The sequence below is a fragment of the Streptomyces sp. NPDC101181 genome, from assembly GCF_044767975.1.
In the GTDB taxonomy this organism is placed as follows: domain Bacteria; phylum Actinomycetota; class Actinomycetes; order Streptomycetales; family Streptomycetaceae; genus Streptomyces.
Window position 1 is genome coordinate 223,160 of record NZ_JBIWOX010000002.1, and the last position, 55,700, is coordinate 278,859.

General features: G+C 73.6%; 48 protein-coding genes and 2 pseudogenes (2 of these 50 running past the window's edge). 22 read left to right on the top strand and 28 right to left on the bottom strand.

Going from position 1 to position 55,700, the window contains the following annotated elements; translation table 11 throughout:
• Positions 1 to 1,609, bottom strand: partial view of a heavy metal translocating P-type ATPase gene (locus ACIRRU_RS04635; protein ID WP_403676081.1) — the 5' portion only. It extends 731 nt beyond the left edge of the window; the window shows 1,609 of its 2,340 coding nt (coding positions 1-1,609); the start codon lies at positions 1,607 to 1,609; its stop codon lies beyond the left edge, outside the window.
• 328 nt (positions 1,610 to 1,937) lie between these two features.
• Between ACIRRU_RS04635 and ACIRRU_RS04640 the strand changes: the two genes are divergently transcribed.
• Positions 1,938 to 2,627, top strand: a complete 690-nt coding sequence (locus ACIRRU_RS04640) for a copper homeostasis protein CutC (protein ID WP_403676084.1) — start codon at positions 1,938 to 1,940, stop codon at positions 2,625 to 2,627.
• A gap of 156 nt (positions 2,628 to 2,783) precedes the next feature.
• Here ACIRRU_RS04640 and ACIRRU_RS04645 read toward each other — a convergent pair whose 3' ends face one another.
• Positions 2,784 to 4,886 (bottom strand): HelD family protein, encoded by a 2,103-nt coding sequence (locus tag ACIRRU_RS04645; protein WP_403676087.1) that lies wholly within the window; start codon positions 4,884 to 4,886, stop codon positions 2,784 to 2,786.
• 423 nt (positions 4,887 to 5,309) lie between these two features.
• Between ACIRRU_RS04645 and ACIRRU_RS04650 the strand changes: the two genes are divergently transcribed.
• Positions 5,310 to 5,498 (top strand): hypothetical protein, encoded by a 189-nt coding sequence (locus tag ACIRRU_RS04650; RefSeq protein ID WP_363200303.1) that lies wholly within the window; start codon positions 5,310 to 5,312, stop codon positions 5,496 to 5,498.
• A gap of 72 nt (positions 5,499 to 5,570) precedes the next feature.
• Here the strand turns inward: ACIRRU_RS04650 and ACIRRU_RS04655 are convergent, their stop codons facing one another.
• The 3 genes from ACIRRU_RS04655 to ACIRRU_RS04665 all read right to left on the bottom strand — a co-directional run bounded on the left by ACIRRU_RS04655 (position 5,571) and on the right by ACIRRU_RS04665 (position 10,674).
• Positions 5,571 to 7,214 carry a DNA repair helicase XPB gene (locus ACIRRU_RS04655; protein ID WP_363200304.1) on the bottom strand — a complete coding sequence of 548 codons (1,644 nt, stop codon included), beginning with the start codon at positions 7,212 to 7,214 and terminating at the stop codon, positions 5,571 to 5,573.
• A gap of 105 nt (positions 7,215 to 7,319) precedes the next feature.
• On the bottom strand, positions 7,320 to 8,075 hold the full coding sequence (locus ACIRRU_RS04660; RefSeq protein WP_403676091.1) for a YqjF family protein: 756 nt from the start codon (positions 8,073 to 8,075) through the stop codon (positions 7,320 to 7,322).
• A gap of 76 nt (positions 8,076 to 8,151) precedes the next feature.
• Complete coding sequence (locus ACIRRU_RS04665; protein WP_403676094.1) at positions 8,152 to 10,674, bottom strand: helicase-associated domain-containing protein; 2,523 nt, start codon at positions 10,672 to 10,674, stop codon at positions 8,152 to 8,154.
• Positions 10,675 to 10,728: 54 nt separating this feature from the next.
• Here ACIRRU_RS04665 and ACIRRU_RS04670 point away from each other — a divergent pair, with 54 nt between their 5' ends.
• Positions 10,729 to 12,204 carry a hypothetical protein gene (locus tag ACIRRU_RS04670; protein ID WP_403676096.1) on the top strand — a complete coding sequence of 492 codons (1,476 nt, stop codon included), beginning with the start codon at positions 10,729 to 10,731 and terminating at the stop codon, positions 12,202 to 12,204.
• A 329-nt stretch (positions 12,205 to 12,533) separates the two neighbouring features.
• Here ACIRRU_RS04670 and ACIRRU_RS04675 read toward each other — a convergent pair whose 3' ends face one another.
• Positions 12,534 to 13,103, bottom strand: a complete 570-nt coding sequence (locus ACIRRU_RS04675) for a TetR/AcrR family transcriptional regulator (RefSeq protein WP_363200310.1) — start codon at positions 13,101 to 13,103, stop codon at positions 12,534 to 12,536.
• 102 nt (positions 13,104 to 13,205) lie between these two features.
• Between ACIRRU_RS04675 and ACIRRU_RS04680 the strand changes: the two genes are divergently transcribed.
• Positions 13,206 to 14,117, top strand: coding sequence for an alpha/beta hydrolase family protein (locus ACIRRU_RS04680; RefSeq protein ID WP_403676099.1), 912 nt, complete (start codon positions 13,206 to 13,208; stop codon positions 14,115 to 14,117).
• A gap of 153 nt (positions 14,118 to 14,270) precedes the next feature.
• On the opposite strand, the gene ACIRRU_RS04685 is transcribed toward ACIRRU_RS04680, so the two are convergent.
• The 4 genes and pseudogenes from ACIRRU_RS04685 to ACIRRU_RS04700 form a co-directional block, all read right to left on the bottom strand.
• Positions 14,271 to 15,266 (bottom strand): ABC transporter substrate-binding protein, encoded by a 996-nt coding sequence (locus tag ACIRRU_RS04685; RefSeq protein ID WP_403676102.1) that lies wholly within the window; start codon positions 15,264 to 15,266, stop codon positions 14,271 to 14,273.
• A 219-nt stretch (positions 15,267 to 15,485) separates the two neighbouring features.
• Positions 15,486 to 16,343, bottom strand: a pseudogene (locus ACIRRU_RS04690) (ABC transporter ATP-binding protein); the annotation flags it as partial.
• On the bottom strand, positions 16,340 to 17,425 hold the full coding sequence (locus ACIRRU_RS04695; protein WP_403676105.1) for a FecCD family ABC transporter permease: 1,086 nt from the start codon (positions 17,423 to 17,425) through the stop codon (positions 16,340 to 16,342). The pseudogene ACIRRU_RS04690 and the gene ACIRRU_RS04695, both read right to left, overlap by 4 nt.
• Positions 17,422 to 18,462, bottom strand: a complete 1,041-nt coding sequence (locus tag ACIRRU_RS04700; protein WP_403676107.1) for a FecCD family ABC transporter permease — start codon at positions 18,460 to 18,462, stop codon at positions 17,422 to 17,424. Before ACIRRU_RS04700 ends, ACIRRU_RS04695 begins: the two co-directional genes overlap by 4 nt.
• 180 nt (positions 18,463 to 18,642) lie before the next feature.
• Between ACIRRU_RS04700 and ACIRRU_RS04705 the strand changes: the two genes are divergently transcribed.
• On the top strand, positions 18,643 to 19,305 hold the full coding sequence (locus ACIRRU_RS04705; protein WP_403676110.1) for an HAD family hydrolase: 663 nt from the start codon (positions 18,643 to 18,645) through the stop codon (positions 19,303 to 19,305).
• Positions 19,306 to 19,440: 135 nt separating this feature from the next.
• Here ACIRRU_RS04705 and ACIRRU_RS04710 read toward each other — a convergent pair whose 3' ends face one another.
• Complete coding sequence (locus ACIRRU_RS04710) at positions 19,441 to 19,680, bottom strand: hypothetical protein (protein ID WP_363200317.1); 240 nt, start codon at positions 19,678 to 19,680, stop codon at positions 19,441 to 19,443.
• 185 nt (positions 19,681 to 19,865) lie between these two features.
• On the opposite strand from ACIRRU_RS04710, the gene ACIRRU_RS04715 reads away from it, so the two are divergent.
• Positions 19,866 to 20,249: a cold-shock protein gene (locus ACIRRU_RS04715; RefSeq protein WP_006126557.1), complete on the top strand. Its 384-nt coding sequence runs from the start codon at positions 19,866 to 19,868 to the stop codon at positions 20,247 to 20,249.
• 129 nt (positions 20,250 to 20,378) lie between these two features.
• Here the strand turns inward: ACIRRU_RS04715 and ACIRRU_RS04720 are convergent, their stop codons facing one another.
• The 4 genes and pseudogenes from ACIRRU_RS04720 to ACIRRU_RS04735 form a co-directional block, all read right to left on the bottom strand.
• A complete protein-coding gene (locus tag ACIRRU_RS04720) occupies positions 20,379 to 21,263 on the bottom strand; it encodes a 1,4-dihydroxy-6-naphthoate synthase (protein ID WP_403676112.1) in 885 nt (294 codons plus the stop codon).
• Between the two features lie 200 nt (positions 21,264 to 21,463).
• Positions 21,464 to 22,129: pseudogene (locus ACIRRU_RS04725) on the bottom strand (futalosine hydrolase); the annotation flags it as partial.
• 37 nt (positions 22,130 to 22,166) lie between these two features.
• Entirely contained in the window at positions 22,167 to 22,643 is a 477-nt protein-coding gene (locus ACIRRU_RS04730; protein ID WP_363200319.1) for a DUF2771 domain-containing protein, read from the bottom strand.
• 27 nt (positions 22,644 to 22,670) lie between these two features.
• Complete coding sequence (locus tag ACIRRU_RS04735) at positions 22,671 to 24,155, bottom strand: MFS transporter (protein ID WP_403676115.1); 1,485 nt, start codon at positions 24,153 to 24,155, stop codon at positions 22,671 to 22,673.
• Between the two features lie 414 nt (positions 24,156 to 24,569).
• On the opposite strand from ACIRRU_RS04735, the gene ACIRRU_RS04740 reads away from it, so the two are divergent.
• From ACIRRU_RS04740 to ACIRRU_RS04750, 3 genes are all read left to right on the top strand, one after another.
• Positions 24,570 to 25,499, top strand: coding sequence for a DUF3027 domain-containing protein (locus tag ACIRRU_RS04740; protein WP_403676118.1), 930 nt, complete (start codon positions 24,570 to 24,572; stop codon positions 25,497 to 25,499).
• A gap of 175 nt (positions 25,500 to 25,674) precedes the next feature.
• Complete coding sequence (locus ACIRRU_RS04745) at positions 25,675 to 28,899, top strand: sacsin N-terminal ATP-binding-like domain-containing protein (protein WP_403676120.1); 3,225 nt, start codon at positions 25,675 to 25,677, stop codon at positions 28,897 to 28,899.
• 188 nt (positions 28,900 to 29,087) lie between these two features.
• A complete protein-coding gene (locus tag ACIRRU_RS04750; protein WP_403676123.1) occupies positions 29,088 to 29,942 on the top strand; it encodes a DUF5707 domain-containing protein in 855 nt (284 codons plus the stop codon).
• Between the two features lie 113 nt (positions 29,943 to 30,055).
• Here ACIRRU_RS04750 and ACIRRU_RS04755 read toward each other — a convergent pair whose 3' ends face one another.
• Entirely contained in the window at positions 30,056 to 32,587 is a 2,532-nt protein-coding gene (locus ACIRRU_RS04755; protein ID WP_403676125.1) for an HAD-IC family P-type ATPase, read from the bottom strand.
• Between the two features lie 276 nt (positions 32,588 to 32,863).
• The gene (locus ACIRRU_RS04760) at positions 32,864 to 33,166 is read right to left on the bottom strand and encodes a DUF2530 domain-containing protein (protein WP_403676127.1); all 303 of its coding nucleotides are present in this window, start codon (positions 33,164 to 33,166) and stop codon (positions 32,864 to 32,866) included.
• A 240-nt stretch (positions 33,167 to 33,406) separates the two neighbouring features.
• Here ACIRRU_RS04760 and ACIRRU_RS04765 point away from each other — a divergent pair, with 240 nt between their 5' ends.
• Positions 33,407 to 34,861, top strand: a complete 1,455-nt coding sequence (locus ACIRRU_RS04765) for an NCS2 family permease (protein ID WP_403676130.1) — start codon at positions 33,407 to 33,409, stop codon at positions 34,859 to 34,861.
• Here ACIRRU_RS04765 and ACIRRU_RS04770 read toward each other — a convergent pair.
• Positions 34,854 to 35,129, bottom strand: coding sequence for a hypothetical protein (locus ACIRRU_RS04770; protein ID WP_403676133.1), 276 nt, complete (start codon positions 35,127 to 35,129; stop codon positions 34,854 to 34,856). The genes ACIRRU_RS04765 and ACIRRU_RS04770 overlap by 8 nt on opposite strands.
• A 133-nt stretch (positions 35,130 to 35,262) precedes the next feature.
• Between ACIRRU_RS04770 and ACIRRU_RS04775 the strand changes: the two genes are divergently transcribed.
• Positions 35,263 to 35,703 (top strand): MarR family winged helix-turn-helix transcriptional regulator, encoded by a 441-nt coding sequence (locus ACIRRU_RS04775; protein WP_307669054.1) that lies wholly within the window; start codon positions 35,263 to 35,265, stop codon positions 35,701 to 35,703.
• A gap of 148 nt (positions 35,704 to 35,851) precedes the next feature.
• On the top strand, positions 35,852 to 37,186 hold the full coding sequence (locus ACIRRU_RS04780) for an MFS transporter (protein WP_403676136.1): 1,335 nt from the start codon (positions 35,852 to 35,854) through the stop codon (positions 37,184 to 37,186).
• A gap of 72 nt (positions 37,187 to 37,258) precedes the next feature.
• Here ACIRRU_RS04780 and ACIRRU_RS04785 read toward each other — a convergent pair whose 3' ends face one another.
• On the bottom strand, positions 37,259 to 37,843 hold the full coding sequence (locus tag ACIRRU_RS04785; RefSeq protein WP_403676139.1) for a Uma2 family endonuclease: 585 nt from the start codon (positions 37,841 to 37,843) through the stop codon (positions 37,259 to 37,261).
• Between the two features lie 377 nt (positions 37,844 to 38,220).
• On the opposite strand from ACIRRU_RS04785, the gene ACIRRU_RS04790 reads away from it, so the two are divergent.
• Entirely contained in the window at positions 38,221 to 39,210 is a 990-nt protein-coding gene (locus tag ACIRRU_RS04790; RefSeq protein ID WP_403676142.1) for an aldo/keto reductase, read from the top strand.
• A gap of 161 nt (positions 39,211 to 39,371) precedes the next feature.
• On the opposite strand, the gene ACIRRU_RS04795 is transcribed toward ACIRRU_RS04790, so the two are convergent.
• On the bottom strand, positions 39,372 to 39,614 hold the full coding sequence (locus tag ACIRRU_RS04795) for a DUF6411 family protein (protein ID WP_403676145.1): 243 nt from the start codon (positions 39,612 to 39,614) through the stop codon (positions 39,372 to 39,374).
• Positions 39,615 to 39,829: 215 nt separating this feature from the next.
• On the opposite strand from ACIRRU_RS04795, the gene ACIRRU_RS04800 reads away from it, so the two are divergent.
• Positions 39,830 to 40,399 (top strand): hypothetical protein, encoded by a 570-nt coding sequence (locus tag ACIRRU_RS04800; RefSeq protein WP_403676147.1) that lies wholly within the window; start codon positions 39,830 to 39,832, stop codon positions 40,397 to 40,399.
• Here ACIRRU_RS04800 and ACIRRU_RS04805 read toward each other — a convergent pair.
• The 5 genes from ACIRRU_RS04805 to ACIRRU_RS04825 form a co-directional block, all read right to left on the bottom strand.
• Entirely contained in the window at positions 40,393 to 41,232 is an 840-nt protein-coding gene (locus tag ACIRRU_RS04805) for a phosphatase PAP2 family protein (protein ID WP_403676995.1), read from the bottom strand. The genes ACIRRU_RS04800 and ACIRRU_RS04805 overlap by 7 nt on opposite strands.
• Positions 41,233 to 41,419: 187 nt before the next feature.
• Positions 41,420 to 42,373 carry a YihY/virulence factor BrkB family protein gene (locus tag ACIRRU_RS04810; protein ID WP_403676149.1) on the bottom strand — a complete coding sequence of 318 codons (954 nt, stop codon included), beginning with the start codon at positions 42,371 to 42,373 and terminating at the stop codon, positions 41,420 to 41,422.
• Positions 42,373 to 44,289, bottom strand: coding sequence for a diacylglycerol kinase family protein (locus tag ACIRRU_RS04815; RefSeq protein WP_403676152.1), 1,917 nt, complete (start codon positions 44,287 to 44,289; stop codon positions 42,373 to 42,375). The genes ACIRRU_RS04810 and ACIRRU_RS04815 overlap by 1 nt, the downstream gene beginning before the upstream one ends.
• A gap of 243 nt (positions 44,290 to 44,532) precedes the next feature.
• Complete coding sequence (locus ACIRRU_RS04820; RefSeq protein ID WP_403676155.1) at positions 44,533 to 44,973, bottom strand: hypothetical protein; 441 nt, start codon at positions 44,971 to 44,973, stop codon at positions 44,533 to 44,535.
• A 27-nt stretch (positions 44,974 to 45,000) separates the two neighbouring features.
• Positions 45,001 to 45,282, bottom strand: a complete 282-nt coding sequence (locus tag ACIRRU_RS04825; RefSeq protein ID WP_363200335.1) for a DUF5133 domain-containing protein — start codon at positions 45,280 to 45,282, stop codon at positions 45,001 to 45,003.
• Positions 45,283 to 45,485: 203 nt separating this feature from the next.
• Here ACIRRU_RS04825 and ACIRRU_RS04830 point away from each other — a divergent pair, with 203 nt between their 5' ends.
• Positions 45,486 to 45,659 (top strand): CsbD family protein, encoded by a 174-nt coding sequence (locus ACIRRU_RS04830; RefSeq protein WP_363200336.1) that lies wholly within the window; start codon positions 45,486 to 45,488, stop codon positions 45,657 to 45,659.
• Between the two features lie 179 nt (positions 45,660 to 45,838).
• Here the strand turns inward: ACIRRU_RS04830 and ACIRRU_RS04835 are convergent, their stop codons facing one another.
• On the bottom strand, positions 45,839 to 47,851 hold the full coding sequence (locus ACIRRU_RS04835) for a serine/threonine-protein kinase (RefSeq protein WP_403676159.1): 2,013 nt from the start codon (positions 47,849 to 47,851) through the stop codon (positions 45,839 to 45,841).
• Positions 47,852 to 47,947: 96 nt separating this feature from the next.
• Complete coding sequence (locus ACIRRU_RS04840) at positions 47,948 to 48,748, bottom strand: SDR family oxidoreductase (RefSeq protein ID WP_403676162.1); 801 nt, start codon at positions 48,746 to 48,748, stop codon at positions 47,948 to 47,950.
• A gap of 288 nt (positions 48,749 to 49,036) precedes the next feature.
• Between ACIRRU_RS04840 and ACIRRU_RS04845 the strand changes: the two genes are divergently transcribed.
• Both ACIRRU_RS04845 and ACIRRU_RS04850 read left to right on the top strand, forming a co-directional pair.
• Positions 49,037 to 49,795: an SDR family oxidoreductase gene (locus tag ACIRRU_RS04845; protein ID WP_403676165.1), complete on the top strand. Its 759-nt coding sequence runs from the start codon at positions 49,037 to 49,039 to the stop codon at positions 49,793 to 49,795.
• 223 nt (positions 49,796 to 50,018) lie between these two features.
• Positions 50,019 to 50,912: a LysR substrate-binding domain-containing protein gene (locus tag ACIRRU_RS04850; protein WP_403676168.1), complete on the top strand. Its 894-nt coding sequence runs from the start codon at positions 50,019 to 50,021 to the stop codon at positions 50,910 to 50,912.
• A 146-nt stretch (positions 50,913 to 51,058) separates the two neighbouring features.
• Here the strand turns inward: ACIRRU_RS04850 and ACIRRU_RS04855 are convergent, their stop codons facing one another.
• Positions 51,059 to 51,679, bottom strand: a complete 621-nt coding sequence (locus ACIRRU_RS04855; protein ID WP_403676171.1) for a TetR/AcrR family transcriptional regulator — start codon at positions 51,677 to 51,679, stop codon at positions 51,059 to 51,061.
• 36 nt (positions 51,680 to 51,715) lie between these two features.
• On the opposite strand from ACIRRU_RS04855, the gene ACIRRU_RS04860 reads away from it, so the two are divergent.
• The 5 genes from ACIRRU_RS04860 to ACIRRU_RS04880 form a co-directional block, all read left to right on the top strand.
• Positions 51,716 to 52,519: an alpha/beta fold hydrolase gene (locus ACIRRU_RS04860; RefSeq protein ID WP_403676173.1), complete on the top strand. Its 804-nt coding sequence runs from the start codon at positions 51,716 to 51,718 to the stop codon at positions 52,517 to 52,519.
• A gap of 205 nt (positions 52,520 to 52,724) precedes the next feature.
• Positions 52,725 to 53,054, top strand: coding sequence for a nuclear transport factor 2 family protein (locus tag ACIRRU_RS04865; RefSeq protein ID WP_363200343.1), 330 nt, complete (start codon positions 52,725 to 52,727; stop codon positions 53,052 to 53,054).
• A 233-nt stretch (positions 53,055 to 53,287) separates the two neighbouring features.
• The gene (locus ACIRRU_RS04870; protein WP_403676178.1) at positions 53,288 to 53,719 is read left to right on the top strand and encodes a hypothetical protein; all 432 of its coding nucleotides are present in this window, start codon (positions 53,288 to 53,290) and stop codon (positions 53,717 to 53,719) included.
• The gene (locus ACIRRU_RS04875) at positions 53,716 to 55,539 is read left to right on the top strand and encodes an alpha/beta hydrolase (protein WP_403676181.1); all 1,824 of its coding nucleotides are present in this window, start codon (positions 53,716 to 53,718) and stop codon (positions 55,537 to 55,539) included. The genes ACIRRU_RS04870 and ACIRRU_RS04875 overlap by 4 nt, the downstream gene beginning before the upstream one ends.
• Before the next feature lie 113 nt (positions 55,540 to 55,652).
• Positions 55,653 to 55,700: the 5' end (the start) of a hypothetical protein gene (locus ACIRRU_RS04880; RefSeq protein WP_403676184.1), read on the top strand. 432 nt of this gene lie beyond the right edge of the window; the window shows 48 of its 480 coding nt (coding positions 1-48); the start codon lies at positions 55,653 to 55,655; the stop codon falls past the right edge of the window.

Here is a 55,700-nt window from a genome sequence, read left to right on the forward strand (position 1 = left end):
TGGTGAAGTCTTCGGGAGTGGGGAGAGGTTGGGTGGCGGCGGTGGTGATGGCTTGGGCGATGGGGTGTTCGGAGGCGTTCTCCAGGGCTCCGGCGAGTCGGAGGGCTTGGGCGGGGGTGGTGGTGGGGGTGGTGTGGGTGGTGTGGTGGGTCATGCGGCCGGTGGTGATGGTGCCGGTCTTGTCGAGGACGATGGTGTCCGTGCGGCGGGTGGTTTCGAGGGTTTCGGGTCCTTTGATGAGGATGCCGAGTTGGGCGCCGCGTCCGGTGCCGGCCATGAGGGCGGTGGGGGTGGCGAGGCCGAGGGCGCAGGGGCAGGCGATGATGAGGACGGCGACGGCCGCGGTGAAGGCCGCGGTGGGTCCGGCGTCGTTGCCGAGCCAGTAGCCGAGGGTGGCGAGGGCGAGGGTGATGACGAGGGGGACGAAGACGGCGGAGATGCGGTCGGCGAGGCGCTGGGCGGCGGCTTTGCCGTTCTGGGCGTCCTCGACCAGGCGGGTCATGCGGGCCAGTTGGGTGTCCGCGCCGATGCGGGTGGCTTCGATGACGAGGCGTCCGCCCGCGTTGAGGGTGCCCCCGGTGACGGTGTCCCCGGTGCCGGTTTCCACGGGGACGGATTCGCCGGTGAGCATCGACATGTCCACGGCCGAGGAGCCCTCGATCACGGTTCCGTCCGTGGCGATCTTCTCCCCGGGCCGCACGACGAAACGGTCACCGACCCGCAACTCGCCCACCGGAACACGCACCTCCACGCCCTCGCGCAGCAGCGTGACCTCCTTCGCGCCCAGTTCCATGAGCGCCCGCAGCGCCGCCCCCGCCTTCCGCTTCGAGCGGGCCTCGAAGTACCGCCCGGCGAGGATGAACGCGGTCACCCCGGCGGCGGCCTCCAGGTAGATGTTCCCGGCGCCGTCGGACCGCGCGATCGTCAGCTCGAAGGGATGGGTCATCCCGGGCTCGCCCGCCGTCCCGAAGAACAGCGCCCACAACGACCACAGGAACGCCGCCGACGTGCCGACCGAGATCAGCGTGTCCATGGTCGCCGCACCGTGCTTCGCGTTGGTCCAGGCGGCGCGGTGGAAGGGCCAGGCGGCGTAGACGACGACGGGCGCGGCCAGGGTGAGACTCAGCCACTGCCAGGACTCGAACTGGAGGGCCGGAATCATCGCCATCGCGATCACCGGGACCGCGAGGACGACGGCGGTGATCAGGCGCTGACGCAGCGAGGTGAGCCCGTCGTCCGCTTCCCCTTCCTCCCCCTGCTCCTCCCGCGCTCCCGAAGCTCCGGAGGCCGAAGCTCCGGCGGCGGGCGGGGCGGGCTCCTCGGCCGTGTAGCCGGTGGCTTCCACCGTCGCGATGAGGTCCCGTACGGAGACGTCGGCGCCCTCGTAGGTGACCTTGGCCTTCTCGGTGGCGTAATTGACGGTGGCCTCGACGCCGTCCATCCGGTTCAGCTTCTTCTCGACGCGGGCCGCGCAGGAGGCGCAGGTCATCCCACCGATCACCAGCTCGACCACGGCAGGACCGGCCGGCCGGTCCGGCCCGGCAGGATCGACCGGCCCGTCGGGGGGCCCGGGGGCGGTGGTGGCGGTCTTGGCGGACTGCGCGGACACGGAGGTCCTCCCTGCTACCGGTTCTATACCCCTAGGGGGTATTACTTCTCTCTCCATGTATACCCCCGGCCCCTTATGAAGTGCAAGGAATGATCGTCAGGCGGTGGCGGTGGCGGTAGCGGTGGCGGGGTCCGGCGGCCGGGCCGAGGCGGCGCCCCGGCGGTGGCCTCACTCGTCTGCGGGGACGGGTTCGCGCCAACCCGTGGTCGTGCGGTCAGATGGAGGGCTGTGCCGTCCGGTGGCCGACCCGTAGGCTGGTTTATTGGACTAGACCTGTAGCTGAGTGGCTGACCGGCCGAGTAGCTGCCTACCGGAGAAATGGGGATCCATGAGCAACCGTGCAGTCCTGGAGGTGATCGCTCTCGACGCGGAGGACGCGGTCGCCGCCCAGGCCGGTGGTGCAGACCGCCTGGAACTGGTCACCGACATGGCGGCGGACGGCCTGACCCCGTCCCGGGAGACCTTCGCCGCGGTCCGGTCCGCCGTGGACATCCCGCTGCGCGTGATGCTCAGGGCGGCGGACGGCTTCGCCGCCGGTGACGTCGACCAGCTGGTCGACCGGGCGCACGAGCTGCGGGAGGCGGGCGCGGACGAGTTCGTACTCGGCTTCCTCGACGAGGACGGCCACCCCGACCTGGTCGCCGTCGAGCGGCTCGTCACCGAGCTGGACGGCTGCCGGTGGACGTTCCACCGCGCGATCGACCGGGCCGCCGACCGCGACACCCTGCGCAAGCGGCTCGCGGACCTGCCGGGCCTCGACACCTACCTGACGGCGGGTTCGCCGTCCGGGGTGGACGACGGCATCCCGACGCTCCTGACCGAGGCGTCCCGCACCGACGAACCGGGCTACGAGGCACAGATCCTGGTCGGCGGCGGCCTCGGCCTGCACCACCTGCCCCGGCTGCGGGCGGCGGGGGTCGACGCGTTCCACATCGGCGGCGCGGCCCGCCCCGCGGGCTGGTCGGCCCCGGTGGACGCGGCGGCGGTACGGGAGTGGCGCGAGGCGCTGGACGCCTGAGGCCGTACGGGGCGGGGCGAGGCGTTCCCGCCTCCGCCCCCGCTGCGGTACGACGACGACCGGCGGTTTCACGCCAAGGCCGACAACGGCACCGACAGCGGCACCGGCACAGACGCCCCCCGGCCTCCCGCGCAAGCTCCCTCCCCGGGGCGCCCGCTAGGCCAACGCCTCCGGCAGCCGTGCCGCGTGCACCACCGTGAGCCCCGACACCGCACGGGTCAGCGTCACGTACAGCCGCCGCAGCCCGGTCCGCTCGTCCGGCTCGCCGTCCATCACGGCCGCGGGTTCGTCGAGCACCACGTAGTCGTACTCCAGGCCCTTCGCGAGCGACGCGGGCACCAGCGTCAGCCGGGACGCGGCGGTGGTCTCCTCGCCGGGAGCCAGGTACGCGTGGCCCGCCGCCGCCAACGCCGCGCCCAGCACGGGAACGCGGGCGTCGGCGGCGATCAGCCCGACGGACCCCTCGTGGCGCAGCGCCTCCTCGCAGGCGGCGACGACGGCCGCGTCCAGGTCCGCGGCCCCGCCCGGGACCTCCCGTACGACCAGCGAGCCGGGCGACTCCCGTACCGACTCCACCGCGGCCAGCCCCGGCGAGATGACGGGCAGCAGCCGGGAGGCGTACGCGATGACCTCGCGCGGCACGCGGAAACCGGCCGTCAGCTCCTCCACCACCGCGTCCGCCTTGCCCAGGTGGAACAGCGCCTCGCTCCAGCTCCTCGTGGACCACGGGGTCGTCCCCTGGGCGAGGTCGCCGAGGACGGTGGCCGAACCGGTCGAGCACCGCCGCCCCACCGCCCGGTACTGCATGGGGGACAGGTCCTGCGCCTCGTCCAGCACGACGTGGCCCAGCGAGTGCGTACGGGAGACCAGGTCCATCGCCTCGTCGATCAGCACGGCGTCGGCGGCCGACCACTTCGCGGACTTCACGCTCCGGGCGGGCCTCGCCCACAGCACCGCCTTCTGCTCGTCCTCGGTGAGCAGCCCCTCCGCGTGGGCGGCCAGGAACTCCGCGTCGCTCAGCAGCCGCAGCACCACCTTCGCCGGGGCGACGGCGGGCCAGACGGCCTTGACGGCGGCCTTGACCGCCGGGTTGCGGGCGACCGCGTTCTGCACCCGGTCGTCGGGGGCCTCCCCGGCCTCCTCCATCCGGACGAGGACGGCGTGCGCGATCCGCTGCGGCAGCGCCTCGTGGGCGGCGCCGTACCGCATGTCCCGGGCCAGCAGTTCGTCGGCCATCTCCTGCAACTCGTACGCGGGCACCCGCCAGCGCCGCGACCCGCGCACCACGACGACGGGCTCGGTGGGGGCGGTGACGTGGGAACGGACCGCCCGCCGCAGCACCTCGGCCATGCGGGCGTCGCCCTTGACGACGGCGGCGGACGCGTCGTCGGCGCCGCGCACCTCCACCCCCGCCGACACCAGGCCGTCGACGGTGGCCTGCTTGACCTCCAGCTCGCCGAGGGCGGGCAGGACCTGCTCGATGTAGTGCAGGAAGGAACGGTTCGGCCCGACGACGAGGGTGCCGGTGCGGGCCAGCCGCTCGCGGTGCGCGTACAGCAGGTACGCCACCCGGTGCAGCCCGACGGCGGTCTTCCCGGTGCCGGGACCGCCCTGCACGCAGACGGTCCCGCCGAGGCCGCTGCGGACGATCTCGTCCTGCTCGGGCTGGATGGTGGCCACGATGTCGCGCATCGGCCCCACGCGGGGCCGCTCGATCTCCGCCTGGAGGAGCCTGCTGGTGTGCTCGGCCTCGGCGGGGTCGGTGAGGTGCTCGTCCTCGTACGCGGTCAGTTCGCCGCCGGTGTAGCCGAAGCGGCGGCGCAGCCCCACGTCCCGCGGGTTCTTCCGGGACGCCTGGTAGTAGGGCTGGGAGACCGGCGCCCGCCAGTCGATGACCATCGGGTCCCCGGCGGCGTCGTGGACGTGCCGCCGCCCGATGTAGAACCGCTCGCCCTCCGCGCCCTCGGCCAGCTCGCCGCCGACGGCGTGCAGATAGTCCAGGCGGCCGAAGAACAACGGGGTGTGCGCGAGGTCGGCGAGCGCCTTGACGCGGTCGTCGATCTGGGCCTGGAGCACGGCGGCGTTGACCCAGTTCGCGGTGACATCGCGGATGTCGAGCGCCTGTACGTCCTCCCGCATGCCGCGCAGGGCGGCGCGGGAGGCGGCGAGGTGGGCGCGTTCGTGCGCCAGGGGATCGGTGGTGCCCGTGGTGCCAGTGGGGTCGGGGGTGGAATCGCTCTCTGCTACGTGCGCGGGCACGGTCTTGCCTCCGGCTCTTCAACGCAGGACGGCGGGCCGCGCGCCGCGACCGGCAGGGGCCGGAGCAGGGCGGTCCGCTCGGAAGGTTGGTTCGCGTGGGTGTCGGCCGGTTTCCGTCCGGCCGACGGCGCTCCCGGGGCGGCGGAGCCGGTGCGGGAGGCGGGCAGACCGGCGATTGTAGCCACCGGGAGAGACGGCGGCGAACCGGTTTACGGGCCAGGGCCCCGGTGGCGCGCGCTCGGCCGCTCCGGCGTGCCCCGGGCCGGTCCGGCGCTCGCCGGTGCGCCCCCGGAGGAGGAGGCCCCAGGGGTACCCGTAGGGGATGCGCGCCCGCCGAGCGGTACCGGAGGGCTACCCGGCCTCCCGGCGGGTTCCGTCTGCGGGCCGACGCGGCCGAACGGGTGACGGGAGCACCATGGATACATGAGCACAGCCACCCTGAACCCCCGCAGGACCGGCCCCGCGCACGGCGCGACCGCGGTCACCGGTCACCACCGACCCCACCGCGTCGGAGACGCGCTGCGCGCCGTGAAGGTGTTCGTGACGGCCGCGTTCGGCGTGGTCGTCCTCGGGGAGTACGCGGAGGAGGCGGGCGTCCGGCGGGGCCGCTGAGGCCCCGCCGTACCCGTCCCGCGACGACCCTGCTGGACCCGCCTGCCGGACCCGAGCCGGCCGTCCCGCTCCTCAGCTCTCCGCGAGCAGTTCGTCCGCGTCGACGATCCGGTACGCGTACCCCTGCTCGGCCAGGAACCGCTGGCGGTGCGCCGCGAAGTCCTGGTCGATGGTGTCGCGGGCGACCACCGAGTAGAACCGGGCCTCGTGCCCGTCGGCCTTGGGCCGCAGGACGCGACCGAGCCGCTGCGCCTCCTCCTGGCGCGACCCGAAGGTCCCGGAGACCTGGATGGCCACGGTGGCCTCGGGCAGGTCGATGGAGAAGTTGGCGACCTTGGAGACGACCAGGACGCTGATCTCCCCGTTCCGGAACGCGTCGAAGAGCTTCTCGCGCTGGGCGTTGCTGGTCTCGCCCTTGATGACCGGGGCGTCCAGGTGTTCCCCCAGCTCGTCGAGTTGGTCGATGTACTGCCCGATGACCAGGGTCTGCTCGCCCCGGTGCTTGCGCACCAGCGCCTCGGTCACCTTCCGCTTGGTGGCGGTGGTGGCGCAGAACCGGTACTTCTCCTCCGTCTCGGCGGTCGCGTAGGCGAGCCGCTCGGCGTCGGTGAGGTTGACCCGGACCTCGACGCAGTCGGCGGGCGCGATGTAGCCCTGCGCCTCGATCTCCTTCCACGGGGCGTCGAACCGCTTGGGCCCGATGAGCGAGAACACGTCGGACTCCCGCCCGTCCTCCCGTACGAGGGTCGCGGTCAGCCCCAGCCGGCGGCGGGCCTGGAGGTCGGCGGTGAACTTGAAGACGGGGGCGGGCAGCAGGTGGACCTCGTCGTAGACGACCAGCCCCCAGTCGCGGGAGTCGAACAGCTCCAGGTGCGGGTAGACGCCCTTACGGCGGGTGGTCAGCACCTGGTAGGTGGCGATGGTGACCGGCCGGATCTCCTTGCGCGTCCCGCTGTACTCGCCGATCTCGTCCTCGGTGAGCGACGTCCGCTTCACCAGCTCGTGCTTCCACTGCCGGGCGGAGACGGTGTTGGTGACGAGGATCAGGGTGGTGGCCTTGGCCTCGGCCATGGCACCGGCGCCGACGAGCGTCTTCCCGGCCCCGCAGGGCAGCACCACGACCCCCGACCCGCCGTGCCAGAACCCCTCCACGGCCTGCTTCTGGTAGGGCCGCAGCGCCCAGCCGTCCTCGGCCAGCTCGATCGGATGGGCCTCGCCGTCCACGTACCCCGCGAGGTCCTCGGCGGGCCACCCCAGCTTCAGCAGCGTCTGCTTGACCTGCCCCCGCTCGGAGGGGTGCACGGCCACGGTGTCCGGGTCGATCCGGGCCCCGACCAGCGGCTGCACCTTCTTCGACCGCAGGATCTCCTCCAGCACGGGCCGGTCGGTGGTGGTGAGCACCAGCCCGTGAACGGGGTGCTTGCTCAGGGTGAGCCGCCCGTACCGGGCCATCGTCTCGGCGATGTCGACCAGGAGTGCGTGCGGCACGGGGTAGCGGGAGAACTCGACCAGGGCGTCGACGACCTGCTCGGCGTCGTGCCCGGCGGCGCGGGCGTTCCACAGCCCGAGCGGGGTGACCCGGTACGTGTGGATGTGCTCGGGCGCCCGCTCCAGCTCCGCGAACGGCGCGATGGCACGACGGCAGGCCTCGGCCAGGTCGTGGTCGACTTCGAGGAGCAGCGTCTTGTCGCTCTGGACGATGAGGGGTCCGGTCACGCGCTTCGGCCCTTTCTGCGGGGGTACGGCCACGGCTGCGGGGTAGGGCCGCGGCTGCGGCCAAACGTCCAGTGTGCCGCATCCGCGGGGTGGGACGCGGAGCGCTCAGCGCCCGCGGTCCTGCGGTCCGAAGCGCACCGGCACTCCGGGCGCGTACAGCACGCTCGTCGGCCGCCCCACCGGCGCGGGCAGTCCGCCCGCCGCCACCAGGTCCTCGTCGCACTCCAGCAGCTCCGCCCGGTGCAGCGGCCAGCGGGGGTGGGCGTTGGGCAGGTAGCGGGTCCGCCCCAGGAACCTGCTGTGCAGGGCCCAGCGGGCGGTCAGGAAGTGCTCCAGGGGGGTGGGGTCGCCGATCGGGTCCCCGGTCCGCAGCACGATACGGCTCCGAGCCCCGCGCGGGCCCGGCCACCGGCGGCGGCTGGTGTACGTCAGGGTGTCGCCGGAGCGCTCGACGCCCATCCGGGACCACACGTACGGCAGCCCGAACGCGGCCCGCGCCACCAGGACGGGGACGAGCCGGGAGGCGTCGAGGGAGCGGAAGACGACCGCGCGACGGCCGCGCTCGTCCACCGAGTAGAGCCGGACGTTGGTCTCGGGGAAGCTCCCCAGGTAGGGGATGCCGGGCAGGCCGAGCCCGCTCACCCGGTGCATCCGGAAGGCCACCAGCCCCACGTACGTGCACGCCCCGTCGAAGATGTCCGGCACGGTGCCCGGCGGCAGCAGCGGCGCCACGTCCGCCGGGTCGGCCGCCCAGTGCACGAACGCCAGGTCCAGCCAGGACTGGGTGAGCAGCGGCCGCATCGGCGCGGCGGGCGGACACGGCGAGACGGGTTCGGGGGCGGGACGGTCGGCGGCGGCCATGCCCGCAGCATCGCAGACGGTCTCCGGGCCGCGCGACGAGGGAGGCGCCCCGGACACCCACCTCGTCCGGTGTGCCCTACGCGTCCTCCGCCAGTTCCGCCACGCCCGTGATCCGGTGCAGTGGGTAGGTGCGGACCTCGTCGGCCGTGTGGTCGTACGCCGTGACGAAGCCGCCCTCCACGCGGACCGGGGCGATGACGCGCTGGCTGGCGGCGCCGTCCGCGTTGACGTAGCCGATCCACAGGGTGGCGCCCGTCATCGCGGCGGCCTGGACCGTGGCCAGGGTCTCGGCGGGGGTGGTGCGGGGGAGGGCACCGGAGGGGCCGTTCGCGGGCGGGCCCTGGGGGGTGTCCTTGCGGACCACCGTGGCGGCCGTGTCGCCCGCGCGGATGGCCCGGACCGCCGCGCCCAGCAGGGTGTCGTCCGGGGTCGGGGGGCCTTCGGGGACCGGGGCCGGGGGTGTGCGGGGCGGGGTGCGGCGGGCGCCGGCGCGGGTGATCAGGACGTCGCCGTCGGCGGATTCGGCGGCCGGGGCGTAGCCCATGTCGCGGAGGGCTTCGAGGAGGGGGCCGGGGTCGGTCTGCGCGGCCAGGACCGTGGGTGCCAGGCGGCGCAGGCGCAGGCCGGTGGAGCGGCGGTCGGCCAGGATCTCGTTGAGGACCGCCTCGTCGTCGCAGCGTACGTACGCCGACGCCGCCCCGATCCGCAGATGGCCGTGGCGGCGGGCCACGTCGTCGATCAGGTAGCTCAGCGGCTGCGGCACCGGCGTCCGGCTGTGCGCGGCGAGGAACGCGTGCAGGTCGGCCGCCGCCTGCCCGGCGTCCAGGGCGCGGCGCACCGAGCCGGGGGTGAAGCGGTAGACCGTGGCCCCGCCCTTGGACTCCACGTCGGCCAGGACGGACAGGGTTTCGGCGAGGGGGCGGTCCAGCGGGCCGGGGGCCACCGCCGTCAGGTCCGCCTGGAGCAGGACGTGGTCCAGCGGTTCGGGGAGGAGGGGCGCGAGGAGTGCCGCCGCCTTCTTCTCCCCCGCACGCCCGGCCCCGCTCCCGGTCCTGCCTTCGGCCCCGACTCCGGCGCCCGGCCCGGTCCCGCCGTCGTCCAGCAGGGCGCGGGTGTGTGCCGCGAGCGCACCCCGGCCCGTGATGCCCAGCAACTCCGCCTCGTTCAGGGCCCACAGGGCGAGCCGGGAGCGCAGGTCCGTGGCCTCCGCGGCGGGCGCCGCGCCCCGCAGCGGCCGCTCCCAGCGCAGCCGGGCCAGCAGCGCCTCGGCGTCGGGCGCGGTGCCCGGGGGGAGCGCGGCGAGCAGGGCCAGCACCCGGCGGCGTACGTCGGGGGCGGCCGAACGGTCCAGCTCCGGGCCGAGCGCGGACAGGGCCCGCCCCTTGGCGTCCTGCCCGCCCACCAGGCCGGGGGTGCGGGTGGCGGCCAGCCAGGCGGTGGCCAGGTGCGTCCAGCGGTCCTGGGCGGGCAGGTCGCGCCACTCGTCGGAGGCGGGCGTCGGCGCGTACCGCTCGTCCGTCTCGCCGTCGGATGCCAACAGGCCTGCCCCGTAGGCCAGTTCGATCCAGAACGCGGTGACCGGCTCTGTGGTGTCCAGGGCGGTGGCCGTGCGCTTCAGCTCCCGTACGCTCAGTCCGCCCGCGCGCAGGATCGGCGGACCGCCGCCGTCCCAGAGCTTCAGCAGCTCCTCGACCGTGGACAGCGCCGTGAACGCCTGCCCGGCCGCCGCCCTGTCCACAGCCTGTGGATCGCGTTCGGCGGCGACGGCCACGACCGGAGGAACCGGTTCCGGTGCGCGGTGCGCGCGCCCGGCGCGCAGATGCAGCGCCGCCTCGCGCGGCAGGACCACCGTGCGCGCCGACACCGGCAGCAGCAGGCCCCGGTCGCGCAGCCAGGTGACCGGCGGGGCCGGGTTGGGGGTGACCTCCCCGTACGGCGGCCCCCACACCAGCCGGTCCAGCACCGACAGGGCCTCCGCCGGGGCGGTGTCCAGCAGCTCCGCCATCCGCGCCCGGTCCGTGAAGAGGGCGGACAGGGCCGCCACCGCCGACACCGGGTCGTGCGTGGCGGGCAGGCCCGTCGCCGCCAGGATCTCCTGGAGCCGCCCCGGCGACATGCCCGCCGTCGCCTCCGCGACCGTGGGGCCCAGGCCCGTGGGGGAGGGGTGCTGCGGGGAGGGGGCGAGCAGTTCGCGGGCGGTGCGCACCAGCCGCAGCCGGTCGTCCTCGCCCCAGACCAGGGCCTGTTCGCGCAGGGCCGCCACCGCCCCGGGCAGCGCGGCGGTGATCGCCGCGCCCGCGTCGTCGCGCTGCTCGCCGTCGTCGAGCCCGTCACCGGTGAGGAGCGAGAGCAGCGTGCCGTACGGGGCCGGGTCGGGGGCCACCGCCAGCGCCTCGGCGGTCTGTAGCGCGAACCGGTCCAGGTGTTCCAGCGCCCGGACGACGGAGGCCCGGGTCCCGGCGCGCGTGGCGAGCTGGGTGATGTCGTTCGGGACCGGGTTGAGGAGGTCGGGGCGGGCACGCAGCAGCCCGGCCAGCGATTCGTCGCCCCGGGCGCGCAGGGCTTCGGCGAGCGTGCGCGGTGGTGTGGTCGTCCCCATCCGTCCCACGGTAGCCGCTGGAACGCTACCGTCGGGGCAGGGTCGGCAGAGGGGATGCACCGCGTGGGGATCGAGAGCGACCAGCTCGTCTACGACTACCTGAGCCGGGTCGGGGACCTGGCCCAGCAGCAACAGCTGCCCTCGGGCGCCCGGATGCGCCTGGTGTCGACGCTCCGGGGCGAGATCGACCGGCGGCGCGGCACGCCGGGCGCGGACTCCCCGGCGGCCGTGCGACGCATCATCGGCAGACTCGGCAGCCCGGACGAACTGGTCGCCGCCGCGGCGGAGTCGGGCGACGGGACCGTCGCGTTGCCGCCGGACCGGCCCGCGGCGGGCACGGGGACGAGCACGGGCGCGGGAGGGGCCGGTGAGCGGCGTACCTCCCCCGAGGGGCGGCGCGGTTTTCCCCGGCCCCGTAGCGGGCTCCTGCGGAGGGGACCGGCCGGGGGCGAGGCGGAGGCCCCGGGGCCGAGGGCGCCGAAATCCGGTTCCTGGTGGGGCGGTTCGCGCGGCGGTACGGGGACCGCGGGCGGGTCCGGCGCGGCGGGCGGGGGTACGGAGACCGGCGCGGCGCACGGTGGCCCGGAGGTCCCGGCCGCCGTGCCCCGGCCCGCCGCCGCCCCCGACGACACCCCGGTCCGCGACTGGCCCGACCCCTCGGCCCCGCACCTGCACGCGGGCGGCCCGCAGAGCTCCGGGGAGGCCGACTGGTGGCGGCTGGAGCCCGGTCCCTTCGACGCGGGGACCGCTGTTCCCGGCTTCGTCGGCGGCATCGAGGCCCCGGAACTCCTCGGGCGGCCGCCGAGGCCCGACGCCCCGGCGGAGGACACCACCGGAGCGGACGGCGCGGCGGCAGGCCCCGGCACGACCGGACGGCCGGGCGCCGCCGGAAAAGCGGGTGCCGCCGGAAAGCCGGGTACGGCCGGAAAGGCGGGTACGGCCGGACGGCCGGGGGCCGTTGGCGGGCCGGTCGCGCCGGGAAAACCGGGAACCGGCAGGACGGACCTGACGAAAGCGGCTCCCGCCGGGACGGGCGACGGCGCCGACGCCGCAGGCGCCACGGCCGCCCCGGACGGCGAGGGCGCCGCGCCCTCCCGTAATCGCCGCGCCCTCCCGCTCCGTATGCTCCGCCGCCGCAAGGCCGCCGCCCCCGTCGTCGTCGCCCCGGTCGCCGTCGTCCCCGGCCCCCGTCGCGGCTTCGCCCACCCGCTGCTGCTCCTGGCCGCCGCGCTGCTCGTCGCCGGTGTGGTCACCGGTTCCTGGCTGCCGCTGGCGGGCGGCTGGCTGATCGCGTACAGCTCGCGCACCCTCTCCCGTACGGAGGCCAAGTGGGCGGCCCTGGGGCTGCCCGGCCTGGTGGCGGCCACGGGCCTGGTGTGGGTGTGGGGGCGGATGGAGGGGCGCTGGGGCGAGCCGATCCGCGAGGGCGCGCTGCGTGACGTGCTGCTCGACGCCTGGCCGGTGGTCGTCCGCGTCGCCGCCATCGCCTCCGCGCTCTACCTGGTGTGGCGGGCGCGCAGGCGGGCCTGACCGACGTCGGCCGGAGCGGGTTGGCAGCGGCCCGGCGTCGCGGCAGCGGCCTGGAGGCTCGGCGGTGGCCCGGCGGTCGGCCGGATCGGGTTGGCGTCGGCTCGGTGGCTCGGCAGTCGGCCGGAGCGGGTTGGCAGCGGCCCGGCCTCCCGGCGGTGTCTCGGTGGCCCGGCGGTGACTCGGCGTCTCGGCGGCGGCTCGGTGGCCCGGCGGGCCGAAGACGTCCTGGCGACCCGGCGGTGGCTCGGCGGGCCGACGTTCCCGTGGCGCCCGACGCCGGGCCGTGCGGTGGCATCCGGCTGATCAGGCAGGGGCGGTGGCGTCCGGCGTCAGGCCGTGCGGCGGCATCCGGCGAGCAGCAGGGTGACCATGCGCCGGGCGTCCGCCTGCTCGTAGTCGGGACCGGTGATGCAGAGGTTCCCGATGGCCCGCATCAGCGTGTACGCGGTGATCCCCGGGTCGATCTCCCCGGCGGCCGCGCAGGCGTCGAGCAGCGTCGCGCAGGCCGGGACCAGGGTGTCGAGCATCAGAGTGTGCAGGTTCTCCAGCCCCGGGTCGCCGGACCCCAGGGCGGCCCCGAGGCCGTGCTTGGTGACCAGGAACTCCACGAACGCGTCCGCCCAGCGGGTCAGGGCGGTGAACGGGGACGCCGATTCCGCCAGGAGCCGGGGCGCGAGCGCGGCGCAGGTGTCGATCTGGTGCCGGTAGACGGCGGTCACGAGATCCGCCCGGGTCGGGAAGTGGCGGTAGATCGTTCCGAGGCCGACGTCGGCGCGTTCGGCGATGTCGCGGATGGGCGCCTGGACGCCCTGGGCCACGAAGGCGGCCGCCGCGGCCGCGAGCACGGTTTCGCGCGTGCGCTGGGCGCGCGCCTGACGCACTCCGAGCGATTCCGGCACAGGGCCCTCCCTTTGCTTGCGGAACAATGTTCCGCTACTTTGGCGGAACGCTGCTCCGCCAAAGTATGGCAGAGCCTCCTCCGAAGAGAGCGCAGGCCCCTCATGCCCGCATACCACCTCGACCAGCCCATCTCCACAGTCAAGCCGATCACCGTCGCCGCCCCCGGCCGGGACCTCGACCTCCAGGTCAAGGTCACCGCCCCGCTGTCCGGCCGGGATCTTCCCGTCATCGTCTTCTCCCACGGCAACGCGTGGTCCATGGACGGGTACGGACCTCTCGTCGACCGGTGGGCGGCCGCCGGATTCGTCGTCGCACAGCCCACCCACCTGGACTCCCGCCGGCACGGCATCGGGTGGGAGGACCCGCGCTTCGCCACCATCTGGCGGGTACGGATCGCGGATCTCCACGCGGTGCTCGACGGCCTGGACGACATCCTCAGCCAGGCGGGCGAGGTGGCGACCCGGGCCGACCGGGGCCGCGTCGCGGTCGTGGGCCACTCCTGGGGCGCTCAGACCGCGGGCGCGCTGCTCGGTGCGCGCGTGCTCGACGCCGACGGGACGCCCGGTGAGGACTACGCGCACGCCGCGGTCGCGGCCGGGGCGCTGATCACCGTCACCGGCACGGGCGAGACCCTCACCCCGTTCGCCGCCGAACACCTCCCGTTCATGCGGCCGGACTACTCCACGATGACCGCTCCGACCCTGGTCGTCGCGGGTGGCAAGGACCAGTCCCAGCTCTCCACCCGGGGCCCGGACTGGTTCACCGACGCCTACCGCCTCGCCCCGGCCCCGAAGAGCCTGCTCACCATCGCCGAGGGCGAGCACACCCTCGGCGGGCTCGCCGGTGAGATGGTCGCGGAGACCAGCGACGAGGACCCCGGCCGGGTCGCCCTCGTCGCGGACGCCATCGCCGCCTACCTCCGCGACGCCCTGGGGCTCGACGCCTCGGGGTGGGCCGCCTTCGAGACGACCGCCGCCGGGCGCGACGAGGGCTGGGACGTCACCGGCAAGTGAGTCCGTGCGGCAGGGGGGCGACCGCAGGGCCCGGTCGTCGCGCCCCTTCCGGCAGGGGGGCGACCGCCGGGCCCGGTCGTCGTGCCCCGTCCGGTCGCCCTGCCCGGCCACGCGGGTCCGGCGTCCGGCGTCCGGCGGTCCCTCAGGGCTCGCTCACTTCGTCAGGCTGGTCCGCAGCTCGCTCAGGATCTTGTCGGCCGCCGTGTAGCCGATGCCCTGGATCCACAGCTGGTCGTCGACCGCGAAGACCTTGCCGTTCTTCACCGCGTCCATGTTCTTCCACAGGCCGCTGCCGGTGGTCTGCGTCTCCTTGGCCTTCTTCGGGTCGCCGTACGTGGCGTGGAAGATCGCGTCCGCGTCCGCCAGGTCGATCTTCTCGGGGCTGACGTCGTAACTGAAACCGTCCGCCGCCTTGTCCGTGACGGCCGGGCGGCCCAGGCCCACGTCGGCGAGGATCGTGGCGATGTAGTTCTTCTTGCCGTAGATGCGGATGTCGGCGCCCTCCACGAACCGGACCATGTTGACCTCGGTCGCGGAGGCCTTCTCCTTGCCGCCGAGCGCCGTCGTCACGTCGGTCACGTGCCGTGCGTAGTCGTCGGTGACCATCTTCGCCTCGGCCTTCTTGCCCAGGGCCTCGGCATGGACCTGGAAGTTCTCCTTCCAGGGGTAGCCGGTGTTCTCCGTCATCACGGTCGGCGCGATCTTGGAGAGCTCGGCGTACTTGTCGCCGTGCCGGACCTTGCTGGTGAGGATCAGGTCGGGCTTGAGGGCGGCGACGGCCTCCAGGTTCGGGGTCATCATCCGGCCGACGTCCTTGATGCCCGCGACCTGCTCCTTCGGCAGGTAGCCGAGGAAGCCCGACGCCACGTCCGCGTGGGTCGCGCCGACCGGCTTGACGCCGAGGGTGAGGGCCGAGTCGAGTTCGGCGGTGTCCAGGACGACCACCCGCTCCGGGGTCCCCGTGAGCTTCACGTCCCCCATCGCCGTCTTGACCGTACGGGGGGAACCGGAGCCTGAGGCGGAGTCGTCGGAGCCCGCCCCGGAGTCGGAGCCGGACGAGCCGCACGCCGCCAGGGTCAGCGCGGCGGCCGCGGTCAGCGACGCGGCGGCGAAGGTACGGGCACGGGGGCGGGAGCTGCGCAGGGTCATGGGTCACAGGACCTTTCCGGGAGTCGGGTCGGGAGGAGAGACGAAGCCGGAGGCCGAAGCGGCACCGGACGCGGCATCAGACGCCGAAGCGGACGCCGCATCAGGCAGGGGAGCGGACCCGGCCCCGGCACCGGACGGCGTGTCTGGCGGGAGAGCGGACCCGGCACCGGACGGCGGAAGGGACCCCGCACCGGACCCCGGGACAGACCCCGCACCGGCCCCCGCACCGGACCCCGCGGCCGGGCTCCAGGGTGCGCCCGGGACGACGAGCGGGGAACCGGTCACCGGGTCCGGCACGATCACGGCCTCCAGGCCGAAGACCTCGCGGACCAGTCCGGCGGTGACGATCTCCCCGGGCGGGCCCTCCGCGACGATCCGGCCCGCCTTCATGGCGACCAGGTGATCGGCGTACCGGGCGGCCTGGTTGAGGTCGTGCAGCACCGTGACGACGGTGCGGCCCCGGGTGCCGTCCGCGGCCGGGGCGGCCAGGCGGCGCACCAGGTTCAGGACCTCCACCTGGTGCGCGATGTCGAGGTACGTCGTCGGCTCGTCGAGCAGCAGCAGATCCGTCTCCTGGGCGAGCGCCATCGCGATCCACACCCGCTGGCGCTGCCCGCCGGACAGCTCGTCCACCGGCCGGTCGGCGAGCGCGGTGACGTCCGTACGGGACATCGCCCCGGTCACCGCCCGCTCGTCCTCCTCCGACCACTGCTGCCACCAGCTCTGATGCGGCTGCCGGCCCCGGGCCACCAGGTCGGAGACGGTGATCGCCTCGGGGGCCACGGGGGTCTGCGGGAGCAGCCCGATCGACCGGGCGATCCGCCTCGTCGGTATCCGGGCCAGCTCCGTGCCGTCCAGCAGCACCGCCCCGCCGCGCGGCTTCAGCAGCCGGCCGAGCGCCCGCAGGGTGGTGGACTTGCCGCAGGCGTTCGGGCCGACGATGACGGTGACCCGCCCGTCCGGCACGGTGAGGTCCAGCTCGTGGACGACGGTGCGGTCCTCGTACGCGAGGGTCAGGGAGCGCGCCGTGAGGCGGGAGGTGCCCCGCGGGGCGTCGGTCGTCGGGCGCGGGCTCATGCGGTGCCTCCACTGCGGTCGCGGTGACCGCGGATGATCAGCCAGATCAGGTACGGGGCGCCGACCGCCGCCGTGAGGACGCCCACCGGCAGTTCGGTGGGCGAGAACAGCCGACGGGCGAGCAGGTCGGCGAGGACGACGATCACCGCGCCCAGCAGCGCCGAGGACAGCAGCGGGATCTGCGCGGTACGGGTCATGCGGCGGGCGATCTGCGGGGCGAGCAGCGCCACGAAGTCCACCGGGCCCGCGGTGCCCGTGGCGACGGAGGCCAGTACCACCCCGAGCGCGACGAGCCCGAGCCGTACCCGCCCCAGGCGTACGCCCAGCGCGGTCGCGGTGTCGTCGTCCATCGTCACGGTGCGCTGCGCGCGGGCCGCCCACGCCACGGCGGGCAGCAGGAGGAGCAGCGTCCAGCCGAGCGGGGCCGCCTCCGGCCAGCCGCGCCCGTTGAGCGAGCCGGTCATCCAGATCTGCGCCTGCTGCGCGACCAGGTAGTCGCCCTTGGTGAGGAACAGGCTGGTCACCGACCGCAGCGCGACGGCGAAGCCGATGCCGATGAGGACGAACCGGGTGGCGTGCAGCCCGCCGCGCCAGGCGAAGGCGTACACCAGGGCCGCCGCCGCGACACCGCCGATCACGGAGAGGTAGGGCAGCACGGTGTGCGAGGTGATCCCGAAGGTCATCGCGCCGACCGTGAGGGCGCTCGCGCCCTGGCTGATACCGATCACGTCGGGGCTGGCCAGCGGGTTGCGGGCCACCGTCTGGATCAGCGCCCCGGCGATCCCGAACGCCGCGCCGACCAGCACCCCGACCACCAGGCGCGGCAGCCGCAGCGTGCCCACGACCAGCTCGGCCGACGACGGCTGCCCGAGGACCACCTTCACCACCTCGCCGGGCGCGACGAAGCTCTCCCCGACGCAGAGGTGGGCCACGCAGACGACGGCCAGCAGCACGACGAGGGCCGCCGCGACGACGGAGGCCCGCCGGTGCAGCAGGAACCGGCCGCGCGGCCCGGCCTTGACGACGGTGTACCCGGCGGGCCGGACCCGTGCGGTCCGCCCGGCCGTGGACGTCTCGCTCACGCGGGCACCGCCTTCCGGCGTACGAGGGCGACCAGGAACGGCACCCCGATCAGGGCGGTCATCACCCCGGCCGGGACCTCGCCGGGCGGGAAAACGATCCGGCCGACGACATCCGCGACGAGCAGCATCACCGGCCCGAGCAGCGCGGCCATGGGCAGCACCCAGCGGTGGTCGCCGCCGACGACGGCGCGGGCGATGTGCGGGACGGCGAGTCCGACGAACGCGATCGGCCCGGCGGCGGCCACCCCGACCCCGGTGAGCACGGTCGCCCCGATCCCGCCCGTGATCCGGACCGCCGCGACGTTCTGCCCGAGCCCCTTCGCCACGTCCTCGCCGAGCGCGAGCGCGTCCAGGCCGCGGGCGACGGAGAGCACGAGGACGGCCCCGACGAGGAGGAACGGCCACACCTGCTGGACCACGTCGGCCTCCCGGCCCGCGATCGAGCCGACCTGCCAGAACCGGAACTCGTCCAGCGCGGACGCCTTCGTCGTGAGGATGCCCGTCGTCACCGACACGAGCAGCGCGTTGATCGCCGCCCCGCCGAGCGCGAGCTTCACCGGGGTCGCCCCGCCGCGCCCCCGGGTGGCGATGGCGTACACGGCGACCGAGGCGACGGCCGCGCCCGCGAAGGCGAACCAGACGTACCCGGTGAGCGTGTGGACCCCCGCGAACGCGATGGCCACCACCACCGCCACCGAGGCGCCCTGGCTGATGCCGAGGACGCCGGGGTCGGCGATGGGGTTACGGGTGATGCCCTGGAACACCGTGCCCGCGACGGCCAGCGCCGCGCCGACCATCAGCCCGATCAGGGTGCGCGGCACCCGCATCGTGCGGATCACCTCGGCGGCGTCGGAGGTCCCGCCGTGCAGCACGGCGTCGAGCACCTCGCCCGGCGGGACGGAACGCGCCCCGACGGCGAGGCTGAGCAGGACGGCCAGGAGCAGCGCCCCAAGGGCCGCGGCGGTCGCCGTCGCCCGTCGGGAGAGGCGGGGCGCGCGGGGTGGCGCCGCCGCTCGCACGGGCTCTGACACTGACATCTGACCCCATCGGGACGGACCGGTACGGACAGGGGCGCACGCGGGCGCGACGGCGGGCGGAAGCGTCGGACGCGGCACGCGCGGCACCCCCACCGGACGGTAAGGCTTGGCTAAGTGCGCGCCTCAGTCTAGGCGGCTCGATTTCGCCGCCGACGGCGGCCGGTCGGCACAATGGCAGGCATGGCTTCCACGGTTCAGCACCCCCGCCGCCCCCTCACGGTCGGCTTCGACCTCGACATGACGCTGGTGGACTCCCGTCCCGGCATCGCCGCCGCCTACCGCGCCCTGGCCGCGGAGACGGGTGCGTTCATCGACGTCGATCTGGTGGTGAGCCGGATCGGCCCGCCGCTGGAGACGGAGCTGGCGCACTGGTTCCCGGCGGCGCGGGTGCCCGCCGTCGCCGACCGCTACCGGGCGATCTACCCCGACTGCGCGATCACCCCGGCCACCGCCCTCGCCGGGGCCCGGGAGGCGGTGACAGCGGTGCGGGCGCTCGGCGGGCGGGCGATCGTCGTCACGGCCAAGCACGAGCCGAACGCGAAGCTGCACCTGGCCCACCTCGGGATCGAGCCGGACACGGTGATCGGCCAGCTGTGGGCGGAGGCCAAGGGCGAGGCGCTGCGCGAGTACGGCGCGCAGGTGTACGTCGGCGACCACACCGGTGACGTGCGCGGGGCGCGGGCGGCCGGAGCGCTGTCGGTCGCGGTGACGACGGGTCCGTGCGGCGCGGCGGAGCTGCGCGCGGCGGGCGCGGACGTGGTGCTGGCGGACCTGACCGGCTTCCCGGCCTGGCTGTCCGCCTTCGAGGCGGACCGGGACGCGGAGGAGGAGCCGGTCGGCTAGGGCCGGGCTGCCGGGCTGCCGGGGTTGTGTGGCCGGGGCTGCCCGGCGGGCGTGGTCGGAGACCGGCCGCCCGAGGCCGTCCGGCCGGGTCCACCCGGGGCCGCTCGCCTGGGGCCTCCGGCCGGAACTGTTCGGCTAGGCGCGGTCGGCGGAGCGCCGGGGGGAGCTCATCCAGGCCGACCGCACGACGCCCGCCCCGGCGATCAGGAACCCGACGCCCATCAGCATGCTGACCGCGTACGCGACCGGCGGGAACGGGTCCGTACCCAGGAACAGCGGGGCGACCGTGACCAGGGTGGCCAGTGCGCCGACGAAGAAGACGATCGCGCCGACCTGGACGAGCCGGTCGCCTGCGCCTGAAGGAGTAGTGCTCACGCCACCAGGGTAGTTCCCTGCCCGGAGGAACTCTCCGGCGACGTCTTGTCACCGGACGTAGGGCCATTAGCCTGGGACCGAGCGGGTCCTGGTGACCCGCTGTACTGCTATCCGGAGCCGTTGTCCTGCGACATTCTCGGGGCCGGCTCTTCCGCATACCGACGAGTACGAGGACGAGGACAGACGTGCCCACCGGCAAGGTCAAGTGGTTCAACAGCGAGAAGGGCTTCGGCTTTCTCTCCCGCGACGACGGCGGCGACGTCTTCGTCCACTCGTCGGTACTCCCTGCCGGGGTCGACGCACTCAAGCCCGGCCAGCGCGTGGAGTTCGGCGTGGTGGCGGGGCAGCGCGGCGACCAGGCGCTCTCCGTGGTGGTCCTCGACCCCACCCCGTCCGTCGCGGCCGCCCAGCGCCGCAAGCCGGACGAACTGGCGTCGATCGTGCAGGACCTGACGACGGTCCTGGAGAACATCACGCCGCAGCTGGAGCGCGGCCGCTACCCCGACAAGGCCGCGGGCGCCAAGATCGCGGGCCTGCTGCGCGCGGTCGCGGACCAGCTGGACGTCTGACGCGAAGGAGCCGGCCGGCCCGCAGGGCGCCCGGCCGGTTCCCCCCCGCAGGGCCCTGTCGGCTCCCCGCGGAGCCCTGCCGGTCCGAAGGGGCCGCCTGGACGGGAAGGGGCCGCCTGGCCGCCGGGCTCAGGGAAACGCCAGCGCGTCCGGGGCGAGGGGCGGGACCAGCCCCTCGGCCGCCGCGCGGGTCAGCAGACCGCGGACCGCCGCGTAGCCCTCCTCGCCGAGGTCGGCGGTGAACTCGTTCACGTACAGCCCGATGTGCTGGTCCGCGACGGCCGGGTCCATCTCCTGGGCGTGCTCCAGGACGTAAGGCCGGGAGACCTCCGGGTGGTCCCAGGCCTGGCGGACCGAGCTGCGGGCGGCGTCGGCCAGACGGCGCAGGGTCGCCGCACCGAGCGAGCGCCTGGCGATGATCGCGCCGAGCGGGATCGGCAGACCGGTGGTGTCCTCCCAGTGGCGCCCCAGGTCGGCCAGGTTGTGGAGCCCGAAGTTCTGGTAGGTGAAGCGGGCCTCGTGGATGACCAGGCCCGCGTCCACCGCGCCGTCCCGTACGGCGGGCATGATCTCGTCGAACGGCATCACGACGACCTCGCCGACCCCGCCCGGCACGGTCTCCGCCGCCCAGAGCCGGAACAGCAGGTACGCCGTCGAGCGCTCGCTCGGCACGGCGACCGTCCGGCCGGTCAGGTCCAGGCCCAGCTCCTTGGTGAGGACCAGCGGCCCGCAGCCCCGGCCCAACGCCCCGCCGCACGGCAGCAGCGCGTACTCGTCCAGGACCCACGGCAGCACGGCGTAGGAGACCTTGAGGACGTCCAGTTCGCCGCGCTCGGCCAGGCCGTTGGTGATGTCGATGTCCGCGAAGGTCACGTCCAGCGCGGGTGCGCCGGGGACCCGGCCGTGGGCCCAGGCGTCGAAGACGAAGGTGTCGTTGGGGCAGGGCGAGAACGCGATGCGGACCGCGTCCCCGGCCGGGGACGGGCTGCCGTCGGCTGTGATGTCGGTGGTCATGGCTGTTCCAACCTCCCAGGTCCTTCCGGCTGTTCCGGCCTTCCGGGTCCTCGTTGCCGTTCCTGCCTTCCGGGCCCTAGTGGCTGTTCCGGCCTTCCGGGTCCTTGCGGCCGTGGCCCTTGTGGCCGTTCCCGTCCGGGCAGGGCCCCCGCCGCGGCCGTCGAAGCCTCCGCCGCGGCCGCCAGCGCGTCGGCGGTGTTCGCGAGGGCCCCGAACGCCTCCGTCAGCGCCGCGAGCGCGTCGCCGATCCGCCAGGCGTCCCGGTCGCGGGGGCCCACGGCGTTCGACACGGCCCGCAGCTCCAGGGCGGGCACCCCGGCCCGCGCGGCGGCCTCCGCCACCCCGAACCCCTCCATTGCCTCGGCCAGCGCGCCCGGGTGCGCGGCGAGCAGGGCTGCGGCGCGTTCGGCGCTGCCGGTCACGGTGGAGACGGTGAGCACGGGGCCGGTGGCGGCGCCGGTGGCGGCGGCGACCGCCCGGACCAGCGCGGGCGGGGGAGCGAAGCGGTCCCGCCCGAAGCCGAGCGCGGTGACGGGCAGGAAGCCGTCGGCGCTCTCCGCGCCCAGGTCGGCCGCCACGATGCCGCTCGCCGTGACCAGCGAGCCGAGCGGGGTCAGCGGGGTGAACGCGCCGCCGATCCCGGCCGAGACGACGAGCCCGTACGGTCCGGCGGACCGTACCCCGGCCAGGGCGAAGGCGGTGGCCGCGGCGGCGGCGGCCGGGCCCGCACCGCCCGCCACGACGTCGAACGCGCCGCGGCGGTGCACGACGGCCCCCGGCAGCTCCACGGTCTGCCCGACGTCCCCGAACGCACGCGTGACCGCGTCCCGTTCCACCGGGACAGCGGTCACGACCAGCACACGCACGGGTACAGCCTCGGATCGGGGGGAGTGGGGCGGCGGGTCAGTTCTTCCGGAACTCGAACTGCCAGATGCCCGTGAGCTTCTTGCCCTTGGTCTCCACGATGGAGATGTTCGTCTTCGTGGTGGGCTGGCCCGTCTGGCTGGAGAAGAAGGCGCTGCCGGGGATCGTCCGGTAGGTCTTCTTGAACGGCTCCTGCTCGGCCTGCTGGCCGTTGATGAAGAGCGTCCAGCCGTGCTCGGCGATCTCGGGGTCGACGCCGAAGCGGACCTTGTCGTCCATGGAGACCTTGATGACCTTCTCGGCCTTCTTGTTCAGGCAGCCCTGGACCAGGGACTCCTTGATCGCCTCGCCGTCGTTGTAGCAGGTGGCCTCGCTGTTCACCGAGTCGCTGCCGACCGTCACGGTGGCGAGCGGCGTCGGCTTGTCGCAGGCGGCCAGGACGAGGAGTCCCGCGGACACGGCACCAAGAGCGACGCCGATTCGACGGCCCTTACCGGAGAAGAACGCAACGGTCATGGGCCGAAGGCTATCGGTCGCCTCCGCTCACGCCACGCGGGGGTGCGGCGTGCCGCGTCGCGCGGCGCCCAGGAGGCCCCGTACGGACGTGGCGGCGCCGAGCGCCAGGATGGCCGCGGCGACCGACATGCCGAGCACCGCGTGGAGCGGCAGCGCGATGCCGATGCCGCCGCCGACCACCCACGCCATCTGGAGCAGGGTCTCGGACCGGGCGAACGCGGAGGTGCGGACCTCCTCGGGGACGTCCCGCTGGATCATCGCGTCCAGCGACAGCTTCGACAGGGCCTGGGTGAACCCGGCCACCGCGCCCAGCGCGGCGACGAAGAGCGTGGAGAAGAAGACCGCGGCGAGGATCGCGGTGCCCAGGGCGAGCCCCAGCACCGTCGCGATGATCACCTCGGGGCCGCGCGCCCGCAGCCAGGCGCCCACCGCCGTACCGCAGGCGTTGCCCGCGCCAGCCGCCACGCCGACGACGGCGAGCGAGACGGCCGCGCTCTGCCCGGCCAGCGGGTGCTCGCGCAGCAGGAACGCCAGGAAGAAGATGAGGAAGCCGGACAGGGCGCGGTGCGCCGCGTTGGCCTGGAGCCCGTGGAGCACCGGCCCGCCGACGGACCGCAGGCCCGGCGGCCGCTCCCGGGGCGGTTTGTGTCCGTCGCGGTCGCGCCGCCGGAGCCCGGCCCGGGTGCTGCCGGTGGGGCCGTCCGGCTTCCCGAGCGGCCGCTTCCCGTCCGTCCATCCGCCGCTCGCCCCGCTCCCGCCGGTCTCCTCGCCGTGCGGGTCGATCAGCCGCGCCCGGCGCTCGCCCTTCGCGGAGTCGACCTTGTGCGGCAGCGTGAAGGCGAGGAAGGTGCCCGCCACGAAGATCGCGCACGCCCCGTAGAGCGGCCAGGCCGAGCCGATGCTCTGGAGTCCGGCCCCGATCGGGGCCGCCACCCCCGTGGCCAGCAGCCCCGCCAGGGTGACCCGGGAGTTCGCCTTGACCAGCGAGAACCGTGGGGGCAGCAGTCTGGGCACCACCGCGCTGCGCACCACCCCGTACGCCTTGGAGGAGACCAGCACGCCCAGCGCGGCCGGATACAGCTCCAGACCGCCCGTGGCGACCGCCCCCGACATGGTGAGCGCCAGCAGGGCGCGGGCCAGCATGGCGCCCGCCATCGCGGCCCGGCGGCCGTGCGGCAGCCGGTCCAGGAGCGGGCCGATCACCGGGGCGAGCAGGGTGAAGGGGGCCATGGTGATGGCGAGGTAGAGCGCGACGCGCCCGCGCGCCTCGTCCGTCGGCACGGAGAAGAAGACGGTGGAGGCGAGGGCGACGGTGATCATGACGTCGCCCGCGCCGTTCACCGCGTGCAGTTCGATGAGCTTGCCCAGGCCGGACTCCCCCGCGCCGTGGGCGTGCGTCGCCTTGCGGATGGACCGGGCCGTGCCGGTGAACGGGGCGCGCAGCGCACGGCCCGCAGCCCGCCCCGTCCTGCGGAGCGGGCCGGAGCCGTCGTGCGAGCTGGCGGCAGTCACCCCGTCATAGTGCCCCAACCCCGCCAGGATGAACGGTGATCGGCCGCGGACGCGCGCGGAGCGCCCTTCCGGACCGGCCGGCGCCCCGGGAGGGCCGCCCGCCGCGCCCGGCGCGACGGCGCTTCCAGCCGCCCGCCGCGCGGAACGTATCCGGCACGTTTGGGGCTGGCAGGTGGGCGCGGAGCGGCGGAGAGGGTAGCGTGCGTAACGCGCCACCGGCGGTTGTTCTTGGCCGCGCGCCTCTCGGCGATCCCGCAGAATGGGTGGCAGAAGGCGCGCCCGAGGCAGGCACAACGGGTGTGGACGTCGACGCGGCCCCCAGGTCCGCTCCGCCCGCAGCCGTCTGGCCGACACGGCAACCGTGCGGCAGCCGGCGCGCTCGTGAGACTGGCGTATGGAGAGAAGCGAAGACCTGTGAGTGCTGCGACGACGCGAAGCCGTACGGCCCGTACCCCCGTTCCCGACCGGTTGTGCGCGGAGGCGGTGGACCTCGCCCGCGAGGCCGCCGAGGAGGCCGCCGCGCCCGGGGTGGTCGGTGAACATGTCGGCGTGGTCTCCGAGGGGGACCGCGTCGTCACGCACTACTTCGAGTCCAAGGAGCCCGGCTACCGCGGCTGGCGCTGGGCGGTGACGGTGGCGCGCGCCTCCCGCGCCAAGAACGTCACCCTGGACGAAACGGTGCTGCTCCCCGGGACCGACGCGCTCCTGGCACCGGAGTGGGTGCCGTGGAGCGAGCGGCTGCGCCCCGGCGACATGGGGCCGGGCGACCTGCTGCCCACCGAGGCGGAGGACCTGCGCCTGGAGCCCGGCTGGAGTGGCGAGGACGAGCCGCCGCCGAACTCCGCGGTCGCCGGAGAGCTCGCGGCGTCGGCCGACGCGCGGGACGCCGAGCCGGCCGACCGGCCGGTGGCCGCGACCAGCCGGGGTTCCATCGCCTCCGTGGCCGAGGAGCTGGGCACGCGGCGGGCACGGGTGCTGTCCCGGTACGGGCTGTACGAGGCGGCCGACCGCTGGGACGAGGCGTTCGGCCCCCGGACGCCGATGGCCCAGGCGGCCCCGGCGGCGTGCGTCAGCTGCGCGTTCCTGATCCCCATGGCGGGCTCCCTGAAGCAGGCCTTCGGTGTGTGCGCCAACGAGTTCGGTCCGGCGGACGGCCATGTGGTGTCGCTGGCGTACGGATGCGGCGGGCACTCGGAGGCCGCCGTGATGCCGAAGCCGCCGCAGCCCGCGCCGCACGCGCTGGACACGATGCGGGTCGACGCGTATCCGCTGCGCCCGGAGGTGGACGGCGGCCCGGACCCGGCGGAGGCGGACGGGGCGTCGAAGGACCTGGGCCGCTCCTGACGCCCCGGCCGCCGAGCGGTCAGCACGTCGGGGCTCCCGGTCCTGGTCGCGGGGCGGGCCGAGGCCGGTCGTCCGGGCCGCCCGTCGGGCGGACGGCGCCCGCGCGGTACCTTCGGGCGCACACGGGGCGGCGGACACAGGCGCCGGCCCCACCACGGCGGACGGAGTCGACAGCGTGAGCATCAATGCGACCGAGGGGGCCGATCCGTTCGGGACGGCGCGGCTGCGGCGCGGCGTGCTCGACGCCTGGGGCGCGGGCCCCGCCCGGTTCCGGGAGGACGCCAACGCCGAGGAGGACCTCGCGCTCGGCGGCTACCGCGACCGCCTCGTCGTGGAGCTGGCCCAGAACGCCGCCGACGCCGCCGCCCGCGCCCGTGTACCCGGCAGGCTCCGCCTCACCCTGCACCCCGCCGCCCCCGGCTCCCCGGACGGCCGCTGCGTGCTGGCCGCCGCCAACACCGGCGCCCCCCTGGACGCCACCGGCGTCGAGTCCCTGAGCACCCTGCGGGCCTCCGCCAAGCGCGAGGGTCACGAGTCCTCGGTGGGCCGGTTCGGCGTCGGGTTCGCCGCCGTGCTCGCGGTCAGCGACGAGCCGGCCGTGCTCGGCCGCCACGGCGGGGTCCGCTGGTCCCTGGCCGAGGCCCGCGAGATGGCCCGGGAGGCGGCCGTCGGCTCGCCCGGCCTGGGCGACGAGCTGCGCCGCCGCGACGGCCACGTACCGCTGCTGCGTCTCCCGCTGCCCGCCGAGGGCTCCGCGCCCGAGGGGTACGACACGGTCGTGGTGCTGCCGCTGCGCGACGCCGCCGCCGAGGATCTGGCGGCCCGGCTGCTGGCGGCCGTGGACGACGCGCTGCTGCTCACCCTGCCCGGCCTGGCCGAGGTGGTGGTCGAGACCCCGGAGGGCGTACGGACGCTGAGCCGTTCGCAGCAGGGCCCGTACACGCACGTCGACGACTCCGCGCGGGGCCTGGGCCGCTGGCGCACCGTGGCCCACCACGGGCCCATCGAGCCCGTACTGCTCGCCGACCGCCCGGTCGAGGAGCGGCTGCGCCCGCACTGGTCGGTGACCTGGGCGGTCCCGGTGGACGAGTCCGGCGCCCCGCTCCCTCCGCGTACGGCCCCCGTGGTCCACGCCCCGACGCCCACCGACGAACCCCTCGGCGTTCCCGCCCTGCTCATCGCATCGCTCCCGCTGGACACCGCCCGCAGGCATCCCGCGCCGGGGCCGCTGACCGACTTCCTGGTGGAGCGGGCGGCCGACGCGTACGCGGAACTGCTGGGCGCCTGGCGGCCGGTGTCGACCGGGACCATCGACCTCGTCCCGGACCGGCTCGGCAAGGGCGCCCTCGACGGGGCCCTGCGCGGCGCGATCCTCGCCCGGCTGCCCCGCGTCGCGTTCCTGGAGCCCGCCGCGCCCCGGGACCCCGAGGCGGAGCCGGAGCCCGGCTGGGACGACGTGCTGGAGCCGGGGCAGGACCGGGACCGTACGGAGAGTGCCGCGGCCGCCCTGCGCCCGCTGGAGGCCGAGGTGGTCGAGGGCGTCGGGGCGCAGACCGTCCGGGTGCTCGCCGAAGTCCTGCCCTGCCTGCTGCCCGCGGGCCTGGAGCGCCGCGTGGAGCTGCGCACCCTCGGGGTCGCCCGGGTCCCGCTGACCGAGGCGATCGACCGCCTCGCCGGTCTGGAGCGCGACCCCGGGTGGTGGCACCGCCTCTACGACAGCCTCACGGGCATCGACCCCGACCGGCTCACCGGGCTGCCCGTCCCGCTCGCGGGCGACCCGGAGGACGAGCGGGCGGGCCGCCCGCCGCGCACCACGATCGGGCCGCGCCAGATCCTGCTGCCCCTCCCGGACGCGCTCACCGGACCCGTCCTCGCCCGGCTGTCCCGGCTCGGCCTCAAGGTGGCCCACCCGGACGCGGCCCACCCCCTGCTGGAGAAGCTGGGCGCGCTGCCCGCCACCCCGCGCGCCGTCCTGACGACTCCTCAGGTCCGGGCGGCCGTCGCCCGATCGCTGGACGCGGGGGAGATCTGGGACGAGGACACGCTCGACGGCGATGAGCTGGCCGAGACCGTCCTCACCCTCGTCCGCGACGCCGGACTCGCCCCCGGCGACGAACCCTGGCTCGGCGCGCTCGCCCTCCCCGACGAGGACGGCGAACCGGCCCCGGCGGGCGAACTGGTCCACCCGGGAAGCCCGTTCGCCCGGATCATGCGGGAGGGGGAACTCGCCCTCGTCGACCAGGAACTGGCCGACCGCTGGGGCGAGGGGCCGCTCACCGCCTGCGGGGTGCTCGCCTCCTTCGCTCTCGTCCGGGCCGCCGACGTCGTCCTGGACCCGGACGAACTGGAGCCCCGGGACAGCGACTTCGCCGAACCGGACGACGCCGGGCTGCTGGACGCGGTCGACGTGTGGTGCGAGGACCTGCTCGACCAGCTGCCCGAGACCCCGGTCCCGCCGGTCGCCACCGAGATCGTCGCCGTCCGGGACCTGGACCTGGTGGACGACGACGCCTGGCCGCAGGCCCTCGCGATGCTGGCCCGGCCGCCGCTGCGCGACGCGGTGACCCAGCCGGTGCGGGTGCTGCTCCCGGACGGGACGACGCGGTCCGTGCGCTCCTTCACCGCGTGGTGGCTGCGCGACCACCCCGTGCTGGACGGCCGCCGCCCCGCCGGGCTGCGCGCGGCGGGCGGGGACCCGCTCCTGGCCGGGCTGTACGACGCGGTGGACGCCACCGGCTTCGACGACGCCCAGGTGCTGGGCGCCCTGGGGGTGCGCACCTCGGTCGGGGCCCTGCTGGACGAGCCGGGCGGCGCGGCCGAACTGCTGGGCCGCCTGGCCGACGAGGACCGGCCCGTCACCCCCGTACAGCTGCACGGTCTGTACACGGCCCTCGCCGGACTCGACCCGGAGCAGGTGACGCTGCCGGACGAACTGCGGGCGGTGGTGGACGGCGAGGTGGTCGTGGTCGACGCGGCGGACGCGGTGATCGCGGACGCCCCGGACCTGCTGCCGCTGACGGAGGGCCTGCCGCTGCTCCCGGTGGCCCCGTCGCACGCCGCCGAGCTGGCCGACCTCCTCCAGGTGCGGCGGCTCGGCGAGACGGTCGCGGCGGACGTCACCAGCGAGGGCGAGGAGCACCGCGTACCGGACGCGGTCCGCGCCCTGCTGGGGGCCGGTGCCCCGGAGACGTACGTCGAGCACTCCGAACTGCGCGCGGGCGGCGCCGAACTGGACTGGCGCCGCACCTCGGACGGTGTCGTCCACGCCGCCACCCTGGAGGGCGTCGCGGCGGGCCTGGCCTGGGCGGCGGGCCAGTGGCCGCGCCGCTTCGAGGTCGCGGCGCTGCTGGAGGACCCCTCGCGGACACGGGAGCTGGCGCGGGACCGCTGGTTCGACTGAGACGGGCCGGGGGAGCGGCGGAGGCGCGGGGCGTGTGCTGCGGCTTCACAGAAAAGTCACAGAATCGTACAACCGTTCACCTGGCTCGCCGGTCTGTTCCCACGAGTCAACAGGCTCATGGATCAGACCGGCCCCGCCGGGCCGACGCCGCAAGCGCGCCCCGGGGCCCCCTCTCCACTTGGGGACACATGCGTATCCGCGCCACCGTGGCCGCCGTTTCCGGCGCCCTGGCCCTTTCCGCTCTCGCCGTACCGGCCGCGCAGGCCGACGACGGCCGCTCCTGGACCGTCGACCCCGGCTTCACGGCCGGTCAGTCGCCCTCCGCCGGGGAGAGGGCGAAGCGCGCGACCGCGCAGGCCACCGCGGCCCCGAAGATCACCTCGGCGGTCGTCAACGGCGGCAAGCCGATCGTCGTCGGGACCAAGTCCAAGCAGACCGTGTCCTTCACCGCGACGGCCACCGCCCAGGCCGGAGTCGGCGGCGTCGCCGCGTTCATCTGGATCGGCCAGTCGATCGAGGAGGACAGCTTCGGCTTCGGTCCGAACGGGCAGTCGATCGTCTGCAAGGCGGCCAGCGCGACCACCACGACCTGCAAGGGCACCATCACCCTCAACCCGCAGCTGCTGCTCAACTCCGACGCGACCTGGTGGCGCGTCGGTGCGTCGGCGGTGACCGAGGACGGCGAGGAGTTCGACCGCGACTCCGTCTCCAAGGTCCGCGTCCAGCGCTTCTCCAAGCTGACCGTCAACGCCTCCCCGGAGCCGGTGAAGAAGGGCAAGACCCTCACCGTCACCGGCAAGCTGACCCGCGCCAACTGGGACACCGGCACGTACAAGGGCTACAGCGGCCAGTCCGTGAAGCTCCAGTTCAAGAAGAAGGGCGCCAAGAGCTACACGACGGTGAAGACCGTCAAGACCAGCTCCACCGGCACCCTGAAGACCACCGTCAAGGCCTCGGCGGACGGCAACTGGCGCTACAGCTTCGCCGGTACGCCGAGCACTCCGGCCGTCTCGGCCGCCGGTGACTTCGTCGACGTGAAGTAGCACCAGGGGTCGTCAAGTAGCACCAGCGGCCGTGAACTGGCAATGGTGGTACGGCACATGAGAAGCCCCCGGGAGGATCACCGTCCTCCCGGGGGCTTCTCACGTCACTGCGGCTACGCCCGGAAGCGCCGCCCCACCCAGCGCCAGACGAACTCCAGCGCGACGGCCGACGCCACCGCGATGCCGACCGCCGTCCACGGCATGGTCGTCCCGACCAGCTTGAGCGCGAAGAAGTCCTGGAGCCACGGCACGACGAGCACGATCAGGAAGCCGAGCCCCATCGCCGCCACCAGACCGATGCGCCACCAGGTGTAGGGGCGGGCGATGATCGCCAGCACGTACATCGCGACCAGGAACAGCGTCAGCGTCGCCGCGCTCGTCTCCGCCTCCAGCGCGCCGGCACCGGAGTAGTGGTGGCGGGCCAGCAGGTACGTGGTGAAGGTGGCCGCCGCCGCGATGGTCCCCGAGGGGATCGCGTACCGCATGACCCGGCGGACGAAGTCGGGCTGGGCCCGCTCCTTGTTCGGCGCGAGGGCCAGGAAGAACGCCGGGACGCCGATGGTCAGCGTGGCCAACAGGGTCAGGTGGCGCGGCAGGAACGGGTACTCCACCTGGGTGCAGACCACCAGGATGGCCAGGAGCACCGAGTAGACCGTCTTCGTCAGGAAGAGCGTCGCGACGCGGGTGATGTTGCCGATCACCCGGCGGCCCTCGGCGACCACCGACGGCAGCGTCGCGAAGCTGTTGTTCAGCAGCACGATCTGCGCGACCGCGCGCGTCGCCTCGGAGCCCGAACCCATCGAGACGCCGATGTCGGCGTCCTTGAGGGCGAGGACGTCGTTGACCCCGTCGCCGGTCATCGCGACCGTGTGGCCGCGCGACTGGAGGGCGGCGACCATGTCCCGCTTCTGCTGCGGGGTGACCCGGCCGAAGACCGCGTTGTTCTCCATGGCCGTGGCCATCTCGTCCGGGTCGGTGGGCATCCGGCGCGCGTCGAGCGTGTTCTCGGCGCCCGCGAGACCCAGCTTCCCGGCGACCGCGCCGACGGAGACCGCGTTGTCACCGGAGATGACCTTGGTCGCGACGTTCTGGTCGGCGAAGTAGCGCAGGGTCTCCGCCGCGTCCGGCCGCAGCCGCTGCTCCAGGACCACCAGCGCGGTCGGCGTGGCTCCCGCCGCGACGTCCGGCGCGTCCAGCTCACCCTGGGCGCGGGCCAGCAGCAGCACCCGCAGCCCCTGCTGGTTGAGCTGTTCGATGTCGGTGAGGACCGGGTCCCCGTCGGGCAGCAGCACGTCGGGAGCGCCGAGCAGCCAGGCGGAGGAGGCCCCGTCGGCCTCGGTGAACGCAGCGCCGCTGTACTTGCGGGCGGAGGAGAACGGCATCGCGTCGGCGACCGTCCAGGCGCCCTGGCCGCCGTCGCCCTGGCCGCCTGTACGCCGACTGCCGTCGCCTTCGCCGTTCCCGGCCGCGCCCCCGCCCGCCGGGTACGCGTCGATGATGGCCTGGAGGCTGGCGTTGGGGCGGGGGTCCGAGGAGCCGAAGTTCCGCAGCACCCGCTCCACGTACGCCTCGTCGCTCCCGTTCAGCGGCCGGACCTCGGTGACGTCCATGCCGCCCTCGGTGAGGGTGCCGGTCTTGTCCAGGCAGACCACGTCGACCCGGGCGAGCCCCTCGATGGCGGGCAGCTCCTGCACCAGGCACTGCTTGCGGCCCAGCCGGACGACGCCGATGGCGAAGGCGACGGAGGTGAGGAGCACCAGCCCCTCGGGGATCATCGGGACGATGCCGCCGACGGTCCGGGCGACGGAGTCCTTGAAGTTGTTGTCCTTCACCACCAGCTGACTGATGACCAGCCCGATCGCGGTCGGCACCATCATCCAGGTGACGTACTTGAGGATCGTGCTGATGCCGCTGCGCAGCTCCGAGTGGACGAGCGTGAAGCGTGAGGCCTCCTCGGCGAGCTGGGCGGCGTACGCCTCACGCCCCACCTTGGTCGCGGTGAACGCTCCGCCGCCCGCGACGACGAAGCTGCCGGACATCACCGTGTCACCGGACCGCTTCAGCACCGGGTCGGCCTCACCGGTCAGCAGCGACTCGTCGACCTCCAGGCTGTCGGCCTCGGCGACCGTGCCGTCCACGACGACCTTGTCCCCGGGGCCCAATTCGATCACGTCCCCGAGGACGATCTCGTGGGTGGAGATCTCGGCGGCGACCCCGTCCCGCCGGACGGTCGGCTTCGCCTCGCCGATCACCGCGAGGCTGTCCAGGGTCTTCTTGGCCCGCCACTCCTGGATGATGCCGATGCCGGTGTTGGCGACGATGACGAAGCCGAAGAGGCTGTCCTGGATCGGCGCCACGAACAGCATGATCACCCAGAGCACACCGATGATCAGGTTGAACCGGGTGAAGACGTTGGCCCGGACGATCTCGGTGAGCGAGCGCGAGGAGCGTACCGGTACGTCGTTGACCTCGCCCCGCGCCACCCGCTCGGCGACCTCGGCGGTGGTGAGACCGCCGGCGCGACGGGCCGGAGGCGGTGGTTCCACGGGGTGGACGGGATCGAGTTCCGCCCCCGCGTCGATCATGGTCTGTCGGGAGGTTCCGGAGTTCTGCTCCCCGGAGGAATCGAGTGCCCGCTGCGTCATGGGTCCGACGTTACGGGCGTGCGCGGCGAATCTCCCGCCGGGGGGCCGAAGATCCGACCAGGGGAGGACGAAGTCGGTCCCGAGGTCGTACGGGAGTGGGGAGGCCGCGTACGCCGCCGGTGGCGCCCAGGCCGTCGTGCGTGGTCGGCGGGATGTTCCTCCGGCCCGGCCCCTGCTGGCGCTTCCGCGATGTCGCGGTCAGCGCCGGGGGCGCGATGTCGTGGTCAGCGCCGGGGGCGCGATGTCGTGGTCAGCCCCGGGGGCGCGATGTCGTGGTCAGCGGCCCAGGGCGTTGTCCGCCGCCTCGGACCCGGCGGCGTCCTTGGCCGCCGCGCGGGCCGCGTGCCGCTTGAGCGCGGCGTCGCGCCCGCGGACGTACCAGATGCCGATCAGTCCGAGCCCGGCGCCGGCCAGGGGGGTCCACACCCACCAGGTGTGCCCGCGGTCGGCGAACCAGCCGTAGAAGGGGAGCTGGGCGAGGAAGAGGACGAACCAGAGGATCGTTCCGCCGACGACGGTGGAGACGACCGGGCCCTCCAGGGGCTCGGGCGCCTCGTGCTGCGGTGTCCACTTCTCCATGTGCCCAGTGTATGGGGGTGCGCCGGGAGGTCCCCGGGGCCGCCCGGCGCACCCTCATACAGATCCACATACCGGTCCACGCGCCGGTCTACGCGCGGAGATAGCGATCTTCGCCTGATGTATTCATACTGAATCTGCTTTGGGCTGGCTCGAATTGTTCGTCTGAACGTCCAATTTCGATCACCTCTCACCCCTCTGCCCCCATCCGCCCCACCCCTCTACGCACGACTGAGGTCACCCATGCCCCCCTCGGCCACCGCTCCGGTCGACTCCCCGCAGCCCCCGGCCTCACAGCCCCGCGGCGGCCTCGACCGGTTCTTCAAGATCTCCGAGCGGGGGTCGAGCGTCGCACGCGAGTTCCGCGGCGGGCTCGCCACGTTCTTCGCGATGGCCTACATCATCGTGCTCAACCCGATCATCCTGGGCAGCGCGAAGGACATGTACGGCCACCAGCTCGACAACGGTCAGCTGGTCACCGCCACCGTGCTCTCCGCCGCCTTCTCCACGCTCCTGATGGGTGTCATCGGCAACGTGCCGATCGCGCTCGCCGCCGGTCTCGGCGTCAACACCGTCGTCGCGCTCCAGCTCGCCCCCCGGATGAGCTGGCCGGACGCGATGGGCATGGTCGTCCTCGCGGGCCTCGTGGTGATGCTGCTGGTGGCCACCGGGCTGCGGGAGCGGGTGATGAACGCCGTGCCGAGGTCGCTCCGCAAGGGCATCGCGATCGGCATCGGCCTGTTCATCATGCTGATCGGCCTCGTCGACTCGGGCTTCGTCTCGCGCATCCCGGACGCCGCGCACACCACCGTGCCGCTCCAGCTCGGCGGCGACGGCCACCTCAACGGCTGGCCGGTGCTCGTCTTCGTGCTCGGCGCCCTGCTCACGCTCGCGCTGATCGTGCGCAAGGTGCCCGGCGCGATCCTGATCTCGATCATCGCCATGACCGTCGTCGCCGTGGTCATCGACGCGGTCGCCGGACTGCCGGACGGGGCCTGGGGTCTGACGACGCCCTCCTGGCCGGGGAACCCGGTCTCCGCGCCCGACTTCGGGCTGCTCGGCGAGGTCAGTCTGTTCGGCGGCTTCGAGAAGGTCGGCTATCTGACCGGCGTCCTCTTCGTCTTCACCGTGCTGCTGTCCTGCTTCTTCGACGCGATGGGCACCATCCTCGGCGTCGGTGACGAGGCGAAGCTGATGGACCGGGACGGCAACTTCCCCGGCATCAACAAGGTGCTGTTCGTCGACGGCATCGCGGTCGCCTCGGGCGGTGCGACCTCGGCCTCCGCCACCACGTGCTTCGTGGAGTCCACCGCGGGCGTCGGCGAGGGCGCCCGCACCGGACTGGCGAGCGTGGTGACCGGTCTGCTCTTCTCGGTGGCGCTGTTCCTCACACCGCTGGCGACGATGGTCCCGTCGCAGGCGGCCACCCCCGCCCTGCTGGCGGTCGGCTTCCTGATCATCGCGGGCTCGGTGCGGGACATCGACTGGAGCGACTACACGCTCGCGGTCCCGGCGTTCCTCGCGATGGTGATGATGCCGTTCACGTACTCGATCACCAACGGCATCGGCATCGGCTTCATCGCCTTCGCCGTGCTGCGGCTGGCGGCGGGCCGGGGCCGCGAGGTCCCGGTCGCGATGTACGTGGTGTCGGCGGTGTTCGTCTTCTCCTACGCGATGCCGGCGCTCGGCCTCACGTGATCGGGTCCCGGGCCGTGATCGGGTCCCGGGCCGTAATGGGGTCGCGGCCCGTGATCGGGTCTCTGGTCATCGTCGGTCCGGTCGGTCCGGTCGGTCCGTAGAACCTCTCCGTCTCCTCGACGGCCGCCTTGAAGCGTTCGTCGAAGTCGTCGCGCATGAGCGTCCGGACCACGTAGTCCTGGACGCTCATGCCGCGTTTCGCGGCGTGCTCCCGAAGTCGGTCGAGCAGCTCACCGTCTATCCGCAGGCTGAGCACTGTCGATCCCATGCCCAGCAGGGTCCCCGCCCCGGAGCGCCCCGCGCGTCACTTTCCGCTGCCGACTCACTCGTTCGGGTGACTGGAATGTACGCGAGGTGCCCCGAGTGGTATTTAGGAAGGGTAATGAGTTACGCTAACAAACATGCCTGACCTGATCCACGACGGTGACAGTGCCGCCGCCGTGAGCTCCCTCCGCTCCGCCGTGATGCTGCTGGGCCGGCGCCTGAAGCACCAGCGCGTCGACGAGTCGCTGAGCCCCACCGAGATGTCGGTGCTCGGCACCCTCGCCCGCTGCGGTTCGGCCACCCCCGGTGAGCTGGCCCGCAAGGAGCACGTGCAGCCGCCGTCGATGACCCGCATCGTCGCGCTGCTGGAGGCGAAGGGGCTGGTCAGGCTGGAACCGCACCCCGATGACCGTCGGCAGAAGATGGTCAGCCAGACCGAGCAGGCCGAGGCCATGCTCGCGGAGAGCCGCACCAAGCGGAACGCCTGGCTGACCCGGCTCGCCGAGGGCCTGGACGAGGACGAGTGGGAGACGCTGCGGGCCGCCGCGCCCGTGTTGGAGAAGCTCGCCCACCTGTGACCCCGCGGGCGCACCGACGCCGACCGGCCCGGCCGCGTCCCGTATCCCCTTCCCGGGTACGGGCGCACCGGACCGGTCGCCGCCGGAGCGCCCGTCGTCGCGTCCTCGTCAAACCGCACGCCGCAGACGTACGAGGAGATGAACCCTTTTGAGTACGGGACCCGGAGCAGACTCCGCCCCCGCACCGGCTTCCACCCACGAGAGCACGACCGGCGGGACCTTCTCGTCGCTGAAGATCCGTAACTACCGCCTGTTCGCCACGGGCGCCGTGATCTCCAACACCGGTACCTGGATGTCCCGCATCACGCAGGACTGGCTCGTCCTGAGCCTGACGGGGTCGGCCACCGCCGTGGGCATCACCACGGCCCTCCAGTTCCTTCCCATGCTGCTGTTCGGCCTGTACGGCGGCGTCATCGCCGACCGCCTCCCGAAGCGGCGGATCCTGCTCGTCAGCCAGGCCATGCTCGGCCTGTGCGGCATCGCGCTGGCCGCCCTGACCCTGACCGGGGTCGTCCAGGTCTGGCACGTGTACCTGATCGCGTTCCTGCTCGGCATGGTGACGGTCGTCGACAACCCGGCCCGCCAGTCGTTCGTCTCCGAGATGGTCGGCCCGGCGCAGCTGCGCAACGCGGTCAGCCTGAACTCGGCGAACTTCCAGTCCGCCCGTCTCATCGGTCCCGCCGTCGCCGGTGTCCTGATCACCACGGTCGGCAGCGGCTGGGCGTTCCTGCTGAACGGCCTGTCCTTCCTGGCCCCGCTCGTCGGCCTGCTGATGATGCGCACGCGCGAGCTGCACCCCTCGGTCCGGGTCCCCCGCGCCAAGGGCCAGCTGCGCGAGGGCCTGCGCTACGTCCGTGGCCGCCCGGAGCTGATCTGGCCGATCGTCCTGGTCGGCTTCGTCGGCACGTTCGGCTTCAACTTCCCGATCTGGCTGACCGCCTTCGCCGACGAGGTCTTCGACGGCGGTGCGGGGATGTACTCCTTCTTCAACATCCTGATGGCGGCCGGTTCGCTGGCCGGGGCCCTGCTGTCGGCCCGCCGCCGCTCCACGCGGCTGCGGATGCTGGTGGCGGCGGGCACGGCGTTCGGCCTGCTGGAGATCGCCGCCTCGCTCTCCCCGTACGTCTGGCTGTTCGCGCTCCTCCTGGTCCCGATCGGGATGCTCGGCCTGACGACGAACATCACCGCGAACACGAGCGTCCAGATGGCCGCCGACCCCGAGATGCGGGGCCGGGTGATGAGCCTGTACATGATGGTCTTCGTCGGCGGTACGCCGGTGGGCGCCCCGATCGTCGGCTGGATCAGCGACACCTACGGAGCCCGGGTCGGCTTCGCGGCGGGCGGCGCGATCTCGGTGATCGCCGCCCTGGCGGTGGGCTTCGCCCTCGCCCGCGTCGGCGGCCTCCGCCTGAAGGTCGACCTCGGGCCGGGCCGCCCGCACGTCCGTTTCGTCCAGCGGGAGCAGCTGGCGACGGCGGCGTAGAGAGCGGCCGCCGCACACACGAACGCCCTCCTCCCGGGTCGCTTCCGGGAGGAGGGCGTTCCGCGTGCGGGGTCAGTCGCGGGGGAAGGAGTCAGTCTTCAGGACCAGGTCGAGCGGGGTGCCGGTCATGTCGATGTCGAGGCCGAAGTCGACGACGAGCTTCTTGTGGTAGTCGCCGTCCTTCGGCTCCGAGTGCAGCAGGCACCGGCCCGTGTACGGGTCGATGATGAGGAAGGCGGGGACTTCGGCGGCGGCGTAGGCGTCCTTCTTGGGCCCGTAGTCGGCCGCGGCGGTGCCCTTGGAGATGACCTCGCCCACGAACTCGATGTGCTCGGGGAGCCAGCGGCCGCGTTCGTCCTTGGCCGCCTGGTCGGAGAGCTTCACGATGTCGGGGGCGAAGCCGTTGCCGATGCCGAAGTCGATGCGTACGTCTGACAGGACCCGTACATCCATTCCGAACCGGTCCTCCAGAGCGCGCACGATCCGGCGGATGATCTCCCAGTGCGTGTCCCGCTGCGGCGACATGTGAACGGTCCCCTCGACGATCTCGACCTTGAATCCCTCGGGGGTGGGCTCAAGCCACTCGAACATCTCGTCCAGAGTGCGCTCGTCGCTGATGTCGGCCATGTCGATCCTGTCGGTGTCTACGACGGTCATCGTGCCGCTCCGCCCCGCCACCGCACGGGCGTGCGGGCAGCCGCGTAGGACAACGATAGGCCTGGCCACCCGGTCACGCCGGGACCTCCCGGACTTCGGGGAGGGGCCGGGTGAGGAGGGGGCGGGCCTGGGCGTCGGCCCGGTGGGCGGTGCCGTTACGCTCGAAGGGTGGACCCGAAGACCAGAAACCGCATCATGGCGGCCGCGCTCGTGTTGATGTTCCTCGTCGTCGCCGTGGGGGCCGCGCTGGGCGGCTGAGCCCGCGCGCCGCCGTCGGCCCTCGCACCGCACGACGGACCGACCCCGCGGAGGCTTCGCGCACTCCGGGGCCGGGGCCGCTTGCCTGGAGTGGACTCGAAGGAGTTGGCTGGTGAGTCATGGAGTACACACAGCTCGGACGTACGGGACTCAAGGTCAGCAGGCTCGTTCTCGGGACGATGAACTTCGGCCCGCAGACCAACGAGTCGGACAGCCACGCCATCATGGACGCCGCGCTCGGCGCGGGCCTGAACTTCTTCGACACGGCCAACGTCTACGGCTGGGGTGAGAACAAGGGGCGCACCGAGGAGATCCTCGGCACCTGGTTCGCCCAGGGCGGCGGCCGCCGGGACAAGGTGGTCCTGGCCACCAAGATGTACGGGAACATGGGCACCGACGGCGAGGCGTGGCCCAACCACGACAAGCTCTCCGCCGTGAACATCCGGCGCGCGGTCGACGCCTCGCTCAAGCGTCTCCAGACCGACCACATCGACCTGTACCAGTTCCACCACGTCGACCGGGACACCCCGTTCGAGGAGATCTGGCAGGCGATCGACGTCCTGGTCCAGCAGGGCAAGATCCTCTACGCCGGTTCCTCGAACTTCCCCGGCTACAAGATCGCCCAGGCCAACGAGCAGGCCGCCAGGCGTGGTTCGCTCGGCCTGGTCAGCGAGCAGTGCATCTACAACCTCGCCGAGCGCCGTGCCGAGATGGAGGTCATCCCGGCCGCGCGGGACTACGGCCTCGGCGTCATCCCCTGGTCCCCGCTCCACGGCGGTCTGCTGGGCGGAGTCATCAAGAAGACGACCGAGGGCGGCCGCCGCGCCTCGGGCCGGGCGGCCGACGCCCTGGCCGACACCGCGGTCCGCGCCCAGATCCAGTCCTACGAGGACCTGCTCGCCGAGCACGGCCTGGAGCCCGGCGAAGCGGCCCTGGCCTGGCTCCTGACCCGCCCCGGCGTCACGGGCCCGATCGTCGGCCCCCGCACCGCCGACCAGCTCGACAGCGCCCTCCGGGCCCTTGAGCTGGACCTCCCCGAGGCGGTGCTCACCGGCCTGGACGAGATCTTCCCGGGCCCCGGACCCTCGCCGGAGGCGTTCGCCTGGTAGCGGCCACGGGCCCGCACGAAGGGGGTCTTCCGGCACCGTGGCCACACGGTGCCGGAAGACCCCCTTCGTGGTGCCGCGGACGCGGCGGTGGAGCTGTCGTCGAGAGGAGCCACGGGCGGTGCCGAGGCGTTCGGAGTCGCACCCGACGGGTCGGCCGGACGTCAGAACGGCATGTGGCCGCGCGCACGACGGCCCGCGGAGCCGCTGCGGCCGACCGCCTTGGAGCTGCTGCGGAACGGCTTGCTGAAGATGCGGCCCAGGACGCCGGGGGCCTTGCCGCCGGCGCGGGATCCCAGGCCGAGGGTGCGTTGGGTGCCGCGCTCCGGGTGACGGGAGAGGCGCGGCACGAGGAAGGCGAGTACGGCGAGCACGACGCAGACGGCGATGATTCCGACGACCATCATGGTGACTCCTAGTCCAGAGCTGTTGTTCGAACGGGTGCTGTCAGCCACGTGTGCCCGACCGATCGGACCTCAACCAGGTCATCGCCCGGTCATCTCCCCGGTGTGTCCGGGCCCACCCGCCTGACCTGGCCGCACGCGGGCAGAAGATGGTTCGCCGCGGGGCGCTCCGGAAGGCGGGGCGCGGCCGTGGCACCCACCGACGAAAGGACGCACCGATGTCGCCGACGACCGAGCAGTGGGGCGAGGTCCTCCGTACGCATCTGGCTCTGGCGGAGGACGGGTCGCCCGTCCTGGCAGCCGCCGTGTTCTCCGCCGACGCGGGGTTCTTCGCGGCCGCCGGGCGCGGGGATGAGGACGGCTGGTCGTACTTCCGGTCGGTGGCGGGCGACGTGGTCGCGGCCGTCACCCCGGAGGGCGGTGCGGAGGCGGCCAGTACCTCGGGGGGCGGTGCTGGGGCGGCCAGTACCTCGGGGGGCGAGGGCGGTGATCCGGACGACGTCGAGGCGCTGTGCACGGTGTGCGAGGAGGCCGTGCACCCCCGGGGTCTGCGGGTCGCCGGGACGTTCTGGCGGCGCGAGAGCCGGGAGGTGGTCTCCGACGTGGTCACCGGGGGCGAACTGCACCTCGCGCTGTTGCGGGAGGGCGACCGGTCCATGTGGGTCGTCCGCTCCGAACGGGGCTTCTGCACGTTCGTCCTGGTCGACGGGGACAGCGACGCGCGCATCTCCGAGGCCCGGTCCCTCGCCCTCGACTTCGACTCGTACCTGGTCGGGCAGGGTTACTGACCGTTCCCGCCCGCCGCGTCCCGCCGTCCGGCCGAGTCACCCCCGCCCGCCGGGTCGGTCCCGTCCGCCGGGTCACCCGTGCCCGTCGGGTCGCTCCCGTCCGCCGGGTCGCGCTCGCCGTACGGTTCCGGTTCGGGGCGCTCCTCGGTGAGTTCCGGCTCCAGTCCCTCCGTCACGGCCGTACGGTGGCGGCCCGCGTCGGAACGCCACGCCTCGAAGGCCCAGCCGGTCAGGACCACCACCGCGCCGCCCAGCAGCCAGCCGCCGATGACGTCGCTGAACCAGTGCACGCCCAGGGCGATCCGGGTGAAGCCGACCCCGACCACGGACACCACCGCCAGGGTCCAGCACAGCCGGCGCCAGCGGGGGGCGACCAGCGGCAGCAGCACCAGCAGCAGGATCGCGCACGACGTGGTCGCCGTCATCGCATGGCCCGAGGGGAACGAGAAGCCCGGGGCCTGGGCCACCGGGTCCTGGAGCGAGGGCCTGGCCCGCTCCACCACGACCTTGGCGAGCAGGCCGATCACCCCGCCGCCGATCGCCGTGGTGGCGGCCCACGCGGCGAGCCGCCACGCCCGGCGGTACAGCAGCCAGCAGGTGAGCAGCGCCACCGCCGTGCGCAGCGTCGCCGGGTCCCACACCCGGTCGGACAGGAACCGCAGCGCCGTCGTCCACCCCGGGTGCTCCAGCGCCACCTCGTGCAGCCGCCGGGCCGCGCCCGTGTCCACGCGCAGCAGCGGCGGCCACGCACCCTGGACCAGGACGACCAGCAGCCCGAAGGGCACCGCGGCGAGCGCTCCGGCCCCGACGGCCCCCAGCAGCCGCAGCCCCAGACGGCGGTCCGCGCGGCGGGTCCGCGGGCGTGCGTCCCCGTCCGCCCGGTCGTTCCCGTCAGCCCGGTCGTTCCCGTCAGCCCGGTCGTCCCCGTCCACGCGGCCCTCCGGGGGTACGGGGTCGTGCGGGGCCACGGGGTCGTCCTTATCCGCAGGGGCCGGGGGGCGGGGGAGGGGTCGTGGCACGTCAGGCTCCTGGGTCGGGTGAGGCCGGTGTGGGCTTGCGGGCTCGGGCGGCCTCCAGCTGGGCGGCGAAGGACAGCCCGAGGAAGAGGGCGATGGACGTCAGATAGGCCCACAGGAGCAGCGACATGAACGCGCTCAGCGGTCCGTAGACCGTGTCGAAGGAACCACTGATGCCGAGATAGAGGCTCAGCAGCCAGGTGATGAGCGTCCATAGGAAGAGGTACACGGCGGCGCCGAACGCCAGCCAGGTGTAGCCGGGCTGCTTACGGCGCGGGGAGCGGCGGAAGATCGCGCTCGCCGAGACGAGAGCGAGCAGGAACCCCAGCGGCCAGCGCAGCAGGTCCCCCACGTCCCGGGCCGTGTCGTCCAGCCCGTACACCGTGGCCGCCGCCGCGACGAGGTCGCCGCCCGCCACCATCATGATCGAACCGATGCCCAGCGGGATGCCGGCGCTCAGCGCCATCACCAGCCCGCGCAGGTACTTCCGGTGGAAGACGCGGTCCCGCTCGACGCCGTAGATCCGGTTCGCGCCCCGCTCGATCTGGCACATCGCGGTCGTGACGTTGGCCATCGAGAAGGCCAGGCCCAGCCAGAGCGCCACCTCGGGGCCCTCCCCGTCGCCCCGCCGCTGGCCGTCGAGCGCGTCGTTCACCACCTCGGCGCTGGGGCCCGCGCTGACGCTCTGGATGGTCAGCTCGGCGAGCCTGCCCGCACCCTCGGTGTGCAGCTCCGCCGAGAGACCGACGAACGCGATCACCAGCGGAACGATGGCCAGAATCGTCTGGAGCGCCAGCGCGCGGGCGTGGCTGAAGCCGTCGGCGTAGCGGAACCGTACGAACGCGTCCCGCACCAGGGGCCAGCGGCCGTAGTGGCGCAGGGCCGCCAGCGCCTCGTCGCCGGAGAGTTCCTCGCCGCGCATGTCCCGCGTGACCGGGACCCGGGTCGCCGTTCCCATCAGCGCTCCCGCGCCGCGGGCGGGACGGCGGCGGCCTGCGGAAGCGTCGCCGACGGGACGGTCTCCGGGGGCGAGGCCGCCGCGGGCCGGTGTGCGGCCTCCGGGAGCAGGACGGTCAGGGCGCCCGCCCGGACCTCGGCGGTGAGGCGGCGGCCGGGGCCGACCGGATCGCCGTCGATCTCCCGCCGCTGCGGCCGGACGAAGGTCAGCTCGGCACGGCGGAAGGTGTGGAACTCCACCGGCCCCCGGGGCCCGGCTCCCCGGCGCCCGGAGCGTCCGGGGCTCAGCAGCACGCCCGCCACCCGGAGCCAGCCGCCCGCGCCCCGGGGGTCGAAGAGCGCGAGGTCCAGGAGCCCGTCGTCGGGGCGGGCGGTGGGGACGGGGGCCGCGCCCGCCTGGACGGTTCCTATGTTGGCGAGGAGGACCATGCGGGCGGTGCGGTGCAGTTCCGGGCCGCCGTCCAGGCGGATGGCCAGCCGCATCCGCGGAGCCCGCAGCCCGGTGGCCGCGGCCAGGACGTACGCGGGCCAGCCCAGGGCGGACTTGGCCCGGTCCGAGGTCTCCTCCAGCATCACCGCGTCCAGCCCCGCCCCGGCCATCGCGGTGAAGTGCGTGGCGGGCAGGGAGTCGCCCTCGACGCGGCCGAGGTCCAGCGCGCGCGGCTCGCCGGTCAGCGCGGCGGCGAGGGCGTCGGCGGGTCCGAGCGGCAGACCGAGGTTGCGTACGAGCAGATTGCCGGTGCCGCAGGGCACCAGGACCAGCGGGACACCGCTACCGGCCAGCGCGTCCGCGACGGCCCGGACCGTGCCGTCGCCGCCGCAGACCACGATCAGTTCGGCCCCGCCGCGCAGAGCTTCGGAGGTCTGGCCGCCGCCGGTGTCCTCGGCGGTGGTCTCCACGAACGTGGTTCTGCGGTAACCGTGTTGGGCCAGCACCAGTCGCAACTGGTCCCGGGTGGCCCGGTCGGTCACCGTCGGATTGACGATCACGGTGACCGGCCCACGCTCGGGGGCATCACCGCGTTCGGCCGCGGCCACCGCGATGTCCACCGCGTCGGCCGGGGGCCGCCCGGCCCAGGAGTGCCCGGCGAGCACCGCCCGGCCCACCACGAGCACGGACAGCGCCCCGTTCAGCATCCCGCCGGCCACGTCGGTGGGGTGGTGCATGCCCCGGTAGAGGCGGGCGAGCCCCACCAGCAGCGGAAGCAGCAGCAGGAGCGCGGCGAGCGGCACGCGCCAGGGCCGGCGGACCCGGGACAGGACGAGGGCGGCGAGTCCGGCGTACAGGGCGGTGGCCGCCCCGGTGTGGCCCGAGGTGTAACTCGACGTCGGCGGCGAGGCGTCCAGCCGCTCCACGTCCGGGCGGGTCCGGTCCACGGAGGTCGTGATCAGCAGGAAGACCAGCGACTGGAGCGACACCGCGACGGCCAGGAAGATCGTCTCCCGCCACATCGGCAGCCGGGGCACCAGGACCAGCGCGAGGCAGCACAGCAGGGTCAGCCCCACCACCGTGCTGGTGTCGCCCAGCGCGGAGGCGATCGTGGACGCGGTGGTGAGCGTAGCCGTACGGGCGTCCTCCAGGCCCTCATTCACGGCGTCCTCCGCCGTCATCGGCCACAGGTTCCGGGCCGGTCCCGTGATCAGCAGCCCGGCGCCCGCCACGACGGCGGCCTGGCACACGGCGAAGGCGCCGATCCGGGCGGTGACCCGGGCGGCGCCGCTGGTCAGGGCGGGAGAGCGGCCGGGCCGACGCGGGGCCGCCGCCCCCGACCGCGGACCTGCTCCTGATCGTGGACCCGGCCCTGACTGTGGGCCTGGCCCTGACTCCGGGTCTGCCCCCGCTGCTGGCTTCGGGTCTGTCCCAGGCACCCCCGCCCCTGGCTCACGGGTCCCTCTCGCCGGAACGGCAGTGCCCATCGGTTCCCCCCACGTCTGCTCCGCCGCACGGCGGTTCCGCGGAAGCCTGTTCTCCCTCGGCGCTACGCCGTATGCCCTGCCATGCCCAGGTCAGGCCTGCGGACGGGATGTTCCCGCCCATGCCCGCTCCGGACGTGCGCGGGGTACGCGTGGCGGGATGGGCCCACGCGGGGGCCGGCGTACGCGGGGCGGGCTGCTGGGCTACGCGTGCGTGCCCGGGGGCGCCAGGTACGGTGCGTCGGTTCAGGGCCCGGAGAGCGGTACGGCCGCGGTGATCGACCGTCCTCCCTCGGCGAGTTGGACGACCTGCACCTGATCGGCGACCTGGTGCACCAGCCACCACCCCCCGCCCGCCAGCCCCGTACGGCCGGGGTCGGGGGCGTCCGGGAACGCGGGCAGGGGCTCGTCGCAGGGGTCCGTGACGCTGATGGTGATCTCGTCGCGGTACAGCGAGCAGACGAGGAAGCAGTCCCGGGAGAGGGCGGCCCCGTGGTGCAGGACGTGGCCCACCAGCTCCGAGGCGACGAGGGTGGCGTCCTGGACGCCTGCCAGATGGGCGGTGCGGTACCGGGCGTCCGGTGCGCACCGCAGCGGGTAGAGGGCGAACTCCACCTCCTGGCGAGCCTCGGCAGCCGATCTCGGTCGGCACACCCGGTTCGCCGCGTCGGTTCCGCCACCTTCCATGAGGCGGCTCCTCTCGGTTCCGTACGGTCAGGGCGTCCGCGGCCTCGGAACGGGCGGGTGCGCGATCGTCATGCGCTGGGCGGGGATGCCGGAGACCGCCTCGTCCGCTGCCGCCGCCCTCCGCAGAATGTCGTCGGCGGCGAGCAGGGCGTCGTGGACTGTACGGGTGCCCGTACTCACACACAGGGTGTACGTCACGTCCTCCAGGCTCCGCTGCAACTCGTAGTCGGAGTCCTGGGAGTGGCGCAGTTGCAGGTCGTTGTAGCGGGCCAGCAGCGTGCGCATGGCATCCGGGGTCGGGATCAGCATGGGTCACCAGCCGTCGCAGAGGCAATGTGGTTCACCTTGTGCCCCGCGGTTCCCGCCCCACGCCCCCGTACCGGCCCTCTTTCGGGGCGGAGCACGCGGAGAGGCCCGAACGTTCGCATTGTCAAAGTGCTCACGTTTGAAGCGCGCCGCTCCGGTCAGGCGGAGGGAGACCGCGGAACCGAGCACGACGAAGGGTGAGGGACATGGCTGCCGACGAGAAGAGCCAGGCCAAGGTGGAGCAGGCCAAGGGCAAGGTCAAGGAGACGGCGGGGCGCGCCGTGGGCAACGAGCGGCTCACCGCCGAGGGCCGCGCCGACCAGGTCAAGGGCGACGCCCGCCAGGCCAAGGAGAAGGTCAAGGACGCCCTGACCGACTGACGTGGCCGTATCTCCACGGCACGGGCCCCGCGGATCCCCTTCCGGCGGGGCTCCGTCATGTCCGGCGGGGCTCCGTCACGCCGCGAGCCGACCGGTCGCCCCGAAGCGCGGAGCCCGAAGCCCGGAGTCCGGAGTGCGGAGCCCAAAGCCCGGAGCCCGGATGTCCGTGCGGCAGCGGCTCAGTGTCCCTCGCACTCCGTCAGGTCCGGGCGGCCCGGCGGGTTCTTGTTGCCGACCAGGGCCGACAGGTTCTCGGTGTACATGTCCTCCCAGGTCCTGCTGTCCAGGATCGTGCGGAGCGCCGCGCACACCTCGCCCTTCAGCAGGGGCGTACCCGGCCGCATCGCCACCCCGTACCCCTCCGCGCCCTGGATGTTCTCCAGGCGGCGCACCTTGCCCGGGTTCGCCTGGACGTACCCCGCGAGGATGATGTCGTCGGAGGCCACCGCGTACACCTCGGAACGCGGGTCCAGGAGCTTGTCCAGGCAGTCCTGGTAGGTGTTGGGCTGCGACGCGGCCATGGTGAAGCCCTGTTCCGGCAGCGCCTTCTCGTACGTCGACTCCCGCGCCGTGCACACCTCGACGCCCAGGTCCCGCAGATCGCTGGAGTCGTTGATCGTGTACCTGCTCGACTTCTCGCGGACCAGGAAGCCCCGGCTGGCCTCGTAGTAAGGGCCCGCGAAGTCGACGCTGTACCCGCCCGGTGAGGCGTTCTTGCGGTCGTCGGTGATGCTGTACGAAGCGATGACCAGGTCCACCTGCTTGGTCTTCAGCGCGGTGGAACGGTAGTCCGTGGCCACCGTCGTGAACGCGACCTCGCCCCGCTCGTAGCCCATGCTCTCGGCTATCGCGTACGCCAGGTCGATATCGTAACCCCGGTACGTACGGGTCTTCTTGTCGAACTTGCTGAGGCCCGGCTGGTCGTCCTTGACGCCGATCTCCAGCGTGGGATGGGTGTCCTTCCACCTCTCCCGCGTGCCGGTGCCGTCGCCCCCCTGACGGCCCTGCTCCGAACCGGACGTCGCCCGGTCGCCCGTTCCGCCGTCCGCGTCGTCGCCCCGCGTCACCAGCCAGCCGGCCCCGGCCAGCAGCGCCGCGCACACCACCGCCGCCGCGGCCTTCCGGGCGCCGGACCCGCCGCGCCGCCCGGCCGCGCCGGCGGCCCCGGGGCCCGGGGCGGGCGCTGCCGGAGGCGGCGGGGGCGGCACGGACACCGACGGGTCCGGTGTGGACGGGGCCGTCGGCGGGTGCGTGGGCGCGGCGGCCGGGGAGGCCGGGACCGGGGACGTGGCGGACGGGTCCGTGGCGGGGTGCCGGGCGGCGGCCGGGTCGTCGAGGACCTCCCGGAGCATCGCCTCCGCCGTCGCCGCGTCCAGGCGCTCGCGCGGGTCCGTGATCAGCAGGCCCTGGATGACCGGGGCGAGCGGTCCGGCGTACCGCAGGGCCGGGTCGGGGGACTGGCGGATGTTCTCCTGGACCTCCCACACCTCGGCCCCGGCGAACGGCACGCGGCCCTCCGCCATCTCGTACAGCGTGACTCCCAGCGCCCAGAGGTCGGAGGCGGGCGTGGGCCCCGGGGACGCGGGGGCGAACAGCTCGGGGGCCAGGTACGGGGAGGTGCCGAGGACGCTGCCGGAGCGCGTCACCCGGTCCGCGCCCTCGAACGTGGCGATGCCGAAGTCGACCAGGATGGCGAGCCCGTCGTCCCGGACGAGCACGTTGCCGGGCTTCACGTCGCGGTGGACGACGGACGCGCCGTGCACCGCGCGCAGGCCCTGGAGTATCTGGAGGCCGATGTCCGCCGCCCTCGGCACGGCCAGGACCCGTTCGCTCCTCAACAGGTCGGCCAGCGAACGTGCTTCGAGCAGTTTCATCACGATCCACACCTGGTGGTCGGTCTCCACCTGGTCGTGGACCGTCACCACGTTCTGATGCTCGATCTTGGCGATGGCCTCCGCCTCGCGCCGCGCCCGCTGCATCGCCGCCGCCGAGGCGCCCGCCGTCATGGTGTTCCGGTCCAGCAGGCCCTTCACGGCGACGAACCGGCGCAACCGCCGGTCGTGGGCCTTCCAGACCTCGCCCATGCCGCCGCTGCCGATCGGTTCCAGCAGCTCGTAGCGGCCGTCGATCACGCGGAGTGGAGTGTCCGGAGGTGTCCGCCGCGGTGCGCCCCCGCCGTCTTCGCCGTGCATTCGACCCGCCCCCCTGTGCACTTCGTCAACCAGGCCAGATTAGACGCTCCGTCATGGTCCGGCCCCGCCTGCTCGTTGAGTTGTCGGCGGGGACTCTCAGGAGGCCGATCCGCCGTTGCTCTTCAGCAACTGGCCGTTGACCCACTGCCCTTCGGGCGAGCAGAGGAACGCCACCAGGTGCGCGGTGTCCCGCGGGGTTCCGACACGGCCGAGCGGGGTGTCCCGGGCCAGGGCGTCCCGTAGCTCGTCGTCCATCCAACCCGTGTCCACGGGGCCGGGGTTGACGACGTTCGCCGTGACCCCGAGGTGGGCCAGCTCGTGCGCGGCGGCCAGGACAATGCGGTCCAGGGCGCCCTTGCTGGCGCCGTAGGGCAGGTTGCCGACGGTGTGGTCGCTCGTGAGCGCCACGATCCGGCCCGACGCGGACCCGGGCGTCCCGCGGAAGCGCAGCCCGTACTCCCGCACGAGCAGCCAACTGGCCCGCGCGTTCACGGCGAAGTGCCGGTCGAAGGCCTCCTCGGTCGTGTCCAGCAGCCCCGAGTCCACCGACTCCGCGTGCGCCAGGACCAGCGCGGTCACCGGCCCGCCGAGGCCCTGCTCCGCCGCGTCGAAGATCCGGGCCGGGGCGCCCCGGCCGGTCAGGTCCGCCTCGATCGCCGCCGTACGCGCTCCCGCCGCCTCCAGGTCCCGCGCGATGGCCGCGGCGGCCCCGTCCTCGGCGCCCCACGGCATGCGCCGGTCGTAGGGCGTCCAGTAGGTGAAGGCGACGTCCCAGCCGGTGGCGGCGAGCCGCCGCGCGATGCCGGCGCCGATCCCGACACCGCGTCCGACTCCGGTGACCAGGGCGATGGGGCGGGCCGGGTCCGGCCTCGGGGCAGGCGGTTCATCGATCGTCACACGGTGATCCTTTGCGCCGCGTACGCGTATGTCAACGCCCTTTCCGAGCACCCCCCTCGACGCCTTCCCGACCCCTTTGACCTGCGGTGACCCACGTTCCTGGTAGCTCGACCCGATCTTTGTGTTTCCCCTTCGCGGAACGCGCTCCTAGCGTGGGTGTCGGAAACTGCGATGAAAGCCGCATAACGGAAAAGTCCGTACGGCCAGTGGAGCAGAGTCCGGGGACCGGAAGAACTTCGGAGCAGAGTCCGGGGACCGGAAGAGCAGAGAGCGGAGAGAGGACCGACCATGAGTGAGCAGCAGCCGCTGAACGGCAGGACCGCGGTGGTCGCCGGAGGCGCGAAGAACCTCGGCGGCCTGATCAGCCGGTCGCTCGGCGAGGCCGGCGCCGACGTCGTCGTCCACTACCACGGCGAGAACACCGCCGCCGATGCCGAGAAGACGGCGGAGGCCGTACGGGGAGCGGGCGCGCGGGCCGTCGTCGTACGGGAGGACCTGACCCGGGTCGAGGGCGTGCGCAGCCTCTTCGACCAGGCGCTGGACGCGTTCGGTGGGGTGGACGTCGCCGTGAACACCACCGGCATGGTGCTCCGCAAGCCGATCGCGGAGACCTCGGAGGAGGAGTACGACCGCATGTTCGCGATCAACTCCAAGGCGGCGTACTTCTTCCTCCAGGAGGCCGGTGCGCGGCTCAACGACGGCGGCCGGATCGTCAGTCTGGTGACGTCGCTGCTCGCCGCGTTCACCGACGGGTACGCCACGTACGCGGGCGCGAAGGCTCCGCTGGAGCACTTCACCCGGGCGGCGGCCAAGGAGTTCGCGCCGCGCGGCATCGCGGTGAACAATGTCGCCCCGGGGCCGATGGACACACCGTTCTTCTACCCGCAGGAGACGCCGGAGCGGGTGGAGTTCCACAAGTCGCAGGCGATGGGCGGGCGGCTCACGGAGATCGAGGACATCGCGCCGCTGGTGAAGTTCCTGGTCACGGAGGGCGGCTGGATCACCGGACAGACGATCTTCGCCAACGGTGGCTACACGGTCCGCTGACCGGGGACAGGCACGGTTCGCCGACTGCGGGTCGGCGGCCCGTGCGCCGTCCGCCGCTCGGTGGGGCACGCACGGTCCGCGGTCCGGTGGGACATGCGTCGTTCGCCGTCCGGTCGGGCACGCGCGGTCCGCCGTCCGGCAGGACATGCGTCGTCCGCCGTCCGGTGGCCATGCACGGCCCGCCGTCCGGCGGGCACGGATACCGAGGGCGTCGGGAGACCGCGTGAGTCTGGATCTGCGGAAGCTGGAACATCTCGTCGCGGTCGCCGAGGAGGGCGGGTTCACCCGGGCGGCCGAACGGCTGCACCTGAGCCAGCAGGCGCTGAGCACCTCCATCCGCACCCTGGAACGGCACGTCGGCGTCCAGCTCCTGGACCGGGGCCACCAGCACGTCACCCCGACCCCGGCCGGTCAGGCGCTCATCGAGGACGCCCGCGCCCTCGGCGCCCAGGCGCTCGCCGCCCTGGACCGCGCCCGCCGCATCGGGCGCGGCCAGGGCGGGCACCTGCGGATCGGCCACACCCCGGCGGTCACGGCGGAGGAGGTCGTGGAGCTGCTGACCCGGGCCGGTACGGAGGAGCAGGGCGTCCAGGCCCACGTCCGCCAGCTCTTCCCCGACGAGCTGCGCGAGCAACTGCTGACGGGCGCCTGCGACCTGGGCCTGACCCGGGCGATGCCCGCCGACACCGGCCTGACCCGCGCCCGGATCGCCGAACACCGCCTCCGGGTCGCCGTCCCGGACGGCCATCCGCTGGCCGCCCGGCCCTCGGTCGCCCTGGCGGACCTGCGCGGGGAACCGCTCGTGGTGTGGGGCGAGCCGGGCTCATCCGCGTACACGGACCTCCTGATCGGCCTGTGCCGTCAGGCGGGCGTGGAGCCGGACACCCGCCGCAACCCGGTCCAGGGCACCCCGCCCGTCACGGCCGTCACCGCGACCGGCCGCCTCGCCTTCGTCACGACGCCCCCGGGCCCGGCGGCGGGCGGCGCGGCCCATGTCGTCGACCTGGACCCACCGGTGCACGTACCGGTCCACGCGCTGTGGCCCGCACACACGACGTGCCCGGGACGCGACGTGTTCCTGAGCCGGGCCGGGGTGCCGGGCGAGCAGGCGCCCTGAGCGGGGGACCCGGGGTGCCGGGCGACGCACCGAGCCGGGCCGGGGTGCCGGGCGGGCGGAGGCACTGAGCGGGACCCGGGGTGCCGGGCGAGCGCGCTTTGCCGGAGCCGACGCGGCTGATGGCGACTTGCCTCGGGGCGACGCGGCTACGAGGAGGAGGCCCCGGTCCCGCCGCAGATGACCGCGTGGGCGAGCCGGGCCGTGGCGAGCAGATCCGCACGGCCCGTCCCCAGGATGGCGCGGGCCGACAACCCGTGCCAGACGGACTGGACGACCCCGGTCAGCGCGCCGGTGTCCACATCGGAGGCCAACTGGCCTTCCCTCACCGCCTGTTCGATCCGGGAGCGCAGCGAGTGCTCGTTGGACGCCTGGAGTTCGGCGAAGTAGGCGTGGGTGTCGAGCGTGCTGGTGCTGTCGGCCATGGCGGCGCTGCTCAGCAGGCAGCCGGGATGCTCGTCGGCGGGCCGGGTGAACTCGTCCACGGAGTCGATCAGGACGCGTTCGAGGACGGAGGCGAACTCGGGCTCGGCGACGGCCTGTCGGTAGATCTCGCGGTAGCGCTCCGCGTAGGTGCGGACCGCCTCCTCGAACAGCTCCGCCTTGGAGCCGAAGGCGGCGTAGAGGCTGGAGGTGGAGACGCCGAGCGCCGCTGTCAGGTCGCGGGTGGACGTACCGGAGTAGCCGCGCCGCCAGAAGAGGCGGGCGGCTTCGAGGAGGGCGTGGTCGCGGTCGAAGGTGCGTGGACGGCCACGGGCTGGCTGGGGCACTGTCGCATCGTAGAGCGGATGCTCCATAATCAATTTATGGAGCGAACGATCCAGAAAAGATTGCCGGTGGCCGACGCCGGCTGGGTGACGGTGGACGTGTACGGGGATCCGGAGGCGCCGGGCCTTGTCGTCGTGCCGGGTGCGATGAGCGACGCGGCGGGGTGGGAAGGCGTCGCGTCCGCGATCGACGCCTGGCCGTCGGTGGCGGTGGTCAACCGCCGGGGCCGTGCCCCCTCCGGCCCGCTGACGGACGGGTACGGGCTGGAGACGGAGGTGGCGGACCTGCGGACGGTGCTCGACGCGTTCGCGGGCACGGAGGCGCTGTTCGGCTGGAGTTACGGCGGCCTGATCGCCCTGCTGGCCGCCGGTGAACGGCCGCTGCGCCAGGTCATCGCGTACGAGCCGGTGATGCGCCCGTTCGGCCTCGACGTGCTGCCGGACCTGAGGGCGGCGACGGACTTGGCGGACTGGGACGCGGTGGTGGAGCTCGTGCACCGCCGGATCGCGGGCCTCGCCCCGGAGGTCGTCGCGTCCCTGCGGGCCGACCGGGAGACGTGGCAGGCGCTGCGCGCCCTGGCCGGGCCGGTGTACGCGGAGCTGGCCGCGCTGTACGGACCGCCGCTGCCGGACGAACTGGCCCGGCGGGCGGACCGGGTCGACCTGATCGTCGGCGGGACCAACCGCGGAACGGCCCCGTACGGAACGTCCTTCGACGACGTCGCGGAGCGCGTGCCCCGCGCCGGGATCCACGTACTGCCCGGTCAGGGCCACATGGCGCACCTGGAGGCGCCGGAAGAGCTGGGCCGCCTGCTCAGCACCCTGGCGACCCCCGCACTCTGATGGTCCCGGTCGCGCCCGAGCCCCGGCCCCGGCTTGACCTCCCGGCCCCGGCCCTGTCGCGGCGGGGGGCGGAGTGGCCGCACGGGCGGACAAGGGGTGCCGTGGTGGCGGGAGCGGCGGCCGACGTGCGAGGCCGGGGCCGCCGACAGAGACTCGGGAGGGATCTCCGGGACGCCCGGTCCCGGACGCGCCGAGGAGGAACACGATGACCACACCGATCAGCGACCCGGTCGTGGAGAGGTTCGTCGCCGCCGTGAACGCGGGCGACAAGGAGACCTTCTTCTCCGGGGTCCTCACCGAGGACGCCACGATGTCCGACGACGGGAGCGAACGGGACCTGGCGGCCTGGACGGAGAAGGAGATCTTCTCCCCTCGGGCGAACGGCCGCATGAAGGTCGTCGACGCCTCCGACGACGGCCGCACCCTCGTCGTCGACTACACGAACGACACCTGGGGCACGATGCGGACGCGCTGGATCTTCACGGTCGACGGCGACCGCGTCAGCCGCTTCGAAACGGGCCAGGCCCCGGCCTGAGCCCGGCGGCGTGCCACGACACCGGCTGGACCGGCCGGGGGCCATAGCCGCGACGGGAACGCGGCGTCCCCGGCCGACGGCTTCGGGTGTGCGCAGGAGCAAGCCCGGGTGTTTCGATGCCTCTCCGTCCAGCCATTCTCCTGTCCGGATCACGTTCCCGATCGCATACACCTGCGCACCCTGCGCTAATCTCTCCGGCGCGGAAGCGGAACGCAGACAGACGGGGGAACGTCGTGTCCTACTCGGAGCACTGGCAGGAACTGTTCGGACCGACCGGTGACGGGGGTGCGATGCGGCTCGCCTCGGCGTCCCCCCACGCCGGTGCCGACGCGGGCGGTACCGGAGGCCTCCAGCACAGCAAGGGCCCCTGGACCAGTGCCTCCGGCACCGCTGACGAACTGCGCACCAGGACCGATACGAGCCGGTCGGCGCTCGGGCGTGGGCACGAGGGGATCGAGGCGGGGACAGCCGGTCTCAGCTCCGTCGCGGCCCTCAGAAGCGTTCTGACGTCCTGGGAGGAGCGCCTTCAGGCGGTGCGGGACGAGTGCGACCAGCTCACGGGGAACCTGCTGAGGGTCGCCAAGGAGATGGGGGAGACCGAGACCTGCGTCAAGTCGTCCTTCGCGGGTGCCCACGCCTCCGGTAAGGCGGATGAGAGGCGATGACCGGAGCCCTGACGTGGCAGTCGCTGCGCGACCTCAGGACTTCCGGGCTGACGCAGGCGGGCGACGCGTGGCACGAGGTGTCGGGCCGTTCGGCCTCCGACAAGGGGCGGGTCGACCGCGCGATGTCCGCGAAGCTCCGCGAGACCGAGGAGAGCGACACGGCGGAGGTGGCCGTCCGCAGGCTGCGCCGTCTCAGCCGCAACTTCCAGTACGTGCACACCGAGTGCGGGCTCGTCCGTACCGCGCTCAACGGGCTCGCCGGTGATCTCGCCGAACCCCAGGGCCGGCTGAAGCAGGCACTCGCGGACGCCGCCGCCCTGAACTTCACCGTCCACGAGGACGGCTCCGTCAGCTACCCGGCCGCCGAGGTCGAGGATCTGGCCGGGCAGAAGCAGGACGCGCCGGGCGGTAGGGCCCGCGGCAGCTCCCACCTCCCCCTGGAACCGCCAGTCCTGGAGCCGCCGGGCCCCGGCGTGCGAGGGCAGGGACCGCTCCGTCCCGGCTATCCGGGCTTCACGCCGCTGAATCCGAACGCGGCGAAGGCGCAGGACGTGGCCGACCGTGTCGCCCGAGCCGTACGGTCCGCGCGGGAGATCGACGCCCGGTACGCGAGAACCCTCAACGCCTTGAAGGCGGAGAAGGGTCTCGATGTGACCGCGGCCACCCTGAGGGATGTATTCCGGGACACCGCCGACGTCCGCTCCGTCGCCGGCATGCACCTCGCCGAAGACATCCCGCAGGACAGGAGCCCGGCCGAACGCAAGAAGTGGTGGGACGGCCTGGACGACGAACAGCGCCAGGAGTACCTCAAAGTCGCGCCCGACCTGATCGGTGACCTGGACGGTCTCCCGGCGGCCATCCGCGACGAGGCGAACCGCACCTACCTGCCGGTCCTCATCGACGACTTGGCGCGACGCGACGGCGACGAGGCGAGGACCAAGCTCGACGCCCTCCGCATGATTCAGGACAAACTGAGCGAGCCGAGCCGCCCGCCCATGTTCCTCCTGGGCATCGGGGACGAGGGCAACGGCCGCGCGATCGTCTCGTACGGCAACCCGGACGCCTCCCGGCACGTCGCGGCGTACGTGCCCGGGTTCGGCACCAAGCTCGACAAGGACTTCGTGGATGACACGATGAAGCGGGCCGAGGACACCGCCAAGGGTGCCCGGCGTCTGGATCCGTCCACGGCATCGATTGTCTGGCTGGGCTACGACGCCCCACAGAACGGGGACGTGATGTCGAAGACAGACGCGCAGCGCGGCGCCCCGGCGTACAGCGATTTCATGGCAGGCATCTCGGCGACGAACGGGAACAAGGATCCTCACCTGACGGCGATCGGGCACTCCTACGGTTCGCTCACCGTGGGCACGGCCGCCAAGCAGTCCGGCGGAATCCCCGGTGTCGACGACGTGATCCTGCTCGGCAGCCCGGGTGTGGACGCGCAGAAGGCGGCGGAACTCGGCGTCGGGAAGGACCACGTGTTCGTCGGGGCCGCCGACAACGACCCGGTCACCCGCCTGCCCACGAAGGGCGAGGCGGCACTCGGCTGGGCGGTGGGAGGGCTGGTAGGGATCAGGGAGGGACGCGAACTCTTCGACAACGACAACGACGACCTGTATTTCGGCAAGGACCCGGCTAGTGAGGCCTTCGGAGCGCAGCGCTTCGCGGTTGACGACGGGCCCAGGATGGTCTTCGAGGCCGGGCTGTTCGATGCGCACTCCCAGTACTTCACTCCGGAGAAGGACCGGGTTTCGGCGGCCAACATTGTCCGGATCGTCAGCGGGAGGCCGGAGGAAATCGTGAGGGAAGGCCATCGATGAGAGACGTCACGCGGGTTGTCCGGCTGATCTGCGCGGTGTCCGTGGCCGGAGTGCTCCTCGCTGGATGTGGGCTGTTGGGCGGTAATAACGACGGAGAGAAAGCCTTGGCAGGCATGGACATGCAAGGGGCGGCTGAGCGTGCCGACGAGATGTTCTACGCG

Excerpts from the sequence above, each read along its gene's own strand:
- ACIRRU_RS04730 (WP_363200319.1), bottom strand. The coding sequence starts at position 22,643 with ATGACCGTTGCGTTCTTCTCCGGTAAGGGCCGTCGAATCGGCGTCGCT.
- ACIRRU_RS04835 (WP_403676159.1), bottom strand. The coding sequence starts at position 47,851 with ATGCACGGCGAAGACGGCGGGGGCGCACCGCGGCGGACACCTCCGGAC.
- ACIRRU_RS04720 (WP_403676112.1), bottom strand. The coding sequence starts at position 21,263 with ATGACCACCGACATCACAGCCGACGGCAGCCCGTCCCCGGCCGGGGAC.
- ACIRRU_RS04665 (WP_403676094.1), bottom strand. The coding sequence starts at position 10,674 with ATGGGGACGACCACACCACCGCGCACGCTCGCCGAAGCCCTGCGCGCC.
- ACIRRU_RS04640 (WP_403676084.1), top strand. The coding sequence starts at position 1,938 with ATGAGCAACCGTGCAGTCCTGGAGGTGATCGCTCTCGACGCGGAGGAC.
- ACIRRU_RS04830 (WP_363200336.1), top strand. The coding sequence starts at position 45,486 with ATGGCTGCCGACGAGAAGAGCCAGGCCAAGGTGGAGCAGGCCAAGGGC.
- ACIRRU_RS04660 (WP_403676091.1), bottom strand. The coding sequence starts at position 8,075 with ATGGCCGCCGCCGACCGTCCCGCCCCCGAACCCGTCTCGCCGTGTCCG.
- ACIRRU_RS04705 (WP_403676110.1), top strand. The coding sequence starts at position 18,643 with ATGGCTTCCACGGTTCAGCACCCCCGCCGCCCCCTCACGGTCGGCTTC.
- ACIRRU_RS04800 (WP_403676147.1), top strand. The coding sequence starts at position 39,830 with ATGTCGCCGACGACCGAGCAGTGGGGCGAGGTCCTCCGTACGCATCTG.
- ACIRRU_RS04820 (WP_403676155.1), bottom strand. The coding sequence starts at position 44,973 with ATGGAAGGTGGCGGAACCGACGCGGCGAACCGGGTGTGCCGACCGAGA.
- ACIRRU_RS04785 (WP_403676139.1), bottom strand. The coding sequence starts at position 37,843 with ATGACCGTCGTAGACACCGACAGGATCGACATGGCCGACATCAGCGAC.
- ACIRRU_RS04680 (WP_403676099.1), top strand. The coding sequence starts at position 13,206 with ATGCCCGCATACCACCTCGACCAGCCCATCTCCACAGTCAAGCCGATC.
- ACIRRU_RS04700 (WP_403676107.1), bottom strand. The coding sequence starts at position 18,462 with ATGTCAGTGTCAGAGCCCGTGCGAGCGGCGGCGCCACCCCGCGCGCCC.
- ACIRRU_RS04795 (WP_403676145.1), bottom strand. The coding sequence starts at position 39,614 with ATGATGGTCGTCGGAATCATCGCCGTCTGCGTCGTGCTCGCCGTACTC.
- ACIRRU_RS04790 (WP_403676142.1), top strand. The coding sequence starts at position 38,221 with ATGGAGTACACACAGCTCGGACGTACGGGACTCAAGGTCAGCAGGCTC.
- ACIRRU_RS04765 (WP_403676130.1), top strand. The coding sequence starts at position 33,407 with ATGCCCCCCTCGGCCACCGCTCCGGTCGACTCCCCGCAGCCCCCGGCC.
- ACIRRU_RS04750 (WP_403676123.1), top strand. The coding sequence starts at position 29,088 with ATGCGTATCCGCGCCACCGTGGCCGCCGTTTCCGGCGCCCTGGCCCTT.
- ACIRRU_RS04875 (WP_403676181.1), top strand. The coding sequence starts at position 53,716 with ATGACCGGAGCCCTGACGTGGCAGTCGCTGCGCGACCTCAGGACTTCC.
- ACIRRU_RS04815 (WP_403676152.1), bottom strand. The coding sequence starts at position 44,289 with ATGGGCACTGCCGTTCCGGCGAGAGGGACCCGTGAGCCAGGGGCGGGG.
- ACIRRU_RS04825 (WP_363200335.1), bottom strand. The coding sequence starts at position 45,282 with ATGCTGATCCCGACCCCGGATGCCATGCGCACGCTGCTGGCCCGCTAC.
- ACIRRU_RS04670 (WP_403676096.1), top strand. The coding sequence starts at position 10,729 with ATGCACCGCGTGGGGATCGAGAGCGACCAGCTCGTCTACGACTACCTG.
- ACIRRU_RS04810 (WP_403676149.1), bottom strand. The coding sequence starts at position 42,373 with ATGGGAACGGCGACCCGGGTCCCGGTCACGCGGGACATGCGCGGCGAG.
- ACIRRU_RS04650 (WP_363200303.1), top strand. The coding sequence starts at position 5,310 with ATGAGCACAGCCACCCTGAACCCCCGCAGGACCGGCCCCGCGCACGGC.
- ACIRRU_RS04760 (WP_403676127.1), bottom strand. The coding sequence starts at position 33,166 with ATGGAGAAGTGGACACCGCAGCACGAGGCGCCCGAGCCCCTGGAGGGC.
- ACIRRU_RS04845 (WP_403676165.1), top strand. The coding sequence starts at position 49,037 with ATGAGTGAGCAGCAGCCGCTGAACGGCAGGACCGCGGTGGTCGCCGGA.
- ACIRRU_RS04865 (WP_363200343.1), top strand. The coding sequence starts at position 52,725 with ATGACCACACCGATCAGCGACCCGGTCGTGGAGAGGTTCGTCGCCGCC.
- ACIRRU_RS04755 (WP_403676125.1), bottom strand. The coding sequence starts at position 32,587 with ATGACGCAGCGGGCACTCGATTCCTCCGGGGAGCAGAACTCCGGAACC.
- ACIRRU_RS04770 (WP_403676133.1), bottom strand. The coding sequence starts at position 35,129 with ATGGGATCGACAGTGCTCAGCCTGCGGATAGACGGTGAGCTGCTCGAC.
- ACIRRU_RS04775 (WP_307669054.1), top strand. The coding sequence starts at position 35,263 with ATGCCTGACCTGATCCACGACGGTGACAGTGCCGCCGCCGTGAGCTCC.
- ACIRRU_RS04860 (WP_403676173.1), top strand. The coding sequence starts at position 51,716 with ATGGAGCGAACGATCCAGAAAAGATTGCCGGTGGCCGACGCCGGCTGG.
- ACIRRU_RS04685 (WP_403676102.1), bottom strand. The coding sequence starts at position 15,266 with ATGACCCTGCGCAGCTCCCGCCCCCGTGCCCGTACCTTCGCCGCCGCG.